Raw genomic sequence first — 56,412 nt, 5'->3', positions numbered from 1 at the left:
CGTTCGCGAAGACCCCGCCGCGGCTGATGTAGGTGTAGGCGTCGAGGAAGCCGCCCGCGGCGGTGAGGAGCAGAGCGAACCGCAGCGTCGTGGATGTCTTCGGCACCTCCACCTGACCACCCCTACCGAATCGGGCCCTGTCTTGCAGCCTAGAGGTCGGACGCGAGCGGGATCTCCTTCTCGGCCCGATCCGACATCCATTCGCGCAGTACTTTCGTGGCGATCACGTCGTCCTCGTTGTATTGCAGCAGTCGTTCACGCTGGGTGAGGTCGGGTTCGCCGTCGTAGCCGACGGCTTCGCGGTACCAGCTCATCGACGCTTCACCGCCGGCGTCGGCGTCGCGCCACCGGAATCCGGCGACCGGGGCGATCTTCTTGAGACCCTTGCCGCCCGGGCAGATGAACTGGTCGCTGACGGCCTGGTAGATGTCGACCCATTGTGGGCTGTCGATGAATTCGCGGATCTCGGCCTCGGTGGGGATGCCGGGCGCCCCGGCGAACCGGCGGGCGGAGTCCAGCAGCCACTTGTCCTCCGCGGACCGCGAATAGCAGTACGCGGCGAAGGTCCTGCCGCTCAGCGCCGCCGCTTCCCGCTCGGCCATCAGCCACGTCCAGAATTCCGCGAACGACCGCGCCTCGTCCTGCGTCGGCACCGGATCCCAGCTGACGAACGGCCGGTACGCCGACACCCCGTCCACGTTGAGGAGCGTGCCCCACAGGTAGGCGCCGTGCTCCTGGTAGCTCTCCATGTCGACGTCGACCTCGACGTCGGCACGGGTCACCCGGATCTCCGGGAACCGCCGCACCAGCGGCGCTCCGGCGAGCCACGCCTTCGCGGTGACGACGGCGTCCTCGAACGCGCCGTGCGGCCAGTCCTCGAGCGGTTCGCGGTCCCACGCCGCGAGGTCGTCGATGGTGTGGCAGCCCGCGTCGCGCAGCATGTCGGCGCGCGAACCGGTGGCCACCAGGCTCACGTCGTGTGTCTGGGTCAGCTGCTCCTCGCAGCCGGGCCACCACGGGCAGGAACGGCATTCGCCGATCCTCGACGGCACGGTCGCCGATTCCCCGCGGGCGACGGCGAGCCGGTCGGCGAAGCGTTCGTCGTAGTCGTCGAGGATGGTGGTGAGGTCGTGCACGAAAATGACGTCGGAGCCGTAGCCGATCGCGCCTGCCACGAGGGCCGGACTCGCGTACCCGTGCCGCTCGAGCATCCGGTACACCTGCGCGACGCGCATCTGGTCGCGGACCTGGCTGCGCGGCTTCCGCGCCGCGTCCTCCCGCGGCTTCCACTCGAACATGTCCGATGTCACCGCGCCGCGGCCGGGGTCGGTGACCTTGTGGTTGACGACGATCACCGGGATGTACCCGCCGTGGTCCTCGTCACGGATGAGGATCTCGCAGCGTGCCCGCCGGCCGGCGACCCGGTCGAGTGGGAGCACGGCTCCCCAGATCCGGTCCGCGCCCGCCTCGCACGCGGCCAGGGTGTCCTCGGCCCGCAGGCGCAGGCTCTGCTCGGTGTCGATCTGCACCCACCGTTCCGGCGCATGATCGGTGAGGATCCGGCGGACGGCTTCGCGCTTGGCGGCGGCGGCATCCTGACGCTGGCGGACCCCCGGGTCCTCGGGTGCGGCCGCGAGTTGTTCGGGGAACGCCGCATCGAGGTGCACCCGGTGGCGGCACCGCGTCAGTGCGCTGGCATCGATCACCGTCCCCGACGCCTTTCCGGGAGAGGCGTCGGGTTCTGATTGCTGACCGATATGGGAACACACGATGACGAAGATTATGTGCTCCCCTAGGCTGATCCCGAAGCACCGGATGCAGTTGGTAGCGTGGGCTGCGCTGAAACACCAGGAAAAGGGGTCTTTTCGATGGGGTTGTTGAAGAAACGTAAGTCCCGAGCCACCCGCAAGGCGGAAGCCAAGGCACTCAGGCACAAGGCCGGAGTGGAGGCGAAGCTGAGCGCGCGAAACGAACGGAAGCGCGACAAGCAGGCCGCCAAGGCCGGCCGCAAGCTCGAGGCTGCCGAGCTGAAGTCGCTGAAGAAGGTCGAGAAGGCTCAGATCGCTGCGTTGAAGGCCGAGGAGAAGGCCGCAGCCCAGAAGGGTTTCACGGTCGCCGCCGTCCGCAAGTACCTCGGTGTCGCACGCCTGCTGACGCCGGTGCTGCTGCCGATCGCCTACCGCGCCGCCACGGTCGTGCGCGGGCAGATCGATGCCCGCCGTGCCGACCGGATGGGCGTCGACATCGACCAGCTCGCCAACTTCACCGGGCACGGCGCCAAGCTCAGCGCCCGCATCGCCGGCGCCGAAAGCTCCACCACGGAGATCCTCGGGCAGAAGCCGGACGACGCGGAGACGCAGAAGTTCGCCGCCGCCATCCGCGACCGCCTCGGTGATCTCAGCACCGCCGTCCGCGCGGCCGAGCAGATGCCGCAGGCCCGCCGCAAGGCCGCCCATCACGCCATCTCGTCCGAACTCGACGGAGTCGAAGCCGATCTCCTCGCCCGCCTCGGCGTGCGCTGAACGACCGACCCACCGCAATGTCCCCCGCCCGCCCCGCCGCGACCGCCACCCTTCGGGGCTCGGCGGTCGGCGCGCTCGTGGCCGCTCTCGCGGTCGCCGCGCACGGCATCGGTGGGGGCGGCCTCCCCGAATCCGCGGCCCTGACCCTGCTGTTCGTCACGTGCAGCGGTGTCGGCGCGGTAACCGCGCAGCTGCCCGCCCGTGTCCACGGACCGCTCGCGCTCGCCGGTGTCCTCGGTGTCGGCCAGGTGGCCGGACACTTCGCGCTCACGCTCACCTCGCACGTGCACTCGGCGGTCCCCGCCGTGCCGATGCTGGCCGCGCACGCCGCCGCCACCGTGATCTGCGCGCTGCTGATCGCGAACGCCGAGCGGCTGTACGGCCCCCTCGTCCACGTCTGGCGGGTGGTGCTCCGCGGCGCACCGCAGCGCATTTCGGTGGTGACGACGACGCACGTCCCGGCGCGTCCCGCGAACCCCGTGGACGCCCTGCTGCGCGCGAGCATTTCGCGTCGCGGTCCCCCGGTCCTGGTCTGACTCTCACCTCTTTCTCCCTTCAGACCCTCAAAGGACCTTCCATGAATTCCCTCGTTTCCCGTGCCCTTTTCACGGCCGGTGCGGCCGGCGGCGCCATGCTGCTCGCGGCCGGTGTCGCCGCCGCCCACGTGACGGTTGTCGCCCCGGGCGCCGAACAGGGCGGCTACTCCGTACTGACGTTCCGCGTTCCCACCGAGTCCGAGACGGCATCCACCACCAAGCTGACCGTCACGCTCCCCGACCTGAAGTCGGCCCGCACCACCCCGCTGCCGGGGTGGACGTCCGTCGTCGAGAAGGACCCGACGTCCAAGCTGGCGAAGTCCGTGACCTGGACCGCCGACCCCGGTGTCGGTGTCGCACCCGGCCAGTTCCAGCAGTTCGAACTGTCCGCCGGACCGTTGCCGGAGCAGGACGAGGTGTCGTTCCCGGCCGCCCAGACGTACAGCGACGGCGAGGTCGTCAACTGGGATCAGGCGGTCGGCGCCGACGGCGCGGAGCCCGACAAGCCGGCACCCACCCTCACGCTGGCCGCGGCGAGCGGTGAAGACCACAGCCACGACGCGGGCGGCGCCACGACGTCCGAGGAGACCGAGACGACGGCGTCCGGCACCGACGACACCGCCCGCTGGCTGGGCGGCATCGGCCTGGTCCTCGGCGCGCTCGGTGCGGCCCTCGGCCTCGGCGCCATGGTCCGGAGCCGTCGCTCATGAGAAGACGCACCACCTTCACGTCGGTGAAGGTGATCGCGGTCGGGCTGCTGACCATGCTCGCGAGCATGCTCGGGGCCGGCACCGCGGTCGCCCATTCCGTCGTGATCAGCTCGACCCCCGAGAACGGCGCGGAGATCGCGGCCGGCCCGGAACGGGTGAGCGTCACGTTCAACGAGGCGCTGCAGGAGTCGTTCGCGTCCCTCACCGTGGTGGGGCCGGACGGCAACCTGTGGACCAAGGGCGACCCGGCCGTCGAGGGACCCACGGTCAGTGCCGAACTCGGCGAGCTGGGACCGGCCGGCGTGTACACCGTCGCGTTCCGCGTCACGTCCGCCGACGGGCATCCGGTGAGCGGAACCCGCACGTTCACCCTCACCGAGGAGGGGTCGGGCACGCCCGGCGCCGCGGCGGACAGCTCGGGTGAATCCGGCAGCGGCGGTGTTCCGTTGTGGCCGTTCATCGTTGCCGGTGTGCTCGTGTTCGGCGGCGGGCTGTGGTTCGCGCTCCGCAAGCCGCGCGGCGAGAACTGAGCACGGTGGGTACGGCGCGACAGTCCTGGCTGCTGTTCGCCGTACCCACATCGCTCGTCGGAGTCGCCTGTGGTTGGGCGCTCGCGCAACCGGAAGACCCCTCACCGTCGAGCGCCGTCCGCGCGCTGTGCCTGGTGCTCGGTTCGGCGGTGCTCGGTCTCGCAGCGCTGGGCTGGTGGAGTCGCGCGGACAGCCGTCCCCTCGTGCGGGACGAACGGCTGTGGCGGTTGTCGACCGCGGTCGCCGGTGCGTGGATGCTCGCCGAGGCCGTGCTGCTGTCGATGACGGCGGCGGAGGCCGACGCCCTGGCGTTGTCGGAACTGTCAGTCGGACGGTTCGGGTCGTACGTGACCGAGATCAGCGCGGGACGCGTCGACCTCGCCGTTCTCGTGTGCACGGCCGCGGCCACCGCGTGGTCGGCGGTCGCGTTCCGCCGCAGCGACGCCCGGCTCCCCGTCCCGGTGCTGGTGCTCGCGGCGCTCGCCCTGGTGGCCCGGCCGATCACCGGCCACATGTCGCAGCAGGTTCTCGGCTCGGTTCTCGACGTCGTCCATGCCCTGGCCGCCGCCGTGTGGTTCGGGCTCCTCGCCGCTCTCGGCCTGATGCTCCGGTCGCGCGGGGACTGGTCGTCGTGGTTGCCGCGGTATTCCGTCGTCGCGTGGCGGTGCGTGTGGTTGCTGACCGCGACCGGTGTCGTCGACGCCGCGGTCCGGCTGGGTGGGGTGACGCCGCTGTTCGACACCGGTTACGGCCGCATCGTCCTCGCCAAGGCGGTGGCGTTGGCGGCGCTCCTCGGGCTCGGCTGGTGGTGGCGGCGAACGTGGGTCGGGCAGGCGGCCGCGCACCGGATCAGCGCCGAAGGGTCCCTGCGGCGCGCGATCGTGGAGGTGGTGGTGATGGCCGTTCCGTTCGGTCTCGCCGCCGCCCTGGCCACCACCGCCTGACCCGTGAGTACTTATTAACGTCCGGCGGTTAATAAGTACTCACGGGCGCGTCAGCGCAAGAGGATCTTCCCGCGGCTGCCGCCCTTCTCGCCGGCGCGCTGCGCGTCGGCCGCATCGGTCAGCGGGAACGTGCGGGCCGGCGGGAGGGCCAGCTTCCCGTCCGCGGCGAGGGCGCCCAGCCGGCGCAGTGTCTCCGCGTTCCGATCGCCGGCGTTGCCGGACGAGAACGTGATTCCCAGCCCGAACGCGGCACCGTCCGACAGCGTCACGATCCGGTCGGTGCCTCCGCGCAGTTCCATCGCCGCCTCGAGTCCTCCGAAGCCGGCGTCGAGGACGGCGTCCACACCGTTCGGGGCGAGTTCGCGGACCCGGGCCGCCAGTCCCTCGCCGTACGTCGTGGGGGTCACGCCCAGCTCCCGCAACGCGTCGTGGTGTTTCTCGCTCGCGGTGCCGATCACGGTGACACCCGAATTCAGCGCCAGTTGCGCCGCAATGGTTCCCACCGCCCCGGACGCGCCGTTCACCAGCAACGTCTCACCGGACGTCAGCTTCAGGAGCCGCAGTCCGCGAGTGGCGGCCTCGCCTGCGACGGGGATGGTGGCGGCGTCCGTCCAGCTCAACCCTTTCGGCTTCGGCACGACGATCGACGCGAGCGCGTACTCTGCGTAGCCACCGGTGTCGGACCAGCCGAACACCTCGTCGCCGACCACCACACCGGTCGCGTCCGGACCGACCGCGTCGACCACGCCGGCCACTTCGCTGCCCGGGATCTTCGGGAACTGCACCGACATCACCTCGGCCATCGACCCCGACCGCAGCTTCCAGTCGATCGGGTTCACCCCGGCGGCCCGGATGACGAGGCGTACCTGGTTGCCGGTGGGCTCGGGCACGGGCACGTCGTGGGTCTCGAGCACCTCGGGACCACCGTAGGACGAGTAGGAGACTGCCTTCATGGTCTGCTTCGGGTTGGAATTCGTCATGCCAACAATCTCGTCCTCGCCGGTCCGTCGCGCCAGAGATTCGGCTTGTGGATCATGCGGCGGACGGGTGGATCATCGCGAAGACGTCCGGATCGACGTCGGGCTGCACGGGCTGCCAGTTCGGCGATCAGCCACTGCCTGCATGCGGCGATCTCGGTGCGATTCGGCCTCTCCCTGTCAATTAGTTTAGCGCTAAGATATAATTACCGGAGAAGCCCACCGAGAAAGCGAGCCTCCATGTCCCTCACCGAAGTCACCGCCCACCACCCCTACAGCCCGGCCGTGGTCGCGGGCGGACTCGCGTTCGTCTCCGGCGCACTGTCCGTCGATGCCGAGGGCACCGCCGTCCCGGGCCGCACCGAGGCACTCGACGCCGCCGTCGACCGCATGGTCGATCGCCTCGCCACCGTCGGCGGACAGCTGAAGGACGTCGTCAAGCTCACCTACTACGTCACCGACCTGTCGCTGCGCGAGGAGGCGAACCGCCAGTTCGAGCGCATCTTCGACGAGCCGCGCCCCGCGCGCACGTTCCTCGAGGTCAGCAGCCTCCCCTACGGCGCCATCGCCGAGATCGACGCCGTCGCGGCGGTCGGGGGACGCTGACAGCGCACCTGCCCGGCAGCGCCGCGGGTCCCCGTTCCGAGGAATCGGCGGGGACCCGCGGCGCGTCGCCGTCACTTATGCTTCGTTAGATATCTTGGTACTAAACAGATGAGACCCTCGAGGATCCAGGAGGTGCGCCCGGTGACGCAACGCCCCGTTCCAGATCGCGATGCCGTCGACGACATCGTCGACCAGTGGGCCCACCAGTGGCCCGAACTGGATGTGAGCCCGCTGAAAGTGCTGGGCCGCCTGCACCGTTCGTATCTGCGCTACCAGACGTCCCTCGCCGCCGTGTTCGAGGAGCACGGCATCAACATGGCGTCGTTCGACGTTCTGGCCGCCCTCCGACGTTCGGGTCCGCCGTACCGGATGACGTCCGGACAGCTGGCGGAATCCGCCCTCGTCACCACCGGTGGAGTCACGCTGCGCGTCGACCGCCTGGAGAAGGCGGGACTCGTGCAGCGGGAGCGCGACGCGGAGGACCGGCGGATCGTGCACGCCCAACTCACCGACGAGGGACTGCGGGTGATCGAGAAGGTCGCGGAGGCCCACTTCGCCAACGAGTCGCAGATCCTCAGCGGGATGTCGACGGACGATCAGGCGGCGCTGGCCGAACTGCTCCGCAAGCTCGAGCACTCGATCGTCGAGAACCAGGCCCCCACCGCCTGACCGGAAGAGTCAGCTGGCCGCGCGGACGGTCAGGTCGGCGACCTCACCGAATCCGATGAACCGTTCGGACGCCGCCGTCATCTCCACGATGAACCGTCGCTGCTCGTCCTGCGACGCACCGATCAGGCGCGCCGCACCCGTCCACTGCGCCTCGGACAGTTTGCGGGCGAGCTGGGCGGGTTCGGCGCACGGCGTCGCGATCCCGGCCTGGTTGAGCCGTTCGATGAATCGGATGTACCGGCCGAGGATCCGGTTGTGTGCCGCCTCGAGCTGTTCCCCGATCACGGGGTCGACGGCGGCGCGGTCCTCGATCATCGTGAACAGGCGTCCGCTGCTGTAGACGGTCTCGATGAACGCCGCGGTGGCCGCCCGCAGGACGCTGCGCGGGTCCGCGTCCGGCGGGACCGGGATGCGCTGAGCCTCGACGAACGTGTCGAACACCGCGGCGGCGACGGCACGGAAGGCGTCGTCCCGGGATGCGAACCGGGCGGAGAATTCGGCCTGCGACACCCCGGCGGCAGCGGCGATGACCGCCTCGGAGGTGCGCTCGTATCCCAGCTCGGCGAAGCACCGCCCCGCCGCCTCGACCAACGCGAGCCGACCTCGATCGTCACCGTTCGTAAGCACCGCTCGCGCCTCCTCGTACCCCGGCCGGCGCCCGACGTGTCGGCCGTCACACATTCTTAGTTGACATTTCATTCACGTCAACCCGCGCGACCCTACGCCTCCTGAAGTGCCTTCGCCTGGGCCTCGGCCTGCGCCCGGTAGAGCCGGCGGAGCCGGATGACGCCGAGGTCGTGCTGGTACAGGTTCTCCGCCTGGTCCGCGTCGGATGCCATCGCCTCGAGCATGGTGCGGTCCTGCTCGAGCACCACCCAGTGCCGCTCCTCGAGCTTGGTGCGGTACAGGAACCGCCAGACGTCGCGTTCCCAGCCCTCGACGCGGCGGTAGCGCCAGAAGAACACCGCGGTGGTCTCGGCGTCGATCGGCGTTCCCATGCCGACGATGCCGAACGAGCCACCCGGGCCGGCGGTCGGCGGGTACGGGATCTCGAGGTCCACCCAGTCGATGCCGGTACGGCAGAACTCGACCCAGTCGAAGTTCACACCCCGCTGGTCGGTCTTCTCGAAGAAGAACCCGCGATCGGTTTCGCGGATCCGGAACTTCGCGGACGTCTCGCCGCCGAACATCGAGTGCGATTCGCGGTGCAGGAACGCTCCGTGCATCGGGTCGAGCAGGTTCTCCAGCGTGAACCGCCACGGCGCCTTCCACTCCGCGTAGCAGAGGAAGTGTGAGATGCCGTCGTCGGTGAGGCGCTCGGGCAGTTCCAGGGGCGCGGGTTCGGCGTCGGGGTCGGTGCCGAACCAGGCGAGCACGGCGCCGGCCACTTCCTGCACGGGGAGGCTGGTCACCAGCCGTTTGCCCTCGAGGTTGCAGCCGGGCATTCCGGGGACGGAGACGACGGTGCCGCCGCCGTCCACCTGCACGCCGTGGTACTGGCAGGCGACCCGATCACCGAGGTGCTGACCCTGCGACAGCGGGGCGCCGCGGTGCGGGCAGCGGTCGGCGAGCATGCGGAGGGTGCCGTCGGACTGACGGAACAGCAGCCAGTCCTCGCCGAGGCGCCGCACCTTCTTCATGTCGCCGCGCGCGACGAAGTCGGACGGGCACACCGCGTGCCACTGGTCGCGCATCCCGGTCGCGAAGATCTCGTCGCCGGTCAGTGCCGCCTTGCGCAGTCGGTTCACCATGTCAGGCCCCCATCCGTCGGATCTCGTCCGTGAAAGTGTCGGTGGTCCAGGCGTCGCCGCCGGGACTGTGGATGCCGAGGGCGTTCAAACCCTTCACCAGGCCTTCGAGGTGGTGCACACCGGTTCCGAAGACCTCTTCGATCGCACCGGCCAGCTTCCGTTCGTACGGGGTGGGTGCCGTGCCGGACTGGCGTGGTTGCAGATACAGGCTCATGGTTCTTCCCTTCTAGAGATCCAGCACGAGCTCGTCGGAGCGGGCGCGGGAAACGCAGATCATGATGGTGGTGCCGGACTCCTGCTCGGAGCTGGAGAGCAGGGAGTCGCGGTGGTCGGGGGTGCCGGCGAGGACGCGGGTTTCGCACGTTCCGCAGATGCCTTCGCGGCAGGAGTTGGGGACGTCGACGCCGGATTCCTCGAGGGTGTCGAGGATGGTCCGGTCGGGGGCGACGGTGGCCGAGATGCCGGATCGTTCGCAGATCACGCGGACGGGACGGTCGCCGGCGAGGGTGTCGGCGGGGATCTCCTTCGCCTTGAACCGCTCGAGCCGGATCGCGCCGTCCGGCCAGGAGCCGGTGTATCCCTCGACCGCGCCGAGCAGGCCCTCGGGGCCGCAGGCGTAGACGAGTGTCTCCGCGCGGGCGGCGCCGAGGATGGCGGCCAGATCGAGGATGCCGTCGGCCTCCTCGGTGACGACGTGCACGCGGTCGCCGTGTGCGGACAGTTCGTCGAGGAACGCCATCGACGCGCGGGCACGGCCGCCGTAGTGCAGTTCCCATTCGGCGCCCATGCGTTCGGCTTCCCCGATCATCGCGAGGATCGGCGTGATGCCGATGCCGCCGGCGATGAACACGTAGCGCGGCGAGGGCAGGAGTTCGAAGTTGTTGCGGGGCGCGCTCACCGACAGGCTGTCGCCGGGCCGCAGCGTCTCGTGGACGTGCCGGGAGCCGCCTCGGCCGGTCACCTCGTGGAGGATCGCGACGCGGTACCCGGTCTTGTCGTCGGGGTCTCCGCAGAGGGAGTACTGGCGGATGGTCCCGCGGTTCAGGTGCAGGTCCAGGTGGGCGCCGGGCGTCCACCGGTCGACGGCGCCGCCGTCCTGTCGTTCGAGGCGGAGCGAGACGACGCCCGAGGACTCGACCCGCATCTGACGCACCATCATGGGGACGGTGTCTGCGTCTGTTGTCATCGCTCACTCCCAGGCTCAACCGAAGGCGTAGTTCCTTAGTGCTCAATAATTTAGCACTAAGATGTATCGTGCGCCACAGTTGAGGGGAAATTTTTCGAGTACAGGCCGGGCTACTCCGCTTCGCGGTACCGCACGGTCTCGGCCGCGAGCCGTTCCTCGTACGCCTGCGCGAGGTCGTGCAGAGCCTGCACGCAGTCACCGGTGAACACCGGCGCGTGCATCGGCGCCAGCAGCAGGGGCTCCAGATCGGCGAGTCCCCGGATCGTGGGCCCGAGCGCCGGCGTCAAGCACGTCGCGTTCCCCATGTCCTCGGCCGCGATCGCCGGGCCGACGATCTCCTCCTCCGTGGCAGGCGGGTGATGACCGAACGCGGTGAACAGGTCGCCACAGAACAGTGTCTGCGTCGTCTCCTCGAAAACCAGCCCGGCGTCCCACCCGTGCGGAACGTGCGGAGTGTCGAGGTGACGGACCCGTCTGGTGCCCGTCTCCATCACGTCGCCGTACTGCAGGGGACGCGGCATCCGATCGGCGAGGTCGTTGACCTGTACGAAGCACCCCAACGCCCCGTGCGCGACCTCGGCGTTCGGCGCGGCGGCCAGCCACGAGTTCATCGCGCCGCACTCGTCGGCCTCCACGTGCCCGAACGTGATCCACCGCAGCCTGTCGAGAGGAATCAGCCGGCCGACCGCCTCGGACACGGACGGGAACAGCGCACGCTGGCCGGTGTGGAACAGCAGCGGTTCCTCACCGTCGACGAGGAACTGGTTCATGATCAGGTTCGGCTCGTCCAGATAGGTGGACAGCCGGTAGATGTCGGGAGCGATCTCGGTAATCGTGGTGTCCATCCCTGGCTCCGATCACGTCACGGTGTCGTGAGATCCAGCCTTCTCGGGACAGCGGCGGCGCGCAAGATCCGCGATGGCGCTACCGTCGTTGCCCGACGCCGATCCGGACGAGATCGTGCCCGACTGTCACGGTGCCGGCGAACGTGGACTTCACGCCTCGTTCCCACTGGTCGTCCGTGACCTGCCGGGGGTCGCCCGGTCCGATGTGGGAGAGAACCACCTGGCGGACGTCGGCGTCGGTGGCGACGCGTCCGACGTCCTGCGCGGTGGTGTGCGCCTGAATCATGTGCTCGACCAGTGCGGGACCTGAAGTCGCGGCGTAGAAGTCGACGTCGATGACCTCGTGGACGAGGATGTCCGATCCCTGAGCGAGCCGAACCACGTTCGGCGATTTCGCGGTGTCGCCGGAGAACGTGACGGCACCGTCCTCCGTGTCGAACCGGTACGCCAGCGACGGGTAGACCGGGCCGTGTGGAACGAGCGTCGCGGTGACCCGGACGCGGTCGTCTTCGAAGACCGGGAAGGGTTCCATCTCCGGGGCGGTGTTGTCGGCGGACGCGCCCGATGACTCCGGCGGCAGCACGTCGTGCAGCGACAGCATGCGGTTGTAGTCGGTGCCGGCGCCCTTCTCCGCGTTGCGGATGTTGGTGTCGTAGGCGTATGCGTCGAGAACACCGGTGAAGAGTCGACTCAGCCCGGGAGCGGGGGTGAGCGAATTCCGAATCGGGATGGTCTTGCCGGCTCGCGGGGTCGGCAGGGCGCCCGCCGAACCGGGCCCGTACACGGGCACGACACCGCGGGCCGTGTACGACGGCGTGCCCCCGACCAGCCAGAACACGTTGACCAGGTCGGCGATGTGATCGCTGTGCAGGTGCGTGACGAAGACGCCACCGAGCGAATCCGCGGCGATACCGGCCTGGATCAGCTTGCGGCTCGACCACGGACCCGCGTCGATCAGGTACGGTCTGTCGCCGACGACGAGCACACTGGACGTGCCGCTCCGCCCCGGCACGGCGATGGGTCCGGCCGCCGTGCCGAGCAGAATCAGCGTCGTCGCGTAGCCGTCGACGTCACCGGACAACTCGTAGGCGTCCGGTGGCGTGGCGCCGCTCGGCTGCGCGTCCGAGGTGTGCGACGCGCAGCTCGTCGCGGCGACGGCGGTGGCCGCAGACCCCAGCAGCGCCAGCGCCCTTCGCCTCGACAGCCCTTGTCGACCGACAGGTTCCATCTATGCGCCCGCTCGGGCCGCGGCCAACTCCAACCGCACGTGCCAGGCGTCGTATTCGTAGACCCAGTCGCCGTTGCCTGCGACCTTCAGCCATTCGTTGGACCGTGAGCCGCGCTGGATCCGGGAGGTCCGCTGCAGTCGCGTGTCCTGGTAGGTCTGCAGCGCGACTGCGGGGTCGTCGAACAGGCTCAGGCAGCGGGACAGGACGACGGCGTCTTCGATGGCCATACCGGCGCCCTGCGCCATGAACGGCATCATCGGATGTGCCGCGTCGCCGAGGAGCACGGCGCGCCCGTCGGTCCACGATGCCAGCGGGTCACGAACGTAGAGAGCCGATTTCAGGACGTCGTCGCAGGCGTCGAGCAAGGCTCGTGCCTCGGGGTGGAAGTCGCGGTACAGCTCACGCAGTTCGGTGACGGAACCGGGTGTGGTCCACGATTCCTCGGTCCACTCCTCCTGGCCGCAGGTGGCGAAGACGAAGATGTCCTTGCCCTGATTGAGGGGGAACGTCACGATCTGCGTCGACGGATTCGGCCCCCACCACTTGGTGAAGCAGTCCAGGTTCGGCAGGTTGCCGACGCGTTCGGTGGGGACGACGGCGCGGAACGCCACGACCCCTGTGAACGTCGGCTGTTCGCGCCCGAGCAGCGAGGTCCGGACCGCGGAGTGGATCCCGTCGGCACCGACGATCACGTCGGCGGAAGCCGCACTGCCGTCGGTGAACTCGATGCGGCCGTCGGCGACGTCGCTGACCCGGCGACCCATTTCGACGACACCCGACGGCAGCCGGTTCTCGAGCGCGGTCATGAGGTCGCCCCGGTGCATGGTCAACTGCGGTGCACCGTACTGCTGTTCCGCGCTGTCCCCCATCGGCAGCCGGGACGTTTCGGCACCCGTGTCCCACGTGCGGCTGATCCGGAACTGCGGCCGGGCGGCCGATTCGTGGATCGCCGGGCCGATGCCGAGTCCGTCGAGAGCCCGGACCGCGTTGGGGGTGAGGTTGATGTCGGCGCCGACGCGGGCGAATTGCCTCGTCTGCTCGTAGACCGCGACGTCGAGACCGAACTTGCGGAGGGCGATCGCCGTGGCGAGTCCGCCGATGCCGCCGCCGCAGACGGCGACCGTGGTCACTGCGCACCCTTTCCGGGCACCGTGACGGGCGGCGTGAACGGTGCCGGCATGTCGCCGTAGGCGGCGAGATCGACCTCGACGATCACCGGTGCCTGCCGCGACACGGCGTCGGCGAGCACCTCGTGGGCCTCGGCGGCGCCACCGATCCGCAGGTACGGCACGCCGATGGACTGCGCCAGCAACGGGAAGTCGGCGGTGACGAGGTCGACGGCGTAGGTGTCTTCGCCGCCGCCCTTCTGCATGTTCCGCAGCACGCCGTAGCCGCCGTCGTTGAACACGAGCAGCACCAGCCACGGCTTCTCCTGCGCCATGGTCAGGATCTCGCCGAAGTGGACGGCCAGGCCGCCGTCGCCGACGAGTGCGAGGGTGGGCCGGGTTTCGTCTGCCAGCGCGGAACCGATGGCCATGCCGAGGCCCTGCCCGATGCCGCCGCCGCGGGGGAAGACGTTGGACTTGGGGTCGAACATCGGCAGCAGCCGGTTGCCCCAGGAACTCGACGCGATGGTCACGTCGCGGGCGATCACGGAATCCTGCGGGAACGCGGCACGCACGGCGTCGCACAGCACGGCGTGGTCGCCGAGTCCGGCGCGCTGCTTGCTGCGGACGAGTTCACGGGTGGTGCGGGCACGTTCGGTCCAGGCGGCGTCGACGGGCGCCAGGCCCGGCAGTTGACGGAGGAACGTGGCGATGTCGGCTGTGACCCCGGCCTGCGCCGGGTAGACGCGTCCGACCGCGGCCGCATCGATATCGACCTGCACGTGCACGGCGGGGACGGGCATGGAGTAGTCGCCGGTCTCGTTGGACCGGAAGTGGGTGCCCAGCGACAGCAGCACGTCGGCATCCTGGAGGAGCTCACGCCCGACCGGGGTGTTGCCGTAGTTGCCGATGCACAGCGGATGGTCCTCGGGCACGGCGCCGCGGCCGGAGTTGCTGGTGAGCAACGGGACTCCCCACTGCTCCACCAGTTCGGTCAGGTCGGCACCGGCTGTCGCGACACCGCCGCCCGCCCAGATCACCGGGCGTTCCGCCGACCGCAGCAGGGCGAAGGCGACGGCCAGCTCGTCGGCGTCCGGCGTGCGCGGCGACTCCGACACCGGCTCGACCACGTCGATGACGTGCTCCGCGTACTGGAGGTCGATCGGCCATTCGATGCTCGACGGGCCGCCGGGCGCGGCGAGGGCGGCAGCGACGCCTTCCCGCAACACCTTTCCGGCGCTGTCGGTGTCGAGGATGGTGGCGGCATGCTTCGACGTCGCCGTCAGCATCCCCAGCTGATCCTTGGTCTCGTGAATGAACCCGCGACCCGAGCCGAGGTACCGGCTCTCGACGTTGCCCGTCACGTGCAGCACCGACGTTCCGGCGCTGAGCGATTCGATCAGCGACCCGGCCGCGTTGCCGGCACCCGTGCCGGTACTCGTGAGAGCGCAGCCGAGTCCGCCGGTGGCCCGGGCGTACCCGTCCGCCGCGCTGACGGCGGTGGCCTCGTGCCGGACCGGCACGAACCGCAGGTGCTTGCTGACCGCCTGCACCAGGGGCTGGTTGTGGACGCTCACGATGCCGAAGACGGTGTCGACCCCGGCCTCGCGCAGCACCTGGACGAGCAGGTCGCCCCCATTACCCACAGACATGGTGTTCCTCTCAGACATAACGCGCGACGCCTCCGCAGACGTCGAGGCTGGTGCCCGTCACATAGGACGAGCGGGGGGACAGCAGGGTCACGATCATGGCGGCCACCTCGTCGGCGCGGCCGAACCGGCCGAGGCCGATGCCGCGGTCCTGGGCGATCTCCGCCTCCCATTCGGCGAATGTGGCGTCGGTGCCGGATTCCTCGTAGCGGCGCCGCCACTGGCCGGTGTCGACCAGTCCGAGCGACACCGAATTGACGCGGATGCCGTCGGCGGCGAGTTCCAGTGACAGCGACTTGCTGAGGTTCAGCAGCCCGGCCCGGGCGGCGCTGGTGGTGACCAGCCGCGGCTCGGGCTGACGTGCGAGCACCGCCGAGATGTTGACGATGGCCGCGGCGTCGGACTTGCGCAGCGCCGGCAGGGCGGCCTCGACCGTGTTGAGGACGCTGGAGAACTTGAGGTCGAGTTCGTCGCGCCAGTCGTCGAGCGTCGCCTCGCCGCGCGGGACCATGCGGGACTTGCCTGCGTTGTTGACCAGACCGTCGAGGCCGCCGAATCGGGCGACACCGGCGTCGACCAGCGCAGCGACCGCGGCCGGGTCCCGGACGTCGCAGGACGCGGTGAGGACACGGTCGCTGCCGGGCAGCGGCGCGATCACGGAGTCGAGCCGGTCGCGGTCGCGCGCGCAGGTGACGACGTTGGCACCCTCCTCGAGCAGCATCGCGACAGTGGCGAGCCCGACCCCCGAGCTTCCGCCGGTCACCAGGTGGGTGCGGTCTTTCAGTTGCAGGTCCACGACGTGGTCCCCTTCTCTAGTTCAGGACGAATCCGCCGTTGACGACGAGTTGCTGACCGGTGATGTACGACGCCTCGGGTCCCATCAGGAACGCGACCGCGCCGACGAGATCCGACGGTTGCTGCGGCCGTTCGAGCGCACGGTTGAGGCGGTACAGCTCGTGCCGGTGCTCCGGAACCTGCTGCGCCGATTCGCTTTCGGTCAGACCGGGCGAGACGGTGTTGACGGTGATGCCGTGCGGGCCGAGGTCGCGGGACATGGCGCGGGTCAGCGCGGCCACCCCACCCTTGGAAGCGATGTAGTGCGCGAGGCGCGGCGAACCGTACAGGGCGGCGTCCGAGCCGATGGTGACGACTCGTCCGCCTCCGTTCCCGATGATGGAGGGAACGATCGCCCTGCTCACGAGGAACGTGCCGCGCAGGTTGACGCCCAGCACACGGTCCCACTCGTCGATGCCGAGTTCGTGAATCGGTTTGCCGCCCACGCCGTCCGCGAGGGCCGCGTTGTTGACGAGGCCGTACAGCGGGCCGCCGGCGGTGACGGTGGCCGCCATCGCGTCGACGGACTCCGCGTCGCGGAGATCGACCCGGACGAACTGTGCCTTGACGCCGTCGGCGCGCAGGCCTTCCGCCGCGTCCTCGCCCCAGTCCTCGCGGATGTCGGCGAGCCACAGGGTGGCGCCGTCCTCGCCGAGCCGGCGGGCCAGGGCGAGGCCGAGACCCCGCCCCGCCCCGGTGACGAGAATGCTGCGGCCGTCGAGACTCATGGTCAGTCCCGCGTCACGCCGTGCATGGCCGACGTCTCGGGGTACGTCGGGATCTGCGGCTTCTGCGCGCCGATGATGACGCAGAACAGAGCGTCCTTGTCGCCGTTGTTCTTCAGGCTGCGCGGCACCCCGGCCGGCACGACGATCATGTCGCGGTAGCCGAGGGTGCGCTTCTCCACCTGGCCGTCGCGGTGGACGCCGACCTCCACCTCGCCCTCGAGGACGAAGAAGGCTTCCTCGGCGTCGTGGTGGGTGTGCTCCGGGCCCTCGGCTCCGGGGGGAAGCAGCATGTTGGAGAACGTGAATCCGCGTGACCCGATGGTCCGGTTGTCGTTCTCGTGGTTACCGGTCGCGCCGGAGCCGACGTAGCGGATCTGCGCACGCTTGAACTGGTCGCCGGCCTTGGCCTGGAAGCCCAGGGTGTCCCAGTCCTCGTGGCGGGAGCCACGGGTGAGGATCAGCGAGTCGGTGAATTCCTTCAGGTCGGCGGTGCCGTATTCGAGTGTCATGTCGTGCTCCTTCTCTAGAGGTGGTTGCGTAGGCGTTCGGTGATGTGGATGAAGGACTCGACCCAGGCGTTGAAGGCCTCCGGCCGCTCCTGGTTCGCGAGGTGTCCGGCACCCCGGATGGTGACGAACACGGCGCCCGGAATTCCTCCGGCGAGAACCTGGCTCGCGGGAACCCCGGTCACCCCGTCCTCGTCCCCACCGAGGACGAGTGTGGGGATGTCGATCTTCGGCAGATCGGCCGTGTGATCGGTGGCCGCCATCGACTCGGCGGCGTACCCGTAGCCGGGCAGCCGGATCGACGAGGCCATGATCGCCGTGGCCTTCGCGGTCAGTTCGTCGTCGGCCGTACCGGACAGCAGGCGCGGGGCCCGTTCGGCGGCAAAGGCTTCCGACCCCTCCTGCTCGAGCGTCGCGGCCCGGGCGAGCATGCGGGCGGCGGCGGCGTCGTCCGCCCCCGAGCCGACGGTGGAACTGCCGAGCAGCAGACTCCGCACGAGCCCCGGGTGGCGCATCGCCAGCCGGGTGGCGATCACGCCGCCCCACGACATGCCCAGGACGTGCGCTCCCGCGTCACCGCAACGGTCGCGGATCACGTCGGCGGCGGCGTCGGCGTAGTCGTCGAGGTCGAACGGGCGGCCGGGGTCTTCGCTGCGGCCGTAGCCGGGAGCGTCCCAGGCCAGCAGTCGCAGCGACGACGACAGTTCGTCGAACTGCGGAGTGAAACTGTCGGCGCTGCCGCCGATCCCGTGCAGCAGGAGCAGCGCGGGGCCGGAACCGGATTCGACGACGTGCGTCACGACGCCCGCCCGAGGTCGAACCGCTCGAACGCTCCGGGGTCGGGGATGCCGGCCATGTGGTCGCGGACCTGCTTGGACGGCGGGCCCGCGGTGCCCCAGAGGTCGGAGAGTTCCGGAACCCGGCGCCAGACCTTGCACAGCCACCGGTCCTCGTCGACCTGCGCGATGCCGGACGTGTACTCGCACACCAGTCCTGCCGGGTCGGCGAAGTAGGAGAACGTGTTGTCGCCGGGGCCGTGCTTGCCCGGACCCCACAGCGGCACGGTGCCGTGGTGACGCAACCGGCCGATGCCACGCATGAAGTGGTCCACGGTGGGCATCTCGTAGGCGACGTGATTGACCGACGTCCACTCGGCCTGGTTGAACGCGATGCTGTGATGGTCGGTGTTGCAGCGCAGGAACGCCATCTGGTGCTCGGACCAGTCGGAGACCCGCATGCCCAGGACGTCGCAGTAGAACGTCACCGCGGCGTCGATGTCGACGGTGTTGAGGACGACGTGCGTGACGCCGACCGGCACGGCGTCCTCGCGACCGAGCTTCGGGACCGCCAGTGCGTCGGCGAGCAGTTCGACGACGCGGCCCTCGGGGTCGACCAGGCTCACGCCGTAGCCGCCGCCGAGATCGTCGACCGGCCCCGGGCCGCTGACGATCGGTACGCCGCGGAGTTCGAGTCGGCGGGCGGCCTCGTCGACCTCGGCCGGCGTGGCGACGGCGAACGTGATGCGGCCGAGGCCGTTCCGCTCGGCCTGGGTGAGTTGCAGCGCGTGGTGGTGCTCACCGGTCCCCCGCAGCCAGGCACCGTCCGTGCCCTGCTCGACCACACGCAGCCCCCAGACCTCCGAGTAGAAGTCGGTGGATTCGATGCTGGCCTGCGTGCGCAGTTCGACGGAGCGCAGGCACCGCAGCCGGGCTATGGGTTGGTTCATCGCATGCCTCCAGTTGCTTAGGTCTCAATATCTTAGCGCTAAAGTAATAGGTCGTACAGAGCTGACGGAAATTTCTTTCCGGACGACCTACTACTTCAGCTTCCCCGTGGGCCGATGTGACAGCGGTTCAGTCAGACGGAACCCGTGCGACATTCGGCGACGCAGATTAATCTGCCCACGAGCGGGTCGCTCAATTTGCCCACGGGTTGGGTTCCTCGTCGAGGCCCCAGTAGATGCTCTTCTGCCGTGAGTAGGCGGCGATACCGCTGCGCCCCTTCTCCACCCCGAGTCCGCTCTCCTTGACGCCGCCGAACGGCGTCGAGATGCTGAACTGTTTGTAGGTGTTGATCCACACGGTGCCGGCCTGCAGTCGGCGGGCGAGTTTCCAGGCGCGACGGTAATCGCCCGTCCAGATTCCGGACGCCAGACCGAAAACCGAATCATTGGCCTGGGCAACCAGATTCGCGTCGCCGTCGAACGGCAGGACCACGAGGACGGGTCCGAAGATCTCCTCCTGGCAGGTGCGTGAACCGTTGGGGAGCCCGTCGATGATCGTCGGCAGGTAGTACGCGCCGTCGCGCAGTCGCTCGTCGTCGGGGATCGCCCCGCCGCACAACACTCGTCCGCCCTCTTCGCGAGCGAGGTCGACGTACGCGGCGACGCTGTCGCGGTGCTTGCGGTGGACCATCGGCCCGACCTGAGTGTCGGGGTCGCGGCCGGGACCGAGGCGCAGTTGCTGCGTCTTGGCCACCAGCTTCGCGAGGAACTCCTCGTAGATGCGGCGGTCGACGAACAGCCGGGACCCTGCGATGCAGCTCTGCCCGGTGGACGAGAAGATCCCGTACATCACGCCGTTCACGGCGGCGTCGAGGTCGGCGTCGTCCAGCACGATCGTCGGCGACTTGCCGCCGAGTTCCAGCGACACGGGCATCAGCTTGTCGGCTGCGGCGTGAGCGATGGACCGTCCGGTGTTGGTGCCGCCGGTGAAGGTCACCTTCCCGACACCGGGGTGGGTGACGATGGCGTCGCCGACCACCGAGCCCTTGCCCGGCAGCACCGACAGCAGACCCTTCGGCAATCCCGATTCGTCGATGAGCCGCGCCAGTTCGAGCGACACCAGCGGCGTCCATTCGGCGGGCTTGAGGACGACGGCGTTGCCTGCCGCCAGGGCGGGGGCGATCTTCTGCGCGTCGCTGGCCACCGGTGAGTTCCACGGTGCGATGGCGCCGACCACGCCGATGGGCTCGAGAACGCTCATCGTGAGGAAGTTGCCGCGCGGGGTGGTGAGGTCGTCGTCCGCGGTTTCGAGGACGGCGGCGAAGTAGCGGAACGTGCCCGCCGCGCTGCCGACGAGGGCCGTGGTCTCGGCGACCGTCTTGCCGGTGTTGTAGCTCTGCAGCAGCGCGAGCCGGGACGTGTTCGCCTCGATGGTGTCGGCGATGCGGTGCAGGTACTTGGCCCGCTGGTGCGGGAGCAGCGCCCGCCATGCCGGGTCGTCGGCGGCGGCGCGGCCATTCCGGACCGCCTCGTCGGCGTCGTCGGCGGTGGCCTGGTGGATCACCTGCAGGGTTTCGCCGGTCGACGGGTCCGTGACCGCGAAGGCGGGTCCGTTCGCCTGCCGCCACTGTCCGGCGACGAGGATCCGGTCGGCGACCGGGACGAAGGGCAGTGTCTGTGGTGCGGTGTCGAGGACGGTCACTGGGAGATCTCCTCGAGGGTCTTTTCGCGGGTTTCGACGGCGAAGAAGCCGACCACGAGGGCACCGATCATTGCGACCGCGGCGAACATTCCGAAGACGACGGTGAGGGTGCCGCCCCCGTCGAGGATGGCGCCGACGGCGAGGGGGCCGACGATGATGCCGAGACGTCCGCTCGCTCCGCCGATCGCGCAGCCGATGGCTCGCATCCGGGTCGGGTACAGCTCCGCGGTGTAGACGTAGAGCGCCATGTTGACCGCGAAGACGAACAGCGCGGATCCGGCCGACCAGAACAGGACCTTCGTCGCGGTGTCGGCGCCGGAGGCGGCGAGCAGGAAGAGCAGCGACGAGCACAGGACCATCGACGCGGTGATGCAGATGCGGCGACCGAGGTTGTCGATGAGGAACGCGACGAGGATGCAGCCGATCAGGCCGGCGACGCTCGTGACGATGCTGTAGTGCAGGGCGGTGTCGACGCTGACGTCGAACGCCGACCGGTACAGCGTCGGCAGCCAGGACGCGATGCCGTAGTTGACGAAGTAGGCGCAGCCCCAGATGGCCGCGAGCATGAGGGTGCGACGCAGGTAGATGCCCCGGAAGGCCTCCGCGAAGGTTCCGCGGCGCACGTCGACGGCGACGGCGGGCAGCGGCTGCGGAGCCGGAAGCGTCTTGCCTGACTTCTCGGTGATCTCGTTCTCGATGCGGGTCATGGCTTTGTGTGCGTCTTCGTAGCGTCCACGCGACGCGAGCCAGCGCGGGGACTCGGGCAGCTTCCACAGCATCGGCAGCAGCAGGACGGGCAGCGCGCCGAGTGCGAACAGGATCTTGTAGCCGTAGTTGGGGACCACCCACGCCGACACGATCGCCGACATCACGAGCCCGATCGGGAAGATCACCTCGTAGAGCAGCACGAATCGTCCGCGCTTGTGGGCTTTGGTGATCTCGCCGATGTAGCTCGCCGCGACCGGGACCTCGGCGCCGAGGCCGATGCCCTGCACGAATCGGAAGACGAGGAAGAGCATCAGGCTGTCGGTGAACGCCATGCCGAGGCTCATCACGGCGTAGAGCGCGAGCGAGAAGATGATGACGTTGAGCCGGCCGACGCGGTCGGCGAACCAGCCGCCGGCGAGCGCGCCGACGAGCATGCCGATGCCGCCGATGGCGATCACCCAGGCGATGTCGCCGGGGGTCAGACCCCACTTGGGGATGAGGACGGGGAGTGAGTACGCGATCATCAACTGGTCGAAGCCGTCGAAGAACGTGACGGCGCCGACGATGACGCGTGCCTTGATATGCCACCTGCTCATCGGCAGGCGTTCGAGTCGGGCGCTGATCATCTCAGCTGTGGCAGCCATGGCGGGCGATACCGTCGTCATGAGCATCCTCAGGGTCGGGTCGAGGCATTTACTTAAGCCCTCAAAGGCTTACCGCTAAGATGTAATCTCACGCACACGATAAACGTCAACCCTTGACTTTGAAAGAAACATGTTGTTCACACCTGTGCGTACTTATTAACCTTCCGCGGTTAACAAGTGCTCACGGGTGACGGAGCCGTCGACTACGCGGTGGACTGCATCCATTCTGCACAGATGCGTGCGGTCGTGTGTCACCAGCAGCGTCGCGACCTCGCGCTCTCGCACGACACCGAGGAGCAGATCCATGATCGCGGCGCCCCGTTCCTGATCGAGCGCGCTGGTCGGCTCGTCGACGACCAGAAGCGACGGATCGTTCATCAGCGCCCGGGCCAGGTTGACCCGCTGCCGCTGCCCACCCGACAACTGCCCGGGCTTTTTCCCCGCGTGGTCTGCAAGCCCGACGGCGTCGAGCAGGTCGCGAGCCTTCGCGCGCCCGGACCGCCGCGGCACGAACAACCGCTGCCCGAGATGCGCCATCACCTCCAGTTGTTCGAGGGCCGTCAACGACGACACCAGATTGGACTGCTGGAACACGATGCCGATCCGGTCGCGGCGCAGCGTGGACGCCTCCCGCCGGCTCAGCGCGGTGAGTTCGGTGGCGCCCAGCCGGACGGAGCCCGAGTCGGGCCGGATCAGTGTCGACGCCACCGCGAGGAGCGTCGACTTTCCGGAACCGGACGGACCGGTGATCGCGGCGATCTCACCCCGGCCGAGGGTCAGCGACACCGAGTCGAGGGCGGTGACGCGTCCCGCGCCGTCGGGGTAGGTGAGGGTGACGTCGTCGAGGGTGAGGGCGGGGGTGGTCATCGTGTGCTCCCGAGGGCGGTGAGGGGGTCGGTGGTGAACAGGAAGCGGAGCGCGAACGCGGCGCCGAGGAGGCCCAGCCCGACGAGGGCGGTGGCGGGTAGGAAAGTGGTGGAGACGTCGAGCACGAACGGCACGGCGTCGCCGATCATCGACCCGGCCACCGCTGCCGTCCCGACACCGACACCCACGCCGGTGAGCAGGACGACGAGCGCCTGCCCGAGCGCGTCCCGCACGAGCGACCCGGTGGACGCGCCGAGCGCCTTCAACGTCGCGACATCGGGGGTGCGCTGCAGGGTCCAGACCGTGAAGAACGCGCCGATCACCAGCGCGGAGATCGCGAACAGCATCACCGTCATCAGCGTCAGCGACCCGTTCTCGGAGGCATAGGAGCCGATGGCGGAGAAGGAGTCGGCCACACTTCGGGAGGTCGTCCCCGCGACGGCGTTCGTGGCGTCGTCCCCGCCGGACACTGCGAGCACCGTCGCCGCACCCCCGCGCGGGTTCGCGTGCTGCCAGTCGGCGAGCGTCATCCACACGGCCGGGCTGTGGCCGTACCAGTCGTCGCCGCGGACCGCGGTCACCGCGAAGATGCAGTCGCCGACGGTGAGACGGTCGCCGGCGCCGACGCCGAGGGATCGCGCCGCGCCGGCCCCGAGGATCACGGTTCCCGGCGCGGACGGTGCACGGTCGCCCACACCGCTGTCCGCGCCGACCAGTGCCACCCCCTTCGCCGCACCTCCTACTGCCGACGCCGAACCTCGTCCGACGCCGATCGGCTGCACCGAGTCGGCGCTCCGCCGCCAGACGGCCACCTGCTCGGACGTCAGCGCGGACTCGTCGAACGACGGACCGTCGCCGGCGGCGGCGAAGACCACCGACTCGGCGTCGATGCGTTCCACGACGGACACGTTCTGGTGACGCAGTCCGGCCGTGAGACCGCTGAGAAACGTGACGAGCAGCGCAATCAGCACCACGACGACGGATATCAGCGCGAAGCGACCACGCGCGGCACGCAGGTCTCTCGATGCGACGAACACAGGTGGTCCTCTCCAGATCACGACCGACTCCGCAGTCGATGCGGGCCGGGGCGGCGCTCACGGCCTCCGAACTCACCGTGCCCCGGACACGACACGGTTCCATCGCACGTGGGGTGGAATTCTCGGTGGTCGAAGGTCGGGTGCGCGTTCCGACTTTCGATGGATGCCCGGTGTGCTCGCGTCGATAAGCTGGGCGGGGTGCACCGCTCCCCTCTCACGCCCGTGTTCGCGGGACTCCAACTGGGACTGCATGCGCTGATCGCGGCGCTTACTGCAGTCGTGATCTTGCGCGCCGTCCTTCCGGACGCACCACAGGCACCGGCGATCGTGGTGCTGTCGGTGGCGTTTCTCGCGGTGTACGCGGCGGGAGCGACGCGTCGTCTGCGCGGGACGTGGTGGCTCGCAGCGCTGACGGCTCTGTGGGTGGCGCTGATGGTCCTCGCCCCCGACGCCGCCTATCTCGCGTTCGGGCTGTTCTTCCTGTACCTGCATCTGCTGCCGCGACGCTGGGGAGTCCTGGCGGTCGCAGCCGCGACCGTCGTTGCGGTCGTGGGTACCGGCATGCACCGCGGCTGGAGCGTCGCGGGTGTCGTCGGTCCGGTGATCGGTGCGTGCGTCGCGGTGGCGATCGGCCTCGGCTACCGGGCGTTGTACCGGGAGGCTGTCGAGCGCGATCGCCTCATCGACGAATTGACCCGAACCCGAGCCGAACTCGCCGAGCAGGAACGTGCCGCCGGCTCCCTGGCCGAACGTGAGCGGCTCGCACGCGAGATCCACGACACCGTCGCGCAGGATCTGTCGAGCATTCAGATGCTGCTCCACGCCGTCGAACGCGCCGCCCCCGACCACCCCGCCCGGGACCGCATCCGGCTGGCGCGGGAGACGGCCGCCGACAGCCTCGCCGAAACCCGTCAGCTCATCGGCGATCTCACACCCGCCGTCCTCGATGGGCAGTCACTCGTGGACGCGCTCGCGCGGATCTGCACGCAGGCGAGGAGCGACACGTTCGACACCATTGCCGTGGTCGAGGGGGAGCCGGTGCGATTGCCGATGCCCGTCGAGGCGGCGTTGGTGCGGATTGCGCAGGGCGCGGTGTCCAACGTGGTCCGGCACGCACACGCGTCCCGGATGGCGATCACCCTCACCTACTACGAGGACGCGGTCCGGTTGGACGTCGTCGACGACGGCGTCGGCTTCGATGTCGAACTCCTCGACCGTGAACCGTCGAAGGCGTTCGGGCTGAATTCGATTCGCCGACGCGTCGAGCTGCTCGACGGGTCGATGTCGGTGGAGTCGGAACCAGGACTGACCGCGGTCGCGGTGTCGTTCCCGCTCGAGGTCGGCGCATGATCCGACTGCTGCTCGCCGACGACCACGCGATCGTTCGCGCGGGCCTGCGCGCCCTCCTCGAGCACGAGGACGACATCGAGGTGGTCGGCGAGGCAGCCACCGCGGACGCCGCCGTGGCGTTGTGCGCGACGACTCCGGTCGACCTCGTGCTCATGGACCTCCGGTTCGGCCCCGGTACCTCGGGCGTGGACGCCACCCGGAACCTGCGGTCCCTGCCGAACCCACCGCACGTGCTGGTCGTCACCAACTACGACACGGACGCCGACATCCTCGACGCGGTCGCGGCCGGCGCCGCCGGGTATCTCCTGAAGGACACTCCCCCGCCCGAACTCCTCGCCGCCGTCCGCGCGGCATCGGCCGGCGACAGCGTCCTCTCCCCGGCCGTGGCGTCGAAACTGATGACGCGCGTACGCCGACCTGCCACCAGCCTCAGCCCACGGGAGATCCAGGTGCTGACGTTGGTGGCTGCCGGGCGGTCCAATCGGGAGATCGGTAAGGAACTCTTTCTCTCCGAGACCACCGTGAAGTCCCATCTCGTCCACATCTTCGGCAAACTCGGCGTCAAGTCCCGGACCTCCGCAATCGCGCGGGCCCGCGAGCTGGGCACCCTCCCCAGGTGAGTGGCAATGTGTGCGGACGCACACATTGCCACTCACATGCGTTTACGCTGGGGAAATGGACCCACCTGCCGTCCGGTACGTGCAGCGGGACGGACATGCGTTGGCCTACCAGGTGGTGGGCGCGGGTGAACGCGACGTGGTGTGGCTGTTCGAGATCAACATGCACCTCGACCTCATGTGGACCGACCCCGAGATCCACTACCTGATGGAACGGGGCAGCACGTTCGCCCGCACGGCATACTTCCAGCAGCGAGGGCTGGGACTGTCCGACCCGGTCGAGCACCTGCCCACACTCGAGGAGCAGGCCGACGACATCGTCGCGGTGATGGACGAGATCGGGATGCGGGAAGCGCTGCTGGTGGGTGTGGCCAGCGCGAGCGGTCCCGTCGCACTCGTCGCCGCACGCTCGCCGGAGCGGGTCACCGGCGTCGTCCTGATCCAGCCGTTCGCCGAGCGGCTGGTCGGCGGCAACCACGATCCGGTGGGATGGAGCGCCGCCGAACGCGACAACTTCGTCGACCGGTGGCGAGCAGCCACCCGGAACTGGGGGTCGGGCAGCACGGTACCCCTGTGGGATCCCCAGGAGGACTCGGCGTTCAACCGTCGGCTGATGGCCATGCTGGAACGCAATTCCGCGACACCCGCGGTCGCACAGGCCCACCTCGAGTGGATCTTCCGGCTCGACTACTCGGACATGCTGCCGTCCATCCAGTGCCCGGCGCGCGCGCTTCTGGTCGCGGGAAGTCCGGTGCCGGTGGCCGCCTCGCAGTACGTCGCCGACCGTATCCCCCGCGGCAGCTTCCACCTGTTGCCGCAGTCGCCGCCCGGCGCGTCGCTCGGGGAGGCGTGGAAACCGATCATCGACCACGTCGAGCAGTTGGCCACCGGTGGGCACCCGGCATCCGACGCGGGCCGGTACCTGGCCTCCGTTCTCTTCACGGACGTCGTCGGATCCACCGAAGTACTCGCACGGATCGGCGACAGCGCCTACCGCGACCTGCGGGCCGCGCACGAGTGGCAGGTCCGCGACGAGATCGAGAAGGCCGGCGGCCGGCTCCTCAACGTGGCCGGCGACGGCACCTTCAGCATCTTCGACGGTCCCGCGTCCGCGGTCCGGTGCGCGCGGGCGGTCGTCGACGGCGCCGGCGAACTCGGGCTGGAGGTGCGGGCCGGCGTCCACACGGGGCAGGTGGAGCGCAACGGTCCCGACGTGAGCGGCATGACCGTCCACATCGGCGCGCGCATCGCCGCGACGGCCCGCGCCCGGGAAGTGCTGGTGTCGCGGACCGTCCGGGATCTCGTGGTGGGTTCGGGACTGCGGTTCGCCGACGCCGGGGAACATGCCCTCAAGGGCGTGCCCGACCGCTGGCCCCTCTACTCCCTCACCGACGCAGACCACGCGCCCCGGACCGTTCCGCGACTCGCGCCGAAGCTGAGCATGATCGACCAGGCCATCCTGCGCACCGCGAAGCGGGCACCGCAGGCACTGCGCGCGCTCGTCGGCGCCGCCAACGCGAGGCAGCGCCGACTGTCCCGCTGATCCCAGGTGAGTGGCAAAGCGTGCGCCAGCACACTTTGCCACTCACGTCACCTCAGGCCGCCACGGTGGACCGGCGGGCAGGTGTCTGCTGGACGTCCGGTGGCGAGTACTTCCGGACGATCGCGACGAGGCAGAGCAGACCGATCGCTCCGGCGCCGGCGAGGAAGGCGCCGACCCGCCAGGCGTTGGACGCGTCGCCGTTGATGAGGAGCACCATGACCATCGGCGAGAAGCCACCGATGATGGCGGAGATCTGGTAGCCGAGGGAGGCACCGGAGAATCGGATCTCGGGCGGGAACAGTTCGGCGAACAGCGTCCCCTGAGTTCCGGTCTGGAACGACATGACGATCACGGCGCCGAAGACGGCGAGCGCGAACGGCCACAGGGTGCCCTGGCTCGAGTGTCCGATCATGAGCCACATGGGAATTCCCCACAGCAGCATCCCGGCGGTGCCGATTCCGAAGATCAGTTTCCGGCCGTAGAGGTCGGAGAGGTATCCGGCCAGCGGGACGAGCGGGATCATCAGGACGCAGGCGGCGAGGATGAAGCCGAGCACGGTGGAGCGTTCGATCCCGAGATATGTGGTGGCGAACTGCACGGACCCCGTGATCATCGTGTAGAAGAAGATGACGCCGATGGCGTTCGCGCCGGCTGCGGTGAGCACGGTGCCGGGATTCTTGCGCAGCACCTGCAGGATCGGCGACTTCCGCGCCACGGGCGCCTCGGCGAGCTTCTTCGACAGTTCCTGGAACTCGGGTGTCTCCTCCAGGTAGCGGTGGATGACGAAGGCGACGGGGAGCATCACGAGGCTGATCCAGAACGGGATCCGCCACGCCCACGCGAGGAACGATTCGGAGTCGAATACCGCTGTGATGACGAGGAAGACGACGTTTCCGAGCACGACGCCGATGGGCACGCCGAGCTGCGCGAAGCTGCCGTAGAACCCGCGGCGTCCGGCGGGCGCGTTCTCGGTGGCGAGGAGGACGGCACCGCCCCACTGCGCTCCGACGGCGAGGCCCTGGCAGATCCGCAGGGTCACGAGGATCGTGGGTGCGAGCCAGACCAGCTGGGTGTTGGGCACGAGGCCGATCAGTGCGGTCGCGACTGCCATCATGACGATGGCCGCGACGAGAACCGGTTTGCGCCCCACCTTGTCGCCGAAGTGGCCGGCGAGAACGCCGCCGACGGGCCGGGCGATGAAACCGACCGCCACGGTGGCGAACGAGTTGAGGGCGGCGACGACCTGGCTGTCGGTCGCGAAGAACGTGGTGTTGAAGACGAGTGCGGCGGCGGTCGCGTAGATGAAGAAGTCGTACCACTCGAGTGAGGTCGAGATGGCAGCCGCGAACGAGGCGCGCGCGGCCCGGGGCTTGCCCGCGCGGCGTGTGTCGGAATCGGTGGGCATGGTGGTCTCCTGCTCAGGCCTGGGCAATGGAACCGAATGTTTCTCGGAGAACGCGTTTGAGGATCTTGCCGCTCGGGTTCTTCGGTAGGGAGTCGGCGACGATCACGTACTTGGGCACCTTGTAGCCGGCGAGTCGTCCGCGGCAGTGCTCCACCACGTCCTTCTCGTCGAGTTGGACGCCGGCGGAAGGAACCACCACTGCGGCAACCGCCTCGATCCACCGTGAATGCGGCACCGCGAACACGGCGGCCTCACCGACACCGTCGAGTTCGTAGAGTGTTTCCTCGACCTCCCGGGTCGCGACGTTCTCCCCGCCGGTCTTGATCATGTCCTTCTTGCGGTCGACCACCCACAGGTACCCGTCGTCGTCGAGGTAGCCGAGGTCGCCGGAGTGGAACCATCCGCCCGCGAACGCTTCCGCGGTCTTCTCGGGTTGGCCGAGATAGCCGACGGTGGCGTGCGGGCTGCGGTGCACGATCTCGCCGACCTCGCCCGCCGGAACCGGCAGGTCCCGGTCGTCGACGATGCGTGTCTCCACGTTGAGGGCGGGTTTGCCTGCCGAACCACCGCGCGTCTCTTGGTCTTCCGGCCCGAGAGCCGTTGCGAGTGACGCCATTTCCGTCTGCCCGTAGAAGTTCCACAGCCGGATGCCGGGCAACCGGCGGTTCATTTCGCGCAGGATCTCCACCGGTAGCGGCGACGCCCCGTAGTAGCCCTTGCGCAGCGATCGTAGGTCGGCGCCCTCGAACTCCGGCGTCTGCAGCAGCGAGATCCACACCGTCGGTGGGCAGAACAGATTGGTCACCTGCTCCGCCTCGATGGTGCGGAGCAGGACCTGCGGGTCGGGTCCGTCGACGATGATGCTCGTCGCGCCGAGATAGATGTCGGTGCTGAGGAAGTTGTCGAGCTGAGCGCAGTGGTACAGCGGCAGCGCGTGCACCTCCACGTCGTCGCTGCTCATGCCGCCGGTGACGATGCAGCTGATGTACTGCCACATCAGCGACCGGCTGGTGAGCATCGCACCTTTGGGTCGTGATTCGGTGCCCGACGTGTACATGATGCGGACCACGTCGTCGTCCGCCACGAACACCTCGGGCGGCGAACCGAATTCGCCGTCCACCCAGTCCGTCACCGAATGCCAGCCGTCCGGTGTTGCCGTGTCGCCGAGCGGGATCGTCGCCCGCAACCGGACGCTTCCCTTCGATTCCGCGAGTGCTTTCTCGGCAACAGGCACCAGGGCGTCCTCGACGACGAACGCGTCGGCTGCGCAGTCGTCGAGGATGTATCCGATCTCCCCGCCGGTCAGCATGAAGTTGATCGGCACCAGGACCACTCCGAGCCGGGCGGTCGCGAAGTTCAGCACCGGGTACTGCCAGCAGTTGTGCGACAACAGTGCGAGCCGATCGCCCCGCGTCAGCCCCTCGGCGTGGAGGGCTGCGGCGACCCTGTCGATCAGGGTGTCGAATTCGGCGAATGTGAGCCGGACGTCGCGATGTACGACGGCGAGCTTGTCCGGGAAACGCGCCGCGGACCGCCGCGGAATGTCGCCGATACTCTGCTGCCGTGCGCGCGTCCTGTCCTCGTTCACCCGCGGACTTCTTTCAGCACCGGGGTGGCGGCGAACTCGGCTCGGGCGAGGGAGCGGCGGTGCACCTGGTCAGGGCCGTCGGCGATCTGCAGGAACCGGGCCTGCGCGTACAGCACCGGCAGGATCGTGTCCTGCGACAGGCCGGCGCCGCCGAAGATCTGCATCGCGTCGTCGACGATCTGCTTGACCGTCAGCGGGACCATCACCTTGGCGGCCGCGATGTCGTGACGGGCCGCCTTCGTGCCCTCGACGTCCATCCGCCAGGCGGCCCTCAGCACCAGCAGCCGGGCGGCGTCGAGGTGGATCCGCGCGTCCGCGACGGTCGCCTGCACGACACCCTCGTCGGCGAGGGGCCTGCCGAACGCCACACGGGCGCGGGCGCGTTCGGTCATCAGCGCAATCGCCCGCTCGGCCATGCCGATCAACCGCATGCAGTGGTGGATGCGCCCCGGTCCGAGGCGCGCCTGCGCGACCGCGAAACCCTTGCCGCGCGGTCCGAGGAGGTTCGCCTGGGGGACGCGGACCTTGTCGAAGACGATCTCGCCGTGCCCACCCTCATGGCGGTCGGTGAAGCCGAGCACCGTGGTGGACCGGACGATGGTCAGACCGGGCGTGTCCATGGGAACGAGGACGATGCTGTGCCGGCTGCCGACCGGGGCGTCGGGGTCGGTGACACCCATGACCATCGCCACCCGGCAGTCGTCGCGCAGCGCCGCGGTGGACCACCACTTGCGGCCGGTCAGCACCCAGTCGTCGCCGTCCTCGGCGATCTCGAGCCGGACGTTGTTGGCGTCCGAACTCGCGACGTCGGGTTCGGTCATCGAGAAGCACGACCGGAATTCGCCCGCGAGCAGGGGTTCGAGCCATTCCCGCTTCTGGTCGTCGGTGCCGTACAGGTGCAGCAGTTCCATGTTGCCGATGTCCGGTGGGTTGCAGTTGAACGCCTCGGGCCCGATCAGCGGGCTCCAGCCGGTGAGCTCCGCGAGGGGCGCGTACTCGAGGTTCGTCAGGCCGGCACCTTCTCGCGCGGGCAGGAACAGATTCCAGAGGCCTTCGCGCTTCGCGGCTGCCTTCAGGTCGGCGACGATCGGCGGCGCACCCCAGTGGTCCGGTTTGGAAGCGAGTTGTTCTTCGGCGATCGCCTCGGCGGGCAGCACCCGCTCCTGCATGAACTCCGTCAGCTTCGCCTGCAGTTCCAATACTTTCGGGCTGTATTCAAATTCCACTTCCGTGGCTCCAATCTGTTTCGGTAATGACAGTCAGCGGCGGAGTTCGGACACGGGCGACGCGGCGGCGAGGTCGAGTGCACGGTGCAACAACGGGCCGACCATGTCGCCGACGTCGTCGAAACCTCCGCCGACCGTGTCGCCCTGCGCGTGCCGGGCGTTGATGCCCTCGAGGATGACGGCGATCTTGAAGTCGGCGAACACCGTGTACCAGTCGATGTCGGGAATGTCGATGCCGCGCTGCGTGGCGTAACGGTCGAGAAGTTCGGTACGGGTGGGGAATCCGTCGAGGCGGGCAAGGCCCTTGGTCACCGGGTTGTCGACCGCGCCGGGCTGGTCCCAGAAGCTCAGCATGATCCCGACGTCGGCGAGGGTGTCGCCGAGCGTGGCCATTTCCCAGTCCAGGACCGCGACGATCTTCCCGGCGTCGCCGCGGGACGCGAGCACGTTGTCGAGTTTGACGTCGCCGTGGACGATGCCCGGGAAGTGCGAGGTGGGCAGCGCCCGGCGCAGCTTGTCGAGCAGCACGGACACCTCCGGACGATCGGTGGTGCGCGAGGCCTCCCACTGCCGGGACCAGCGGTCGAGCTGGCGTTCGAGGTATCCGTCGGGGCGGCCGAACGAGCCCAGCCCGACCGCGTCCGGATCCACACTGTGCAAGTCCGCGAGGGTGTCGGCGAGATCAAGTCCGAGCCGGCGACGGTCGTCCGGGGTCAGCGCCGACGCCTGCTCGACCGTCCCGACGGGCATCCCGTCCACCAGCTCCATGAGGTAGAACGACGCACCCAGCACGTCCTTGTCCTCGCACAGCAGCACCGCTTCGGGCACCGGGACCGCGGTGCCCGCCAGCCCGCTGATCACGGTGAACTCACGCTTCATGTCGTGGGCGCTCGGCAGGACGTGCCCGTACGGGGGACGCCGCAGGACCCACGTCCGGTCGGCGTCGGCGACCCGGTACGTGGGGTTCGATCGGCCACCGCTGATGAGCGAGACGGCGAGGTCGCCGGTCACACCACCCTCGAGTGCGCCATTGAGGTACTTGGCGAGGGCCGTGAGGTCGACGCCTGCCGAGTCCTCCCGGTCGTGGGTGTCCGCTTCGGCGTGGGACGTCGTCATCCGCTGCGTCCTTTCGAGTACGTCGATTTGTAGCCAAACGCTCGTTCGGCCAGTTCTCATCATCAACTGAACGCGAGCCAGAAGTCAATATCTCTATATTCTGCAGTTAGAGGCGATGTGTCGACGTGAAGGTCCTGCCGATCGAACACCTTGCCAATCGATCGTTCGCTTGGCATGATCCACGAGAAGTGATGCACGTCTCATCCGCCTCCGAAAGGTCAGGACACCTATGACGGACCAGTTGACCGGTTCTGCTGCCACCACCGAATGGCGGACCGAAGACCGCATCCGAGCGCGTCGCGCCGCGATCGCGGGCGGCGTGGGCACCCTGATCGAGTACTACGACTTCAGCCTGTACGGCTACCTCGCGATCGTGATGGCGCCGCTGTTCTTCCCGAGCAGCGACCCGGCCACCGCACTGCTGTCGGCACTCGCCGTGTTCGGCACCGCCTACCTCATGCGTCCGCTCGGAGGCATCGTGTTCGGGCACATCGGCGATCGGCTCGGGCGGAAGAAGGCCCTCCTCGCGACGCTCGTCTGCATGGGCCTCGGCAGCATGGCGATGGGATTCCTGCCCACCCACGCGCAAGCGGGGATCTGGGCCACCGTGCTCCTCGTCGTCGTGCGGATGGTCCAGGGATTCTCGGCCGGCGGTGAGGTCGGCGGCTCGGCCACGTTCATCTCCGAATCCGCGCCGCGGCATCTCAAGGCCACCTACGGGGCGTTCACCCCGCTCGGATCCACGATGGGGTTCGCGATGGCCGCAGCGGTCGCGGGCACGGTGTCGGCGTTGACCACCGACGCGCAACTCGAAAGCTGGGGGTGGCGGGTCCCGTTCCTGCTCGCGTTGCCGCTGACGCTGCTCTGCCTGTGGGCCCGCACCCGGGTCGAGGAGACGCACGGCGAGGACGCCGATTCCGGACCGGTCCAGGCGCCTGTCGTCGCCGTCTTCCGGCGGCAGCCGCTGGCCCTCCTGCAGTCGGTCGGAATCAGTCTGGCGTGCAACGGAACCGCGTACATCGGCCTCACCTACATGAGCATCCATCTGATGAAGAGCCTCGGCTACGAACGCACCCCGGTCTACTGGATCGCGACCGCGGTCATCGGTGTCGTCGCACTCGCGATGCCGCTCGGGGGCATGCTCGCCGACCGCATCGGACGGTTACGGTTCACCGTGATCAGCCTCGCCGGATTCGCGATCATCACCTACCCCGCCATGGCCGTCATGCACCACAGCCTGTGGATCGCCGCGATCGCCTACCTCCTGATCATGGTCAACACCGTCGGAACCCAGGTCGGGTCGTACACGCTGATGCCGCTGCTTTTCGACAAGGACGTCCGCTTCACCGGTGTCGCCATGGGCTGGAACCTCGGCGTCGTCATCGCCGGTGGCACCGCCCCCTTCGTCGCCGTCTGGCTCGTGGAGGAGACCGGAAACGTCCTCTCCCCCGCCGTTTTCGTGATCGTGGCGGCGGTCATCGGACTGATCTCGGTGGCCGGCGTGGCTCGCCGGTCCAAGGTCGCGCAGGAGCAACTCGGCTGACGGCCGAACAGATTCACCCCTCGCGTTCCACCACGAATTGGAGTAACCATGTATCCCGGCGCTCATGCTGCCACCACACCCGACAAGCCGGCCGTGATCATGGCAGGCACCGGGCAGACGGTCACCTTCGCCGAACTCGAGTCCCGCTCGATCCGGATCGCCCGCCACCTGCTCGCCCTCGGACTGCGCCGCGGAGATCACGTCGCGGTGCTGGCCACGAACACTCCCGCGATCTTCGACGTCTATTGGGCGGCGATGCGTTCCGGGCTCTACCTCACGATGGTGAACTGGCACCTCACGGCGTCCGAGATCGCCTACATCGTCGAGGATTGCGGCGCCAAGGCGTTGATCGTCGACGCCGCACTCGACGCGGTTGCGCGTGAACTCCCCACCCTCACCCCGGCCACCGAGCACCGACTCTCCTTCGGGGGAACGATTCCCGGTTACGACTCGCTCGACCAGGCCGCCGCCGCGGAGTCGGACGTCCCGCTCGCCGACCAGCCCCGCGGGGCGGACATGCTGTATTCCTCCGGCACCACCGGACGCCCGAAGGGCATCAAACCGGAACTGCCCGCCCGGCAGATCCAGGAACCGGGCGACACCATGACCGGCATGAACGCGACGGTATGGGGAGTCACGCCGGACACCGACGACCTGCCCCGCACCCCCACGGGGAAGCTCGTCAAGGGCACCCTCCGGGACCGTTATTCCGCGGGAGTTCCTGCCTGAGCCGTCGCCCGCCGGCGGTCGAGGAGGACCGCGATCGTGAGGACGATCAGTCCGGCGACGCCGAGGAGGGCGCCGACAGCGGCCGGGGCGGTGTAGCCGTACCCGGCCGCGATGACGACGCCACCGATCCACGCACCACCTGCGTTGGCGAGGTTGAACGCGCCGTGGATGAGCGTCGACGCGAGCGTCTTCGCGTCACCCGCCGCGTCCATCAGCCGCGCCTGGACGGACGGGAAGATCGCGGTCACGGCCATGCCGATGAAGAACAGCACGATCAGCGCCGTCACCGGGTTGTGCGCGGCGACGATGAACAGGGCGAGGACGCAGATCAGGGCGATCATGCACCCGAACAGCCCGGGGACCACCGCGTTGTCGGCGATGCGGCCACCCACGACGTTGCCGAGGATCATCCCCGAACCGAACAGCATCAACGCCACCGGAACCATCGCGTGCGGCAACCCGGACACCTCGGTGAGCGTCGAACTGATGTAGGTGTACACGGCGAACGAACCGCCGAACCCGACCGTTGCGAAGATCAGCGTCATCCACACCTGCACCCGGGTCAGCGCCCCGAGTTCGGCGACCGGGTTGCTCACGTGCACCCCGGCCAGCGGCGGAACGAGGCGTGCCAACGCCACCAGCGTCACGATTCCGATGATCACCACGAGCACGAACGCGGACCGCCAGCCCAGGATCTGGCCGAAGAACGCCGTCGCAGGCACCCCGACCACGTTCGCGACCGACAGGCCCATCATCACGGTCGCGACCGCCTTGGCACGTTTGCCCGGTTCCGCCAGGTGCGCGGCGACCAACGCTGCGACCCCGAAGTACGCACCGTGGGGCAGCCCGGCGAGGAACCGCGCCGCCAGCAGCGACTCGTACCCGGGGGCGAGCGCGGTCGCGAGATTGCCGACGACGAACGTGGCCATCAACGCGATGAGCAGCGTCCGCCGCTCGACGCGCGCGGCCAGCGCCGCGATCGTGGGCGCCCCGACGACGACGCCGAGCGCGTACGCGGAGACGAAGTGCCCGGCCACCGGCTCCGACACCCCGGTCCCCGCGGCCATCGCGGGCAACAGGCCCATGGACGCGAATTCCGTTGTGCCGATACCGAACCCGCCGAGGGCAAGCGCCAGCATCGCGCCCCGCCGACTCGGTGACGGAATCCGCGGACGCAGAGACGGACGAGCGGTGACCGCAGGTTCGGTGAGGTGAACTGCAGGCGGCGTCATGGCAGCAAGACTCCCGTCGGGCTGATCGTAGGATCGGCGAGCACGTCCAATGGACTCGCCTGAGGATGAACCGGGCCGAGAGAGTGGCACACCGGCTCGTACCAGTATGGGCGAGGCCGCAAGCGAATTGATAATCCGCGCGGGCGTGATTCCACTCACCGGCGCGGCGTGTGGGTGCGTCGCCGTGACCTGGGGCGACGCACCGGAGCAGAGCGACCTACGTCACGTGATGTGTTCGAGGATCACCGTGTGCACGTGGTGGGCCTTGTCCATGCCACGGAAGTCGGCCTCGTACGTGGTGTCGGCGACGTTGACGGCGATGCTGCTGGAGGAGAAGAACTGGCCGGCCCACGACTTGTTGCTGAGGAACGAGACCGACCGGATGTTCTTGTACGGGACGGACGTGATCGCGGTGCGCTTGCCGACGAAGCTCTTGTCCTGGATCACGACGCGGAGGTTCGTGATCCCGAGGAAGCCGGTGCCCGCGCCGATGCAGTCGTACACGGCGATGATCGTCTCGCCGGGAAGAATGCCCTGCTGGACCTGCTTCAGTTGCTCCGACTTGTCGAAGATCGGTTCGGTCATGGCTCCTCCTTCGAGGGCGGTCCAGGCCTGTCCATCTTCGCAGAAACTTCGTCGAACGTGACGTGGATGCCCTCGTGCGGTACCGCGCGTTGCGCCTTCGCCTGGTCGGTGAACGTCCGTTTGTCGCCCTCCACGAGGTCGGCCTTGTCCGTGAACGGCCCGAGCAGCGCCCGCGGGTGCAGTCTGTCGACGCGGACGACGTTGATTTCCACGCACACCACGATCGCCGCGGCGGCGAGGAAGAGGAACGCCAGCAACCCCAGCACGACGGCGAACACCCCGTTCGTCACGGACGCCGTGCTCACCACCTTGCTCACGTAATACGCACCGAACGACTGGAGCACCTGCCACAACACGGCTGCCGCGACGGCACCGGGCGCGACGTCGGCGACGGACAGCGGCCGGGCAGTGGCGAGCCGGAATGCGAGGATGAAGATCGCGGAGTTGATCGTGATCGCGGCGAGCATGAGAAGCACGCTGGACGATCCGGACAGGTGCGTCGCGGCGCCGACCGCGGCGACCGCGGCAGTGCCGAGGACGGCGAGTCCGATCGTCCCGAGCAGCAGCAGTCCCCGCAGCCGGCCGCGGATCGGATCGGGCCGCATGTTGCGGGGCACCGACCACGCCGTGTTCATCGCGTTCTGGCTGGCCAGCGCCACCCCGAGGCCGCCGTAGAGCGCACCCACGAGTCCGATCACCAGGCCCGTCACCCCGCCACCGATCCGGTGCGGGTCGGCCAGGTCGGCGCCGATGACCGGGAACTGGCTGAGCGCCGAGTCGATGATGTCCTGCTGCAGTTCGGGGTGCCCCGACAGCACGAAACCGAGCACCGTGGACAGCAGAAGCAGGAGTGGAAACAGCGAGATGAACCCGTAGTAGGCGATCAACGCCGCGAGGTACACACCCTGGTCGTCGAGAAATTTGTACGTGACGGCGATCGGGAAACCCATCGCCGGGTATCTCTGCTGGAGAGCGTCGAGCCGTCTGGCGAACTTCATCTCACGCTCCGTTTCCGCGGCGACCGCTGCCCCGATTCTGCCCGGGACGCGGCGGCGGCGATCAGACGGTCGGTTTCACCATCGCCAGGGCGAGGTCGGCGTAGCGCTCGGCGAGTTCCTCGGGCTTCAGCGGACCGTCGGCGTGCCACCACGTGCACACCGATTGACCCATGTTGATGATGCCGCGGACGGCGTCCCGCGGGAATTCGGTCGCGAAGTCGCCCTCCTCGACACCACGCTCGACGACGTCGCGGAAGAGGTGCTCCTGCTCGTCGCGGAGGGCGACGACGAGCCGGCGGCCGGCGTCGTCGAGGCTGCGTATCTCGGTGGCACCGACCATTGCGTCCAGCTGCCGGGTGGTGTGGAACATGACCCACGCCCGCATCAGCGCCTGCAGCTGGTCGGCGGGGGCGCCCCCCGAGCGGAGCAGCGCACCGCGGGTCATCGCGATGGCGTCGTGGAGTGCGCGCACCATGATGTCCTGCAGGATCTCCTGCTTCGACGCGAAGTGGTGGTAGATCGAGGCGACGGTGATGTCGGCGCCGCGGGCGATGTCGCGCATGGACGTGCCGTGATAGCCGCGTTCGTTCATGTTGGCCACCGCGGAGTCGAGGATCACCTGCCGCCCGGTACCCGTTGCCACGGCGGCCACCTTTGCAGCGCACATCCCTCGGTCTCCGTCCCCGCTCCGATCGTCACACGACCACTCCAGGGTAGTGGGTCCCGTCACAGAACCCGCTCTAGCGATCGTTCGGTAACAATGTCATGCTGGGGCGGTGGATCACATCGGACTCGCCGTCGCGGACGGCATCGCGACGATCACCTTGAACCGGCCCGACCAGCTCAACGCGTTCACCACCACCATGGAGAACGAGCTGATCGCCGCGTACGACCAACTCGACGCGGACGATTCCGTCCGGGCGATCGTGCTCACCGGAGCCGGACGAGCGTTCTGCGCGGGCGCAGACCTGTCGGCCGGTGCCGCCACGTTCGATCACTGGCAGGACGAGGACGAGGACGCCGAGGCCCGCCGCGACGGTGGCGGCCGCGTGGTGCTCCGGATGTTCGAATCCCGCAAACCGATCATCGCCGCGATCAACGGACCGGCTGTGGGAGTGGGCATCACGATGACCCTCGCCGCCGACTTCCGTCTCGCCGCCGACGACGCCCGCATCGGATTCGTCTTCAACCGCCGCGGCATCGTCCCCGAATCCTGCTCGACCTGGTTCCTGCCGCGCCTCGTCCCCCTGCAGACGGCCCTCGACTGGGTCTACTCCGGCCGGGTGTTCCCTGCCACGGAAGCGTTCGACGCCGGCCTCGTGTACAAGTTGTACCCGCGTGAATCCCTGCTCGACGAGGCGTACGCGCTGGCCCGAAGCCTGACCGAGCACTCCGCCCCGGTGTCGGTGGCGCTGTCGCGCCAGATGATGTGGCGGGCACTCGGCGCCGAGCATCCGATGATCGCGCACCGGGTCGAGACACGCGGGATCAACATCCGTGGCATCGGACCGGACGCGCGCGAAGGCATCTCCGCGTTCCTCGAGAAACGGCCCGCCGTGTTCCCCGACAGCGTGCGCGACGACCTGCCCGACGTGTTCGGCGAAGACCTCCCGACCCCGGCGTTCCGCGGATGACCGCCGAACTGCCGGCCCGCCCCGGCGTCGTCGAGCGCTGGCACCACGTCGTCGAACATTGCGACCTCGCCGCCCTCGACGCCCTGATCGCGGACGACGCCGTGTTCTCCTCACCCGCGGTGTTCACTCCACAGGAAGGGAAGGCGAAGGTCCTCGCGTACCTCCGCGCCGCCCTGACCGTCTTCGACGGCACCGGTTTCCACTACGTCGAGGAGTGGTACGGCGACCGTTCGGCGGTCCTGGAATTCGCCACCGAACTCGACGGCATCCACGTCAACGGCATCGACCTCGTCCACTGGAACGACCGCGACCAGATCACGTCGTTCAAGGTGATGGTCCGTCCCGTGAAAGGCCTGCAGGCGCTCATCCCGCTGATGGCCGCCCAGCTCTCCCCGTCGTAAACCACTGCATCAAGGAGAAATTCATGAGCCTGCCCCCCATCCTGCAAGACCGGCTTCGCCTGCCTGTGGTCGCGTCGCCGATGTTCATCGTCTCGGGTCCCGACCTGGTGATCGCCCAGTCGACGTCGGGTATCGTCGGCTCCTTCCCCTCCCTGAATGCCCGCCCGCAGCCCGTCTTGCGTGAATGGCTCACCCGTATCACCGAAGCCCTCGCCAAGCACGACGCCAACAACCCCGAGACACCGTCCGCGCCCTACGCGGTCAACCTGATCGTCCACAAGAGCAACGACCGCCTCGACGAGGACCTCGCGACCATCGTCGAGTTCGAGGTCCCGATCGTCATCACATCCCTCGGCGCCCGCGCCGACGTCAACGAGGCCATCCACAGCTACGGCGGCATCGTTCTCCACGACGTCATCAACAACAAGTTCGCGAAGAAGGCCGTGGAGAAGGGCGCCGACGGCCTCATCGCCGTCGCGGCCGGCGCCGGTGGACACGCGGGCACCCTGTCGCCGTTCGCGTTGATCCAGGAGATCCGCGAGTGGTTCGACGGACCGGTCCTGTTGTCGGGGTCCATCGCCCACGGCCGCTCGGTCCTCGCCGCACAGGCCGCAGGCGCCGACCTCGCCTACATCGGCTCCGCGTTCATCGCCACCGAGGAGGCCAACGCGGACCAGCGGTACAAGCAGATGATCGTCGACTCCACCGCGTCCGACATCGTCTACTCCAACCTGTTCACCGGTGTGCACGGCAACTACCTGCGCGGCAGCATCGAGGCCGCCGGACTCGACCCGCACAACCTCGCCGTGTCGGACCCGTCCGCCATGGACTTCGGTGTCGGCGAGGACGCGGACACTGCCGCGAAGTCGGAGGCCAAGCCCTGGCGCGACATCTGGGGCGCCGGACAGGGTATCGGCGCCGTCGACGCCGTCGTCCCGGCAGCGGAGATCGTCGAGCGCCTCACCCGTGAATACGGTGACGCGCGGGCTCGCCTGCTCTAGACGCTTCGCGCCCGTGCGCGGTTAAGGAGTCCAGAGACTCGTCAACCACGCACGGGCGGCGGAGCCGCCTATCCTGCCGCGATATCGCGCCCGATGATTTCCTTCATGATCTCGGTGGTGCCGCCGTAGATCGTCTGGATCCGGCTGTCGACGTACGCGCGGCCGATGGGGTACTCCATCATGTAGCCGTAGCCGCCGTGCAACTGGACGCAGCGGTCGACGACACGCTTCTGCAGCTCACTGGCCCACCACTTGCCCTTCGACGCGTCGACGGCGGTGAGTTCGTCCGCGTTCAACGCGAGTACGCACCGGTCGATGTGCGATTCGGTCACCTCGATCTCGGTGAGCATCTCCGCGAGCGCGAACCGGGTGTTCTGCAGATCGCCGATCGGCTTGCCGAACGCCTTGCGCTCGAACACGTAGTCCCTGGTCCACCGATACGCGGCCTTCGCTGCGGCGATCGCGTTGACCGCGATTGAAATGCGTTCGAGGGGCAGGTTTTCCATGAGATGGACGAATCCGCGACCCTCGGTGCCGAGCAGATTGGTGGCGGGTACCCGCACGTCCTCGAACACGAGCTCGGCCGTGTCCTGACCGGCCAGGCCCACCTTGTGCAGCTTGCGGCCACGGCTGAAGCCGGGCGTGCCCCGCTCCACGACGAGCAGGGAGAAGCCCTTGGAACCGGCGTTCGGGTCGGTGCGCGCGACGACGATGACGAGGTCGGAGTGAATGCCGTTGGTGATGAACGTCTTCTGGCCGTTGATCACCCACTCGTCGCCGTCGCGCACGGCGGTGGTCTTCACGCCCTGCAGGTCGCTGCCGGCACCGGGCTCGGTCATCGCGATCGCGCCGATCAGCTCGCCCGCGGCCATGCCGGGCAGCCACCGCTGCTTCTGCTCGTCGGTGCCGAGGTTCGCGATGTACGGGATGGCAATGTCGTCCTGGAGGGACAGTCCCGAACCGAACGACGTCGTCGCGGTGCGGGCGATCTCCTCGGCGACGACGTACCGGAACCGGTAGTCGGTGACGCCTGAGCCACCGAACTCCTCGGGTACACCGAGTCCGACGATCCCGGACTTGCCGGCCGCCAGCCATGCCGAGCGGTCGATGAGCCGCTCGGATTCCCACCGTTCGTAGTTCGGCTCGATCTCGCGGGCGAGGAACTCGCGCACGGTCTCCCGGTACGCTTCGTGGTCCTTGTCGAAAAGGGTGCGCTGCATGGTCTCTCCTTGTCGCCGGGACGAGCTCGTCCGGCTCGGTGGACCCGGCGCGATGTCAGTGGGCGGGTTGATACCCGACGGTGTGTAGGGCGATGTCGACGTAGCGGTCGGCGACCTGCTCGGGGGTCAGTGCCCCGCCCGGCTGGTACCAGCGTGGAATGGACTGGCACATCCCGAGGAGGGCGCGCACGGTCTCGGGGACGTCCCCACTGTGGAACACGTCGCGGGCGACGCAGTCGGCGACGAGGTCGACCAACATCAATTCGAGCCGCTTGCGGGACGCGGCGTAGCGGCTGCGGCTGTCGGCCGAGACGTGCCGCAACTCGGTGTCGAGGGAGACGTGCCGCACCCGGTACGTCATGTACAGGACGATCGCCTCGACGACGTTGGAGAATTGCGCCACCGCGTCGTCGCCGGCCTCGCGGGCGGCTGCCTCGGCACGGTCGTTCAGCTCGCGCATCTGCATTTCGAACAGGGCCACGAGAACGGCTTCCTTGCTCTCGTGGTGGTAATACAGGGCGGGAACGGTCACCCCGACACGACGGGCGATCTGCCGCACCGTCGTGCCGTGGTAACCGTTCTCGTTGAACAGATCCAGTGCCTGCTCGAGGATGGGCGTCAGCGGCAGGGCCTCGAACGTCCGCCAGTCGGCGTACACCGGCTCCGTCACGGTCGGCCCGTCCTCGCGCAGCGTCACAGTTCGCCGATCAGCGCGGTGCCATGCGGATGGCGCCGTCGAGACGGATGGTCTCGCCGTTGAGCATCGGGTTGCTGACGATGTGCGCGGCGAGCGCGCCGTACTCGGACGGGTCGCCGAGACGCGAGGGGTGCGGAACCTGACCGCCGAGCGACTGCTGCGCCGCCTCCGGCAGGGAGCCGAGCAGCGGCGTCTTGAACAGGCCGGGCGCGATGGTGTTGACGCGGATCAGCAGCGACGCGAGGTCGCGGGCGATCGGCAGGGTCATGCCGACGACGCCGCCCTTGGACGCGGAGTACGCGGCCTGACCGATCTGGCCCTCGTATGCGGCGACGGAGGCGGTGTTGATGATGACGCCGCGCTCGCCGTCGATCGGCTCGTTCTTCGAGATGCGCTCGGCAGCAAGGCGGATCACGTTGAACGTGCCGATCAGGTTGACGGTGACGATCTTGGTGAAGTCGGCCAGCGGGAACGCGCCGTTCTTGCTCACGGTCTTGATGGCGTTGCCGATGCCGGCGCAGTTCACGGCGACACGCAGCGGTCCGAGCGACTCCGCGACATCGAGTGCGGCGGACACGTCGGCCTCGCTGGTGACGTCGCCGGCAGCGAAGCGCACGCGGTCGCCGAGTTCCTTGGCGACGGTTTCACCGTTGGACGAGGGCAGGTCGATGATGACGACGCTGGCGCCGTCGGCGAGCAGGGCCTTGGTGGTGGCCAGGCCGAGGCCCGAGGCACCGCCGGTGACGAGTGCGACGCTGTCGTTGACGATCATGTCTATACCTTTCGGAAGCAGGATTTTTCGGGGAAGTGGGTCAGATGCGTTCGATGATGGTGGCGTTGGCCATGCCCGCGCCCTCACACATGGTCTGCAGGCCGTAGCGTCCGCCGGTGGCCTCGAGGTTGTTGACCAGGGTGCTCAGCAGGCGGGTGCCCGACGAACCGAGTGCGTGCCCGAGCGCGATGGCGCCGCCCCACGGGTTGAGCTTGGCCGGGTCGGCCCCGAACTCGTGCGCCCACGCCAGCGGCACCGGCGCGAACGCCTCGTTGACCTCGTAGGCGTCGATGTCGTCGATGCTCAGCCCCGACTTCGCGAGGATCTTCTTGGTCGCCGGGATCGGCGCGGTGAGCATGAAGACCGGGTCGTCACCGGCGACGGCGAACGAGTGGAACCGTGCCCGCGGGGTCAGGCCCAGCTTCGAGGCCATCTCCTCGCTCATGATCAGCGCCGCGGACGCGCCGTCGGTCAGCGGCGACGAGTTCCCGGGCGTGATGTGCCACTGTGCCTCGGGGAACCGGGCCGCGTACTTCTCGGAGTAGAACGACGACTTCAGCCCGGACAGACCCTCGGCGGTGGTGGAGGCGCGCACGGTCTCGTCGGCGGTGTGCGTCACCGTCTCACCGGCAGCGTTGGTGACCGAGATCGGGACGATCTCCTTGTCGAACAACCCCTTCGACAAGGCGTCGGCGGCACGCTGGTGCGACTGCGCGGAGAAACTGTCGAGGGTGTCGCGGTCGAACTTCCACTTGGCGGCGATCAGTTCGGCGGAGATGCCCTGGTTGACGAGTCCCTCGGGGTAGCGGGCGGCGATACCCGGGCCGGACGCGTCCTGACCGATGGTCGTCGTGCCCATCGGAACACGGGACATCGACTCCACACCGCAGGCGATCACGATGTCGTAGGCACCGGCGATCACGCCCTGCGCGGCGAAGTGCGCCGCCTGCTGGCTCGAGCCGCACTGGCGGTCGACGGTGGTGGCCGGAACCGAATCCGGGAATCCCGCCGACAGCACCGCGGTCCGGGAGATGTTGAGGGCCTGCTCGCCTGCCTGCCCGACGCAGCCGCCGATGACGTCGTCGACCTGGGCGGGGTCGATGCCGTTGCGTTCGACGATGCTGCGCAGCACGTGCGCGAGCAATTCGACCGGGTGCGTACCGGACAGCGCGCCGCCCGGCTTGCCCTTGCCGGAGGCGAGGCGGACGACGTCCACGATGACAGCGTTGGTCATGATGTTCCCTTTCGAGGAGGAGAGAGTGTGCGGCTGCGCCGCCCGTGAGTACTTGTTAACCGCCCGCGGTTAACAAGTACTCACGGGTCAGCGGCCCTGCCAGACCGGCTGGCGCTTCTCGGCGAAGGCCGTCGGGCCTTCCTTGGCGTCGGCGCTGGTGAAGATGGTGGCGATGGCGGCGTTGTTCGCCTCCCATGCCCGGTCGCCCCAGTCGGGTTCGGTTGCGGTGCGGTGGATCATGGCCTTCGATTCGCGCACCGACAGCGGAGCGTTCGCGGCGATCTGCTCGGCGAGTTCGAGCGCGACGTCGAGGGCGGTGCCCGCCGGGGCGACCCGGTTGACCAGGCCCAGTTCCTTGCCCTGCGCCGCGGTGATCGGTTCGCCGGTGAGCGCGATCTCCAGCGCGACCTTCTTCGGGATCTGCTGCTGCAGGCGGATGACGCCGCCGGCGGCGGCGAACAGTCCGCGCTTGACCTCGGGTAATCCGAGTTTCGCTTCCTCGTCCACGACAGCGAGGTCACTGGCGAGCACCAGTTCGGTGCCGCCGCCGAGGGCGAAGCCGTTGACAGCGGCGATGGTCGGCTTGCTGATCCAGTGCTGCGCGTATCCGGCGAAGCCCCATTCGGGGTGACCCTCCGCAGCGATGTTCCCGCCCGTGGAGAGGGCCTTGAGGTCGGCGCCGGCGCAGAACGCGCGGCCGGACCCGGTCACGACGACCACCCGTACGTCGGGGTCGTTCTCGGCCTGCTCGAGCAGATTGCCCACTGCGGTCGACAACGCGCCGTTCACCGCATTGAGCGCTTCGGGGCGGTTCAGCGTGATGATGCCGATGCCTCCGCGCCGCTCCCACAGTGCGGCTGCCTCCGTCGTCTCCGTCTGTTCTGGCACGTCTCGTCCTCCGCCTCGCCATGATTACTGATCGCTCGTTAAAGTTAGTACCACGGCGTCACCGACACGGTCAATGGTCGAATTTATCTAGCGCCCGTTCAGTTGCGTCTGGTATGGATATTCAGGGACCGACGGAGGAGATCACCACGTGTATGCCCAGCAATTGACCACCGCGTCCGGCCCCGCCGGAGTGCAGCTCGCCGAGATCGACGAACCCGACGGAACCGGCCTCGTCGTCGTGGACCTGCACACCGCCGGAGTCTCGTTTCCCGACCTGCTGCAGACCACCGGCAGCTACCAGATCGTCCGCGAACTGCCGTTCGTGCTCGGAGTCGAGGGCGCGGGCGTCGTCCGTAGCGCACCGGCGGACAGCGGCCTCCGGGCCGGACAGCGGGTGGCCGTCCTCGCGTCGGACGGAGCGTGGCAGCAGACCGTCGCGGTGGAGCCGGACTCGGTGTTCCCGCTGCCCGATTCGGTGTCGCTCGAAGCCGGGGCGGGCTTCCTGATGAACTACCTGACCGTGCACTTCGCCCTCGACGAGCGGGCCCGCTACCGCACCGGTGAGACCGTGCTGGTGCACGGGGCCGCGGGCGGTGTCGGGGTGGCCGCACTGCAGGTCGCGGCCGCGCTGGGGCTCGAGACGATCGCCGTGGTCAGCACCGAGGAGAAGGCCGGCATCGCGAAGGCGAACCGCGCCGATCACGTCGTCCTCGTGGACGGCTGGAAGGACCGGGTTCGCGACCTCACCGGAGGCCGCGGAGTCGACATCATCCTCGACCCGGTCGGCGGCGACCGTTTCACCGACAGCCTGCGCAGCCTCGCTCCCAACGGGCGACTCGTCGTCCTCGGCTTCACCGGCGGCGAGATCCCCACCGTCAAGGTCAATCGCCTTCTCCTGCGAAATATCTCGGTACTCGGCGCGGGCTGGGGCGAGTACGCGCGCACCAACCCCGGCTACACGAACCGGCAGTGGGCCGCCCTGAGCCCACTCGTCGAATCCGGGGCACTTCGAATCACCGAACCCACCGTCTACTCGTTCGAGCACGCCGTCGACGCACTGCGGACGCTCGAAACCCGGTCCGCCACCGGCAAGATCGCACTCTCCGTCCGCCCTTCCTGACAAAGGATCCCCATGAGCTCCGACATTCCCGGTGTGGACACGACCGTCGACGACGGCGTCCTCCGCGTCACCCTCGACCGTCCCGCTCGCATGAACGCGGTCACCACCGAAACCCTGGACGCCGTCAGCGATGCTTTCGACAAGCATGCGGGCGACGCGGAGGTCCGGGCCGCCGTCCTCACCGGCGCCGGCCGCGCGTTCTGCACGGGCGCGGACCTGGGTGGCGAGACGACGTCCGGTCCGCCGTCGGCCGCGACGATCGACGCCGCAAACCGGACGGCGGCCACGATTCGCACGTTCCCCCGGCCCGTGATCGGCGCGGTCAACGGTCCCGCCGCCGGCGTCGGCGTCTCCCTCGCCCTGGCCTGCGATCTCACGATCGCCACCGAGTCGAGCTATTTCCTGCTCGCGTTCACGAAGGTCGGCCTGATGCCGGACGGTGGTGCCACCGCACTCGTGGCCGCGTCGATCGGCCGCGCCCGCGCACTGAAGATGGCACTTCTGGCCGAACGACTGCCTGCACGTGAGGCTCTCGCGGCCGGATTGATCGCCGACGTGTACCCCGACGACGAGTTCGCCGCGACCGTCGACGCCCTCGCGCGACGTCTCGCCGACGGACCGTCGGAGGCGTTCCACTTCACCAAGGACGCGGTCAACGACGCCACCCTCGTCGAACTCGACAACGCGTTCGCCCGCGAGCGCACGGGTCAGCTCGACCTCCTCGCCGCCCCCGACTTCCGGGAGGGCGTCGCGGCGTTCCTGGAGAAGCGACCGGCCGTGTTCGGCCACGGCTGAGGACATCCCCGATGACAGCGACGACGAACGCTCAGCCCTTCGCCGCCCGGCGCATCCACTGGGCCAATCATGTTGCCCGGCACGCCTTCGCGAAACCCGATGCCGTGGCGCTCCGGTTCCGGGGCACCTCGACCACCTGGCGTGAGCTCGAGGACCGCAGCGCGCGGACCGCGGCGGTCCTCGCCGCCCGCGGTGTCGGCCGTGGCGACCGCATCGTGCTGCTGCTGACCAACCGCCCCGAGTTCCTCGAGGTGATGCTGGCCGCGACTCGCCTGGGTGCGATCGCGGTCCCGGTGAATTTCCGGCTCAGCCCCGGCGAGGTGCGGTTCATCGTCGCCGACAGCGACGCCACCGTCGTGGTCGTCGAGGATTCACTCACCGGTCTCGCCGCGGAGGTCGACGACAGCGTGCCGGTTCTCGTGGTCGGCGACGCCTCCGACGACGTCTCGCTCGAGACGCAGGTGCGCGCAGCCGATCCCGACGTCCCGATCGCGGACGTGGCGGAAGACTCCCCCGCCGCCATCATGTACACGTCCGGCACCACCGGGCGTCCGAAGGGCGCGGTGCTGTCGCACCTCAATCTGCAGGCGCAGGCGCTGACCCTCATCCGGGGATGGCGACTGTTCGACACCGAGTCCGAGGTCAACCTGGTCTCGTCCCCGCTGTTCCACATCGCAGCCCTCGGCAGCGTCGGGCCGTTCCTGCTGATCGGCGCCACCATCGTGATCCACCCGACCGGTGCGTTCGATGCGACCGAGCTACTCGACACGCTCGAGCGTGAGCGTGTGACCAGCGTGTTCATGGTGCCCACCCAGTGGCAGGCCATCCTCGACGACGCCGGCCCCGAGGGGCGGGATCTGGCCCTGCGAGTGCTGGGCTGGGGAGCCGCGCCCGCCACCCCGACACTCCTCGACCGCTTGTACAGCGCCTTCCCCGACGCCGCGATCGTCGCCTTCTTCGGGCAGACCGAGATGTCCCCGGTGACGTGCATGCTCGACGGCAAGGACGCCGTGCGCAAGATCGGGTCGGTCGGGAAACCGATCGACACCGTGGCGATGCGCGTGGTCGACGAGGCGATGAACGACGTGGCGCAGGGCGAGATCGGTGAGATCGTCTACCGTGGGCCGGGACTCATGGAGGGGTACTGGCGGAACCCCGAGGCCACCGCGGACGCGTTCGACGGCGGCTGGTTCCACTCCGGCGACCTCGTGCGGGTGGACTCGGACGGGTTCGTGTACGTGGTGGACCGCAAGAAGGACATGATCATCTCGGGTGGGGAGAACATCTACTGCGCCGAGGTCGAGAATGCCCTGGCCACCCACCCGGACATCCTGGACGTCGCCGTGATCGGGCGGCCCGACGAGCGCTGGGGTGAGGTTCCTGTCGCGGTCGTCGTCCCGCGGGCCGGGGCGGCGCTCGAGGTCGATGCCCTCGCGGACTGGCTCGACGGCCGGGTCGCCCGCTACAAGCGGCCCAAGTTCGTCGAGGTCCTTCCCCAACTGCCCCGCAACGCCAGCGGCAAGGTTGTCAAAGGTGTTCTGCGCGAACAGTTCGGCGCGGTGAGTAGCTAGGGCGGTGGACGGAGACGGCGGACGAGGAAGTCGGTCTCGTCCGCGACCACCCGCTCGAAGAGCTCGCCGAAGTAGGGGTCGAAATGACCGCCCGGGTACACGTGCACCTCGGCGCCCGGGGTCTTGGCCGCGGCCTTCTGCGCGGTGCGGGTGAACGTGACGACGTCGTGGTCGGCGATGGCGAAGTAGACGGGGCAGGCGATCTTCGCGACCGTCCTCGTCGGCCGGTACAGCGCCGCCTGCAACGCCACCCGCCCCGGTGTTTCGTTGCGCCACGTCGAATCGGGCGGATCCATCCCGTGGTATCCCGCCTCCGCGTCGGGTGTGGTCATGGCCGCGAACGAGCCCGGTGGCCCGACGACGGGGAACATGTACGGCGGCCGGTGCCGCAGCTGGGCATACCGGTCCCGCAGGTAGGCGACCGCCATGCGACCGAGCCCGGCAATGCCGAGTCGGGGAAGGTTCGTCAGACCGTCGACGTACGGAACCTGCGACACGACCGCGGCCACCCGCCGGTCCCGCGCCGCCGCCGTCAGGACGAGTCCGCCGGACAGTGACGTTCCCCAGAGCGCGACCCGGCTGGGGTCGATGTCCGGACGGCTGCGCACGAACGCGACGGCGCTGTCCCAGTCGTCGAGTTGGCTGTCGATGTCGAGCAGTTGGCGGGGTTCGCCCTCGCTGGCGCCGAAGTAGCGGTAGTCGAACACCAGCGCCGTGACTCCGGCGGCCGCGAACCGTTCCGCGAACGCGTCGAGTCTCTGTTCGCGTACCCCGCTCCAGCCGTGCGCTAGCACCACACAGGGTGCTGCCGTGTGGGTTTCGGAATGGCGCCGGTACAGCCACGCGGCGCAGCGCTGTCCCCGCGAGGAGAACCATACGTCCTCACGGCGGACGTCAGGGCACGACCGACCAGCTTCGACGGGTGTCGGCCGAGGATTCATGGGAGACGCCTCCGAGAGGTGTGGACACCGTTCAGTCTCGGGCCCTGCGCGCGGCGGCGACAGCCACCCTAGGGTGAAGAATCGGCACCCCTGGGTGGAAAATCAGCTCTCGAGGGCGACTTTCATGCGCTCGAGGGTCTGCCGCATCCCGTCCTGCATCAGTTGGTCGCGGTCGCTGCCCAGCACCTTCGACTTCTGCACCAGCCGCACCCACCACACGGGAGTCGCGTAGATCTCCCGGGTCTCGGTGACGAGCGTGCCGGAACCGGAGGGTTCGAGGTGATACGTCCAGCGCGCCTTCGGCTCGTCCGCCTCGAACGAAAACTTTTGTTCCGAAATCACATCCACGACGGTGCAGTGCGTCTTCCAGCGGACCGGTCCGTGCCGGTTGGCGCCGACGAACCGCGCCCCCACCGTCGCGGGCGTGCCCGACGTCCAGCGCGCTCCGGTGTTCTCGGGGCTGAACCGGCCCATGCCCTCCATGTCGGTCACCACGTCCCACACCGTGCCGGGCGGGACGTCGATCAGGATGCTCGCGCGGTCCACGTCTAGCGGCCCGGAATCCACTGCAGCGCCTTCACGAAAGGCGGCATGATCTTGGCCCACACCTTCGGTGACAGTCCCCGCGGACCGCCGAGGTTGAGGATGCGGGTGGTGGCGATGGTCTGCGGTTCGGTGTACTTGAGGAGCCCGTCGTCGCCGTGGCGGCGCCCGACACCGGACACTCCCATGCCGCCCATCGGCGCACCGGTGCTGCCCCAGGCCGGGGCGTAACCCTCGTCGACGTTGACGGTTCCGGCGTGGATCCGTGCGGCGATGGCCTCGCCCTCCGCCTTGGTTCCCGCCCACACGCTGGCGTTCAGGCCGTACTCCGTGTCGTTGGCGCGTTCGATCGCCTCGTCCACGTCGGCGACGGGGTAGATCGAGACCAGCGGTCCGAACGTCTCGTCGCGGTAGCACTCGGCGTCCTCGGGGACACCGGTCAGAACGGTCGGCTCGTAGAACAGGGGTCCGAGGTCGGGGCGCGCCTTGCCGCCGGCGACCACGGTGGCGCCCTTGACGACGGCGTCGTCGACGTGGCTGGACACGGCCTTGACCTGCGCCTCGGAGACGAGACTGCCCATTTCGATGCCGAAGTCGTAGCCGGCGCCGAGCTTCATGTTGCGGACGCGTTCCCCGAACATCCGGGTGAATTCGGGTGCGATGGACTCCTCGACGTAGATCCGCTCGATCGAGATGCACAGCTGCCCGGAGTTGGAGTAGCAGGCGCGGACGGCGGCGTCGGTGACCTCACGGAGGTTCGCGCCTGCGGTGACGATCATCGGGTTCTTGCCGCCGAGTTCGGCGGAGAAGCCGATGAGACGGCGACCGGCCTGCTCGGCGAGGAGCTGACCCGTGGCCGAGGACCCGGTGAACATCAGGTACTCGGTGTTCTCGACGAGGGCGGTGCCGACCACCGAGCCCGGTCCGGGGACGACGGCGAACAGGTCGCGCGGCAGCCCCGCCTGGTACAGCAGGTCGACGCAGGCCAGCGCGCAGTACGGGGTCTGGCTGTCGGGCTTGAGGACAACGGCGTTGCCGGCGAGGAGCGCGGCCACGGCGTCGGACACCGCGAGGGTCATGGGGTAGTTCCACGGCGAGATGACGCCGACGACGCCCTTCGGCTGGTACCGCACGACCGTCTTGGTGAGACCGGGCAACATGCCGGACATGCGGCGGGGACGCAGCAGCTTGGGGGCGACGCGCGCGTAGTGGCGGGCGGTCATCGAGATGTCGAGGATCTCCTCCTGCGCGGCGGCGCGGGACTTGCCCGTCTCGGCCTGAGCCATGTCCATCAGGGCGTCGCGGTTCTCGAGCACCAGGTCGCGGTACCGGTGGAAGATCGCGGCGCGTTCGGTGACGGGACGCTTGGCCCATTCCTTCTGCGCCACCCGGGCGCGTGCGATCGCGTCCTTGGCGTCCTGAGCGGTACCGACCGGGACGGTGGCCAGTTCCTTACCCGTGAACGCCTCGACGACGGACCGCGTCGGGCGATCCGCCGCATCCGGGATGGCGATGAGGTCGGCGAGCCGCGCGAACGTGGCGGCGGTCGGAACAGGCATTTCGTACCCCTACTGGTTAGTAGTTTTTGCGGTTACACATAACTTACCTGCTTGGTGTGCCAAGTCACAGGGGTGGATGGGCTAATGCCGGTCTTCGAGCCCGACGGCCTCCCGCAACTTCTCCTCTGCCTTCTTCAGCTCCGGGTTGTCCTGGGCGGAGGAATCGAGCAGGGCGGCGAGCGCCTCGGCGATGACATTCAGTTTCTCCTGCAGAGCCTCCGTGGCGCGGCGGCTGGCATTCTCGAGCAGAACCACGAGAAGCAACGTGAAGACGGCACCGGCGGTGTGGATGGCGATCTGCCACTCGTGGAGGTCCTTCCAGAGCGGGATGCTGACGACCCACAGCGCGACGACTCCCGCACAGATCCCGAAGAACGGCGCCTGGCTGACCCGGAGTTCGATCTGCTCGACGAACCTGTCGAACGCCGAACGCTGATCGGTGGGCTGCTGACGTGCAGCCTTCGCGTTGCGCACCATCTTCGGAGTCTAGGCGCAGCCACCACTCCCGATATGCCCGTTTCACCCGAGTCGCCTCGATGACGGTGCCGAGGGAGACGACTCAGCTGCCGTCGCAGTGGAGCGCCATCCGGGCCGCGCTCGGCGCGGTCCGCCGAGTACCAAGCCCCGTTCCGCCGAGTGCCGCGCCCGGTTTCATCGTGGAGTGCGGGGGTCCGGAGGCTGCGGCACCAGTGCGTACTACTCGAAGTGCGCGGATGCGCGTGCCGCTGGTGCGCCGCCGCTCGTAGCGGCGTCGGGTGAAGCCGGTGCCTGAAGTTGCGGGACTCCCCGTAGCCTCGCCGGCGCAGGAAGTCTGCCTGGCCCAGCGGTTCGCGTCGGCTGGGAAGAGATGAGTGACCTTCAAGTCGTCGACGCGACCCGCGACGCCTTCCGTTCGGCCATGGCCAGCGCCTACCCCGATGAGCAATCCAGCAACGCAGCCTCCGCCGGCACTCTGTACCGGTTCGTGCACGCGACGCGTCGGCATGACTTCACGCGATTGGCGGTGGCTGCCGGAATCGACCGACCGATTGACCGTCTGCCGGCGGTGCGCCGGGGCGAAAAGGCATGTGCGGCACGGGTGTTCGTGCCTAGGAATGCCGAAAGCCCCCCAACAAGGTTGGGGGGCTTTCGGTAACGGATGTTCGGCGGTGTCCTACTCTCCCACACCCTGTCGGGTGCAGTACCATCGGCGCTGGAGGGCTTAGCTTCCGGGTTCGGAATGGGACCGGGCGTTTCCCCTCCGCTATGGCCGCCGTAACTCTATGAAACTGTCACACGGAACATCAGCGAAGACACACAACAACCAGTGTTGTTGGTGGTGTTCTTCTTTCTTCTGTTCTGAAACGTGTGTGTTGTTTCAGATACTGCACAGTGGACGCGTAGCTTCTTTGTGGTAAGTCCTCGGCCTATTAGTACCAGTCACCTGCATCCGTTACCGGACTTCCAGTTCTGGCCTATCAACCCGGTGGTCTGCCGGGGGCCTTACCCCCTCGAGGGGGTGAGAAACCTCATCTTGGAACAGGCTTCCCGCTTAGATGCTTTCAGCGGTTATCCCTTCCGAACGTAGCTAACCAGCGGTGCTCCTGGTGGAACAACTGGCACACCAGAGGTTCGTCCGTCCCGGTCCTCTCGTACTAGGGACAGCCTTCCTCAAGTTTCTAACGCGCGCGGCGGATAGAGACCGAACTGTCTCACGACGTTCTAAACCCAGCTCGCGTGCCGCTTTAATGGGCGAACAGCCCAACCCTTGGGACCTACTCCAGCCCCAGGATGCGACGAGCCGACATCGAGGTGCCAAACCATCCCGTCGATATGGACTCTTGGGGAAGATCAGCCTGTTATCCCCGGGGTACCTTTTATCCGTTGAGCGACACCGCTTCCACTTGCCGGTGCCGGATCACTAGTCCCGACTTTCGTCCCTGCTCGACCTGTCAGTCTCACAGTCAAGCTCCCTTGTGCACTTGCACTCGACACCTGATTGCCAACCAGGCTGAGGGAACCTTTGGGCGCCTCCGTTACATTTTGGGAGGCAACCGCCCCAGTTAAACTACCCACCAGGCACTGTCCCTGAACCAGATCATGGTCCGAGGTTAGAGGTCCAATACGATCAGAGTGGTATTTCAACAACGACTCCACACTCACTGGCGTGAGCGCTTCACAGTCTCCCACCTATCCTACACAAACCGAACCGAACACCAATACCAAGCTGTAGTGAAGGTCCCGGGGTCTTTTCGTCCTGCCGCGCGTAACGAGCATCTTTACTCGTAATGCAATTTCGCCGAGTCTATGGTTGAGACAGCTGAGAAGTCGTTACGCCATTCGTGCAGGTCGGAACTTACCCGACAAGGAATTTCGCTACCTTAGGATGGTTATAGTTACCACCGCCGTTTACTGGGGCTTAAATTCTCAGCTTCGCCACCGAAGTGGCTAACCGGTCCTCTTAACCTTCCAGCACCGGGCAGGCGTCAGTCCGTATACATCGTCTTACGACTTCGCACGGACCTGTGTTTTTAGTAAACAGTCGCTTCTCACTGGTCTCTGCGGCCCCACCCAGCTCACACTGCAAGAGTGATCACCGGACGAGGCCCCCCTTCTCCCGAAGTTACGGGGGCATTTTGCCGAGTTCCTTAACCATAGTTATCTCGATCGCCTTAGTATTCTCTACCTGACCACCTGTGTCGGTTTGGGGTACGGGCCGTGTGAAAGCTCGCTAGAGGCTTTTCTCGGCAGCATAGGATCACTGAATTCGCCTCATTCGGCTATGCGTCACCTCTCAGGCTGTGTGAATGGCGGATTTGCCTACCATTCGCCCTACAGGCTTACACCAGTATTACCACTGACTGGCTCAGCTACCTTCCTGCGTCACCCCATCGCTTGGCTACTACCAGATCAGGTCCCATGCATCCACATCCAGGGCCCCCGAAGGGGCGTAAGGACGCTTCAGGATGGTTAGTATCACTGATTCACCAGGGGCGCGTTCACACGGGTACGGGAATATCAACCCGTTGTCCATCGGCTACGCCTGTCGGCCTCGTCTTAGGTCCCGACTCACCCTGGGCGGATTAACCTGGCCCAGGAACCCTTGGTCATTCGGCGGACGAGTTTCTCACTCGTCTTTCGCTACTCATGCCTGCATTCTCACTCGTGTGGCCTCCACGGCTGGGTCACCCCGCCGCTTCCATGGCCACACGACGCTCCCCTACCCATCCACACCACTGCCCAAGACTCCGCAGAATCAAGGGGGTGCATTGTGTGAATGCCGCAGCTTCGGTGGTGTACTTGAGCCCCGCTACATTGTCGGCGCAGGATCACTTGACCAGTGAGCTATTACGCACTCTTTCAAGGGTGGCTGCTTCTAAGCCAACCTCCTGGTTGTCTTCGCGACCCCACATCCTTTTCCACTTAGTACACGCTTAGGGACCTTAGCTGGCGATCTGGGCTGTTTCCCTCTCGACTACGAACCTTATCGCCCGCAGTCTCACTGCCGCGCTCTCACTCACCGGCATTCGGAGTTTGGCTGATTTCGGTAAGCTTGTGGGCCCCCTAGACCATCCAGTAGCTCTACCTCCGGTGAGAAACACGCGACGCTGCACCTAAATGCATTTCGGGGAGAACCAGCTATCACGGAGTTTGATTGGCCTTTCACCCCTACCCACAGCTCATCCCCTCAGTTTTCAACCTAAGTGGGTTCGGTCCTCCACGACGTCTTACCGTCGCTTCAACCTGGCCATGGGTAGATCACTCCGCTTCGGGTCTAGAACATGCCACTACAACGCCCTATTCGGACTCGCTTTCGCTACGGCTACCCCACACGGGTTAACCTCGCGACATGCCACTAACTCGCAGGCTCATTCTTCAAAAGGCACGCCATCACCCCCAGCAGCAAGCTGCTCGAAGGCTTTGACGGATTGTAAGCGCACGGTTTCAGGTACTATTTCACTCCCCTCCCGGGGTACTTTTCACCTTTCCCTCACGGTACTAGTCCGCTATCGGTCACCAGGGAGTATTCAGGCTTATCGGGTGGTCCCGACAGATTCACACCAGATTTCACGGGCCCGGTGCTACTTGGGTTTCCATCACGACAGTCATCATGTT

At 68.0% G+C, this 56,412-nt stretch carries 54 protein-coding genes, 2 rRNA genes and 1 pseudogene (2 of these 57 running past the window's edge); 18 read left to right on the top strand and 39 right to left on the bottom strand.

What is annotated here, in order from left to right; genetic code table 11:
- Together DTA22_RS27365 and DTA22_RS27360 are read right to left on the bottom strand one after the other, a co-directional pair.
- Positions 1-112, bottom strand: the beginning of a protein-coding gene (locus DTA22_RS27365; RefSeq protein WP_037228309.1) for a YoaK family protein. 563 nt of this gene lie to the left of the window's left edge; only the first 112 of its 675 coding nucleotides appear in the window; the start codon lies at positions 110-112; its stop codon lies beyond the left edge, outside the window.
- Positions 113-149: 37 nt separating this feature from the next.
- Positions 150-1,706: a TM0106 family RecB-like putative nuclease gene (locus DTA22_RS27360; RefSeq protein ID WP_112301552.1), complete on the bottom strand. Its 1,557-nt coding sequence runs from the start codon at positions 1,704-1,706 to the stop codon at positions 150-152.
- Positions 1,707-1,868: 162 nt separating this feature from the next.
- Between DTA22_RS27360 and DTA22_RS27355 the strand changes: the two genes are divergently transcribed.
- From DTA22_RS27355 to DTA22_RS27335, 5 genes are read left to right on the top strand one after another with little or no spacing between them, the layout of a single operon-like run.
- On the top strand, positions 1,869-2,522 hold the full coding sequence (locus DTA22_RS27355) for a DUF6474 family protein (RefSeq protein WP_037228313.1): 654 nt from the start codon (positions 1,869-1,871) through the stop codon (positions 2,520-2,522).
- Positions 2,523-2,539: 17 nt separating this feature from the next.
- Positions 2,540-3,058: a hypothetical protein gene (locus DTA22_RS27350; RefSeq protein WP_037228316.1), complete on the top strand. Its 519-nt coding sequence runs from the start codon at positions 2,540-2,542 to the stop codon at positions 3,056-3,058.
- Positions 3,059-3,099: 41 nt separating this feature from the next.
- Positions 3,100-3,768 carry a YcnI family copper-binding membrane protein gene (locus tag DTA22_RS27345; protein ID WP_112301551.1) on the top strand — a complete coding sequence of 223 codons (669 nt, stop codon included), beginning with the start codon at positions 3,100-3,102 and terminating at the stop codon, positions 3,766-3,768.
- Positions 3,765-4,298, top strand: coding sequence for a copper resistance CopC family protein (locus tag DTA22_RS27340; protein ID WP_112301550.1), 534 nt, complete (start codon positions 3,765-3,767; stop codon positions 4,296-4,298). Before DTA22_RS27345 ends, DTA22_RS27340 begins: the two co-directional genes overlap by 4 nt.
- A 5-nt stretch (positions 4,299-4,303) precedes the next feature.
- Positions 4,304-5,242, top strand: a complete 939-nt coding sequence (locus DTA22_RS27335; protein WP_112301718.1) for a CopD family protein — start codon at positions 4,304-4,306, stop codon at positions 5,240-5,242.
- A 50-nt stretch (positions 5,243-5,292) separates the two neighbouring features.
- Here DTA22_RS27335 and DTA22_RS27330 read toward each other — a convergent pair whose 3' ends face one another.
- Positions 5,293-6,222 (bottom strand): NADP-dependent oxidoreductase, encoded by a 930-nt coding sequence (locus DTA22_RS27330; RefSeq protein WP_112301549.1) that lies wholly within the window; start codon positions 6,220-6,222, stop codon positions 5,293-5,295.
- Positions 6,223-6,459: 237 nt separating this feature from the next.
- Here DTA22_RS27330 and DTA22_RS27320 point away from each other — a divergent pair, with 237 nt between their 5' ends.
- Both DTA22_RS27320 and DTA22_RS27315 read left to right on the top strand, forming a co-directional pair.
- Entirely contained in the window at positions 6,460-6,825 is a 366-nt protein-coding gene (locus DTA22_RS27320; RefSeq protein WP_005248914.1) for a RidA family protein, read from the top strand.
- 108 nt (positions 6,826-6,933) lie between these two features.
- Positions 6,934-7,494 (top strand): MarR family winged helix-turn-helix transcriptional regulator, encoded by a 561-nt coding sequence (locus DTA22_RS27315; protein ID WP_174233872.1) that lies wholly within the window; start codon positions 6,934-6,936, stop codon positions 7,492-7,494.
- Between the two features lie 9 nt (positions 7,495-7,503).
- Here DTA22_RS27315 and DTA22_RS27310 read toward each other — a convergent pair whose 3' ends face one another.
- The 17 genes from DTA22_RS27310 to DTA22_RS27230 all read right to left on the bottom strand — a co-directional run bounded on the left by DTA22_RS27310 (position 7,504) and on the right by DTA22_RS27230 (position 24,009).
- Complete coding sequence (locus DTA22_RS27310; protein WP_037228327.1) at positions 7,504-8,193, bottom strand: TetR/AcrR family transcriptional regulator; 690 nt, start codon at positions 8,191-8,193, stop codon at positions 7,504-7,506.
- Positions 8,194-8,213: 20 nt separating this feature from the next.
- Positions 8,214-9,245, bottom strand: coding sequence for an aromatic ring-hydroxylating oxygenase subunit alpha (locus DTA22_RS27305; RefSeq protein ID WP_037228329.1), 1,032 nt, complete (start codon positions 9,243-9,245; stop codon positions 8,214-8,216).
- A 1-nt stretch (position 9,246) separates the two neighbouring features.
- Entirely contained in the window at positions 9,247-9,459 is a 213-nt protein-coding gene (locus DTA22_RS27300) for a recombinase-like helix-turn-helix domain-containing protein (protein WP_005248918.1), read from the bottom strand.
- Between the two features lie 12 nt (positions 9,460-9,471).
- Entirely contained in the window at positions 9,472-10,431 is a 960-nt protein-coding gene (locus tag DTA22_RS27295) for a PDR/VanB family oxidoreductase (RefSeq protein ID WP_174233871.1), read from the bottom strand.
- A gap of 110 nt (positions 10,432-10,541) precedes the next feature.
- Entirely contained in the window at positions 10,542-11,276 is a 735-nt protein-coding gene (locus DTA22_RS27290; RefSeq protein WP_037228332.1) for an MBL fold metallo-hydrolase, read from the bottom strand.
- A gap of 79 nt (positions 11,277-11,355) precedes the next feature.
- Positions 11,356-12,504 (bottom strand): MBL fold metallo-hydrolase, encoded by a 1,149-nt coding sequence (locus DTA22_RS27285; RefSeq protein WP_112301548.1) that lies wholly within the window; start codon positions 12,502-12,504, stop codon positions 11,356-11,358.
- Complete coding sequence (locus DTA22_RS27280; RefSeq protein ID WP_112301547.1) at positions 12,505-13,635, bottom strand: FAD-dependent monooxygenase; 1,131 nt, start codon at positions 13,633-13,635, stop codon at positions 12,505-12,507.
- Positions 13,632-15,281, bottom strand: coding sequence for a thiamine pyrophosphate-binding protein (locus DTA22_RS27275; RefSeq protein ID WP_112301546.1), 1,650 nt, complete (start codon positions 15,279-15,281; stop codon positions 13,632-13,634). The genes DTA22_RS27280 and DTA22_RS27275 overlap by 4 nt, the downstream gene beginning before the upstream one ends.
- Positions 15,274-16,056 (bottom strand): SDR family oxidoreductase, encoded by a 783-nt coding sequence (locus DTA22_RS27270; protein WP_112301545.1) that lies wholly within the window; start codon positions 16,054-16,056, stop codon positions 15,274-15,276. Before DTA22_RS27270 ends, DTA22_RS27275 begins: the two co-directional genes overlap by 8 nt.
- A 16-nt stretch (positions 16,057-16,072) precedes the next feature.
- The gene (locus DTA22_RS27265; RefSeq protein ID WP_112301544.1) at positions 16,073-16,822 is read right to left on the bottom strand and encodes a 3-oxoacyl-ACP reductase family protein; all 750 of its coding nucleotides are present in this window, start codon (positions 16,820-16,822) and stop codon (positions 16,073-16,075) included.
- 2 nt (positions 16,823-16,824) lie between these two features.
- Positions 16,825-17,331 carry a cupin domain-containing protein gene (locus tag DTA22_RS27260; protein WP_072949171.1) on the bottom strand — a complete coding sequence of 169 codons (507 nt, stop codon included), beginning with the start codon at positions 17,329-17,331 and terminating at the stop codon, positions 16,825-16,827.
- A 14-nt stretch (positions 17,332-17,345) separates the two neighbouring features.
- Positions 17,346-18,128, bottom strand: a complete 783-nt coding sequence (locus DTA22_RS27255; protein ID WP_112301543.1) for an alpha/beta fold hydrolase — start codon at positions 18,126-18,128, stop codon at positions 17,346-17,348.
- Positions 18,125-19,054, bottom strand: coding sequence for a VOC family protein (locus tag DTA22_RS27250; protein ID WP_005254764.1), 930 nt, complete (start codon positions 19,052-19,054; stop codon positions 18,125-18,127). Before DTA22_RS27250 ends, DTA22_RS27255 begins: the two co-directional genes overlap by 4 nt.
- 190 nt (positions 19,055-19,244) lie before the next feature.
- The gene (locus DTA22_RS27245; protein WP_112301542.1) at positions 19,245-20,753 is read right to left on the bottom strand and encodes an aldehyde dehydrogenase; all 1,509 of its coding nucleotides are present in this window, start codon (positions 20,751-20,753) and stop codon (positions 19,245-19,247) included.
- Positions 20,750-22,132 (bottom strand): MFS transporter, encoded by a 1,383-nt coding sequence (locus tag DTA22_RS27240; protein WP_012691029.1) that lies wholly within the window; start codon positions 22,130-22,132, stop codon positions 20,750-20,752. The genes DTA22_RS27245 and DTA22_RS27240 overlap by 4 nt, the downstream gene beginning before the upstream one ends.
- 129 nt (positions 22,133-22,261) lie before the next feature.
- The gene (locus tag DTA22_RS27235) at positions 22,262-22,972 is read right to left on the bottom strand and encodes an ABC transporter ATP-binding protein (protein WP_112301541.1); all 711 of its coding nucleotides are present in this window, start codon (positions 22,970-22,972) and stop codon (positions 22,262-22,264) included.
- Complete coding sequence (locus DTA22_RS27230) at positions 22,969-24,009, bottom strand: ABC transporter permease (protein ID WP_112301540.1); 1,041 nt, start codon at positions 24,007-24,009, stop codon at positions 22,969-22,971. The genes DTA22_RS27235 and DTA22_RS27230 overlap by 4 nt, the downstream gene beginning before the upstream one ends.
- Positions 24,010-24,207: 198 nt before the next feature.
- On the opposite strand from DTA22_RS27230, the gene DTA22_RS27225 reads away from it, so the two are divergent.
- From DTA22_RS27225 to DTA22_RS27215, 3 genes are read left to right on the top strand one after another with little or no spacing between them, the layout of a single operon-like run.
- Positions 24,208-25,359 carry a sensor histidine kinase gene (locus DTA22_RS27225; RefSeq protein ID WP_174233870.1) on the top strand — a complete coding sequence of 384 codons (1,152 nt, stop codon included), beginning with the start codon at positions 24,208-24,210 and terminating at the stop codon, positions 25,357-25,359.
- Positions 25,356-25,979 carry a response regulator gene (locus DTA22_RS27220; RefSeq protein WP_112301539.1) on the top strand — a complete coding sequence of 208 codons (624 nt, stop codon included), beginning with the start codon at positions 25,356-25,358 and terminating at the stop codon, positions 25,977-25,979. Before DTA22_RS27225 ends, DTA22_RS27220 begins: the two co-directional genes overlap by 4 nt.
- Positions 25,980-26,034: 55 nt before the next feature.
- Positions 26,035-27,519, top strand: a complete 1,485-nt coding sequence (locus DTA22_RS27215; protein WP_112301538.1) for an adenylate/guanylate cyclase domain-containing protein — start codon at positions 26,035-26,037, stop codon at positions 27,517-27,519.
- 52 nt (positions 27,520-27,571) lie between these two features.
- Here DTA22_RS27215 and DTA22_RS27210 read toward each other — a convergent pair whose 3' ends face one another.
- The 4 genes from DTA22_RS27210 to DTA22_RS27195 are packed head-to-tail and all read right to left on the bottom strand — an operon-like array spanning position 27,572 to position 32,854.
- The gene (locus DTA22_RS27210) at positions 27,572-28,924 is read right to left on the bottom strand and encodes an MFS transporter (protein WP_112301537.1); all 1,353 of its coding nucleotides are present in this window, start codon (positions 28,922-28,924) and stop codon (positions 27,572-27,574) included.
- A 13-nt stretch (positions 28,925-28,937) separates the two neighbouring features.
- Positions 28,938-30,512 (bottom strand): acyl-CoA synthetase, encoded by a 1,575-nt coding sequence (locus DTA22_RS27205; RefSeq protein WP_112301536.1) that lies wholly within the window; start codon positions 30,510-30,512, stop codon positions 28,938-28,940.
- Entirely contained in the window at positions 30,509-31,738 is a 1,230-nt protein-coding gene (locus DTA22_RS27200) for an acyl-CoA dehydrogenase family protein (RefSeq protein ID WP_112301535.1), read from the bottom strand. Before DTA22_RS27200 ends, DTA22_RS27205 begins: the two co-directional genes overlap by 4 nt.
- A 33-nt stretch (positions 31,739-31,771) precedes the next feature.
- Positions 31,772-32,854 (bottom strand): phosphotransferase family protein, encoded by a 1,083-nt coding sequence (locus DTA22_RS27195; RefSeq protein WP_112301534.1) that lies wholly within the window; start codon positions 32,852-32,854, stop codon positions 31,772-31,774.
- 229 nt (positions 32,855-33,083) lie between these two features.
- Here DTA22_RS27195 and DTA22_RS27190 point away from each other — a divergent pair, with 229 nt between their 5' ends.
- Both DTA22_RS27190 and DTA22_RS27185 read left to right on the top strand, forming a co-directional pair.
- Positions 33,084-34,397: an MFS transporter gene (locus DTA22_RS27190; RefSeq protein ID WP_112301533.1), complete on the top strand. Its 1,314-nt coding sequence runs from the start codon at positions 33,084-33,086 to the stop codon at positions 34,395-34,397.
- Between the two features lie 48 nt (positions 34,398-34,445).
- Positions 34,446-35,066 (top strand): annotated as a pseudogene (locus DTA22_RS27185) (AMP-binding protein); the annotation flags it as partial.
- Between the two features lie 35 nt (positions 35,067-35,101).
- Here DTA22_RS27185 and DTA22_RS27180 read toward each other — a convergent pair.
- From DTA22_RS27180 to DTA22_RS27165, 4 genes are all read right to left on the bottom strand, one after another.
- Positions 35,102-36,358 (bottom strand): MFS transporter, encoded by a 1,257-nt coding sequence (locus DTA22_RS27180; RefSeq protein WP_112301532.1) that lies wholly within the window; start codon positions 36,356-36,358, stop codon positions 35,102-35,104.
- 222 nt (positions 36,359-36,580) lie between these two features.
- On the bottom strand, positions 36,581-36,943 hold the full coding sequence (locus DTA22_RS27175) for a PH domain-containing protein (RefSeq protein ID WP_037228370.1): 363 nt from the start codon (positions 36,941-36,943) through the stop codon (positions 36,581-36,583).
- Positions 36,940-37,941 carry a YihY/virulence factor BrkB family protein gene (locus DTA22_RS27170; protein ID WP_037228373.1) on the bottom strand — a complete coding sequence of 334 codons (1,002 nt, stop codon included), beginning with the start codon at positions 37,939-37,941 and terminating at the stop codon, positions 36,940-36,942. The genes DTA22_RS27175 and DTA22_RS27170 overlap by 4 nt, the downstream gene beginning before the upstream one ends.
- Positions 37,942-38,002: 61 nt before the next feature.
- Positions 38,003-38,608, bottom strand: a complete 606-nt coding sequence (locus DTA22_RS27165; protein ID WP_011596490.1) for a TetR/AcrR family transcriptional regulator — start codon at positions 38,606-38,608, stop codon at positions 38,003-38,005.
- A gap of 109 nt (positions 38,609-38,717) precedes the next feature.
- On the opposite strand from DTA22_RS27165, the gene DTA22_RS27160 reads away from it, so the two are divergent.
- From DTA22_RS27160 to DTA22_RS27150, 3 genes are read left to right on the top strand one after another with little or no spacing between them, the layout of a single operon-like run.
- Positions 38,718-39,575, top strand: a complete 858-nt coding sequence (locus tag DTA22_RS27160; protein ID WP_037228377.1) for a crotonase/enoyl-CoA hydratase family protein — start codon at positions 38,718-38,720, stop codon at positions 39,573-39,575.
- Positions 39,572-39,976 (top strand): nuclear transport factor 2 family protein, encoded by a 405-nt coding sequence (locus DTA22_RS27155; RefSeq protein ID WP_112301531.1) that lies wholly within the window; start codon positions 39,572-39,574, stop codon positions 39,974-39,976. Before DTA22_RS27160 ends, DTA22_RS27155 begins: the two co-directional genes overlap by 4 nt.
- Positions 39,977-39,999: 23 nt before the next feature.
- Positions 40,000-40,977 (top strand): NAD(P)H-dependent flavin oxidoreductase, encoded by a 978-nt coding sequence (locus tag DTA22_RS27150; RefSeq protein WP_037228381.1) that lies wholly within the window; start codon positions 40,000-40,002, stop codon positions 40,975-40,977.
- A gap of 68 nt (positions 40,978-41,045) precedes the next feature.
- Here DTA22_RS27150 and DTA22_RS27145 read toward each other — a convergent pair whose 3' ends face one another.
- From DTA22_RS27145 to DTA22_RS27125, 5 genes are all read right to left on the bottom strand, one after another.
- The gene (locus tag DTA22_RS27145) at positions 41,046-42,197 is read right to left on the bottom strand and encodes an acyl-CoA dehydrogenase family protein (RefSeq protein WP_112301530.1); all 1,152 of its coding nucleotides are present in this window, start codon (positions 42,195-42,197) and stop codon (positions 41,046-41,048) included.
- A 55-nt stretch (positions 42,198-42,252) separates the two neighbouring features.
- The gene (locus DTA22_RS27140; protein WP_112301529.1) at positions 42,253-42,894 is read right to left on the bottom strand and encodes a TetR/AcrR family transcriptional regulator; all 642 of its coding nucleotides are present in this window, start codon (positions 42,892-42,894) and stop codon (positions 42,253-42,255) included.
- A 10-nt stretch (positions 42,895-42,904) separates the two neighbouring features.
- Entirely contained in the window at positions 42,905-43,666 is a 762-nt protein-coding gene (locus tag DTA22_RS27135; RefSeq protein ID WP_005264856.1) for a 3-hydroxyacyl-CoA dehydrogenase, read from the bottom strand.
- A gap of 40 nt (positions 43,667-43,706) precedes the next feature.
- Complete coding sequence (locus DTA22_RS27130; protein ID WP_112301528.1) at positions 43,707-44,900, bottom strand: thiolase family protein; 1,194 nt, start codon at positions 44,898-44,900, stop codon at positions 43,707-43,709.
- 87 nt (positions 44,901-44,987) lie between these two features.
- Complete coding sequence (locus DTA22_RS27125) at positions 44,988-45,788, bottom strand: crotonase/enoyl-CoA hydratase family protein (RefSeq protein WP_112301527.1); 801 nt, start codon at positions 45,786-45,788, stop codon at positions 44,988-44,990.
- Between the two features lie 148 nt (positions 45,789-45,936).
- On the opposite strand from DTA22_RS27125, the gene DTA22_RS27120 reads away from it, so the two are divergent.
- Genes DTA22_RS27120 through DTA22_RS27110 form a run of 3 tightly spaced genes read left to right on the top strand, consistent with a single transcriptional unit; the run spans position 45,937 to position 49,274 of the window.
- Positions 45,937-46,908 (top strand): NADPH:quinone oxidoreductase family protein, encoded by a 972-nt coding sequence (locus tag DTA22_RS27120; protein WP_112301526.1) that lies wholly within the window; start codon positions 45,937-45,939, stop codon positions 46,906-46,908.
- A 12-nt stretch (positions 46,909-46,920) separates the two neighbouring features.
- Complete coding sequence (locus DTA22_RS27115; protein ID WP_112301525.1) at positions 46,921-47,703, top strand: enoyl-CoA hydratase; 783 nt, start codon at positions 46,921-46,923, stop codon at positions 47,701-47,703.
- An 11-nt stretch (positions 47,704-47,714) separates the two neighbouring features.
- Positions 47,715-49,274 (top strand): long-chain-fatty-acid--CoA ligase, encoded by a 1,560-nt coding sequence (locus DTA22_RS27110; RefSeq protein WP_112301524.1) that lies wholly within the window; start codon positions 47,715-47,717, stop codon positions 49,272-49,274.
- Here the strand turns inward: DTA22_RS27110 and DTA22_RS27105 are convergent.
- From DTA22_RS27105 to DTA22_RS27080, 6 genes are all read right to left on the bottom strand, one after another.
- Positions 49,271-50,215 (bottom strand): alpha/beta hydrolase, encoded by a 945-nt coding sequence (locus tag DTA22_RS27105; RefSeq protein WP_112301523.1) that lies wholly within the window; start codon positions 50,213-50,215, stop codon positions 49,271-49,273. The genes DTA22_RS27110 and DTA22_RS27105 overlap by 4 nt on opposite strands.
- A gap of 102 nt (positions 50,216-50,317) precedes the next feature.
- Positions 50,318-50,761, bottom strand: coding sequence for an SRPBCC family protein (locus DTA22_RS27100; RefSeq protein WP_112301522.1), 444 nt, complete (start codon positions 50,759-50,761; stop codon positions 50,318-50,320).
- 2 nt (positions 50,762-50,763) lie between these two features.
- Positions 50,764-52,317, bottom strand: a complete 1,554-nt coding sequence (locus DTA22_RS27095) for a succinic semialdehyde dehydrogenase (RefSeq protein WP_112301521.1) — start codon at positions 52,315-52,317, stop codon at positions 50,764-50,766.
- A gap of 81 nt (positions 52,318-52,398) precedes the next feature.
- On the bottom strand, positions 52,399-52,794 hold the full coding sequence (locus DTA22_RS27090) for a low affinity iron permease family protein (protein WP_005248960.1): 396 nt from the start codon (positions 52,792-52,794) through the stop codon (positions 52,399-52,401).
- 663 nt (positions 52,795-53,457) lie between these two features.
- A 5S ribosomal RNA gene (gene rrf, locus DTA22_RS27085) occupies positions 53,458-53,574 on the bottom strand.
- A gap of 132 nt (positions 53,575-53,706) precedes the next feature.
- Positions 53,707-56,412 (bottom strand): 23S ribosomal RNA (locus DTA22_RS27080) (it continues 429 nt past the right edge of the window).

The organism is Rhodococcus wratislaviensis (genome assembly GCF_900455735.1).
Classification (GTDB): Bacteria; Actinomycetota; Actinomycetes; order Mycobacteriales; family Mycobacteriaceae; genus Rhodococcus_F; species Rhodococcus_F wratislaviensis.
The sequence above is the reverse complement of the archived record's forward strand: the minus strand, read 5'-3'. Positions and strand labels throughout refer to the sequence as shown.

What these genes read in the sequence shown, in the direction of transcription:
- DTA22_RS27355 (WP_037228313.1), top strand. Translation starts at nt 1,869, where the DNA reads ATGGGGTTGTTGAAGAAACGTAAGTCCCGAGCCACCCGCAAGGCGGAA.
- DTA22_RS27350 (WP_037228316.1), top strand. Translation starts at nt 2,540, where the DNA reads ATGTCCCCCGCCCGCCCCGCCGCGACCGCCACCCTTCGGGGCTCGGCG.
- DTA22_RS27345 (WP_112301551.1), top strand. Translation starts at nt 3,100, where the DNA reads ATGAATTCCCTCGTTTCCCGTGCCCTTTTCACGGCCGGTGCGGCCGGC.
- DTA22_RS27340 (WP_112301550.1), top strand. Translation starts at nt 3,765, where the DNA reads ATGAGAAGACGCACCACCTTCACGTCGGTGAAGGTGATCGCGGTCGGG.
- DTA22_RS27330 (WP_112301549.1), bottom strand. Translation starts at nt 6,222, where the DNA reads ATGACGAATTCCAACCCGAAGCAGACCATGAAGGCAGTCTCCTACTCG.
- DTA22_RS27320 (WP_005248914.1), top strand. Translation starts at nt 6,460, where the DNA reads ATGTCCCTCACCGAAGTCACCGCCCACCACCCCTACAGCCCGGCCGTG.
- DTA22_RS27315 (WP_174233872.1), top strand. Translation starts at nt 6,934, where the DNA reads ATGAGACCCTCGAGGATCCAGGAGGTGCGCCCGGTGACGCAACGCCCC.
- DTA22_RS27310 (WP_037228327.1), bottom strand. Translation starts at nt 8,193, where the DNA reads ATGAAATGTCAACTAAGAATGTGTGACGGCCGACACGTCGGGCGCCGG.
- DTA22_RS27305 (WP_037228329.1), bottom strand. Translation starts at nt 9,245, where the DNA reads ATGGTGAACCGACTGCGCAAGGCGGCACTGACCGGCGACGAGATCTTC.
- DTA22_RS27300 (WP_005248918.1), bottom strand. Translation starts at nt 9,459, where the DNA reads ATGAGCCTGTATCTGCAACCACGCCAGTCCGGCACGGCACCCACCCCG.
- DTA22_RS27295 (WP_174233871.1), bottom strand. Translation starts at nt 10,431, where the DNA reads ATGACAACAGACGCAGACACCGTCCCCATGATGGTGCGTCAGATGCGG.
- DTA22_RS27290 (WP_037228332.1), bottom strand. Translation starts at nt 11,276, where the DNA reads ATGGACACCACGATTACCGAGATCGCTCCCGACATCTACCGGCTGTCC.
- DTA22_RS27285 (WP_112301548.1), bottom strand. Translation starts at nt 12,504, where the DNA reads ATGGAACCTGTCGGTCGACAAGGGCTGTCGAGGCGAAGGGCGCTGGCG.
- DTA22_RS27275 (WP_112301546.1), bottom strand. Translation starts at nt 15,281, where the DNA reads ATGTCTGAGAGGAACACCATGTCTGTGGGTAATGGGGGCGACCTGCTC.
- DTA22_RS27265 (WP_112301544.1), bottom strand. Translation starts at nt 16,822, where the DNA reads ATGAGTCTCGACGGCCGCAGCATTCTCGTCACCGGGGCGGGGCGGGGT.
- DTA22_RS27260 (WP_072949171.1), bottom strand. Translation starts at nt 17,331, where the DNA reads ATGACACTCGAATACGGCACCGCCGACCTGAAGGAATTCACCGACTCG.
- DTA22_RS27250 (WP_005254764.1), bottom strand. Translation starts at nt 19,054, where the DNA reads ATGAACCAACCCATAGCCCGGCTGCGGTGCCTGCGCTCCGTCGAACTG.
- DTA22_RS27240 (WP_012691029.1), bottom strand. Translation starts at nt 22,132, where the DNA reads ATGCTCATGACGACGGTATCGCCCGCCATGGCTGCCACAGCTGAGATG.
- DTA22_RS27235 (WP_112301541.1), bottom strand. Translation starts at nt 22,972, where the DNA reads ATGACCACCCCCGCCCTCACCCTCGACGACGTCACCCTCACCTACCCC.
- DTA22_RS27220 (WP_112301539.1), top strand. Translation starts at nt 25,356, where the DNA reads ATGATCCGACTGCTGCTCGCCGACGACCACGCGATCGTTCGCGCGGGC.
- DTA22_RS27215 (WP_112301538.1), top strand. Translation starts at nt 26,035, where the DNA reads ATGGACCCACCTGCCGTCCGGTACGTGCAGCGGGACGGACATGCGTTG.
- DTA22_RS27210 (WP_112301537.1), bottom strand. Translation starts at nt 28,924, where the DNA reads ATGCCCACCGATTCCGACACACGCCGCGCGGGCAAGCCCCGGGCCGCG.
- DTA22_RS27195 (WP_112301534.1), bottom strand. Translation starts at nt 32,854, where the DNA reads ATGACGACGTCCCACGCCGAAGCGGACACCCACGACCGGGAGGACTCG.
- DTA22_RS27190 (WP_112301533.1), top strand. Translation starts at nt 33,084, where the DNA reads ATGACGGACCAGTTGACCGGTTCTGCTGCCACCACCGAATGGCGGACC.
- DTA22_RS27180 (WP_112301532.1), bottom strand. Translation starts at nt 36,358, where the DNA reads ATGACGCCGCCTGCAGTTCACCTCACCGAACCTGCGGTCACCGCTCGT.
- DTA22_RS27175 (WP_037228370.1), bottom strand. Translation starts at nt 36,943, where the DNA reads ATGACCGAACCGATCTTCGACAAGTCGGAGCAACTGAAGCAGGTCCAG.
- DTA22_RS27170 (WP_037228373.1), bottom strand. Translation starts at nt 37,941, where the DNA reads ATGAAGTTCGCCAGACGGCTCGACGCTCTCCAGCAGAGATACCCGGCG.
- DTA22_RS27165 (WP_011596490.1), bottom strand. Translation starts at nt 38,608, where the DNA reads ATGTGCGCTGCAAAGGTGGCCGCCGTGGCAACGGGTACCGGGCGGCAG.
- DTA22_RS27155 (WP_112301531.1), top strand. Translation starts at nt 39,572, where the DNA reads ATGACCGCCGAACTGCCGGCCCGCCCCGGCGTCGTCGAGCGCTGGCAC.
- DTA22_RS27150 (WP_037228381.1), top strand. Translation starts at nt 40,000, where the DNA reads ATGAGCCTGCCCCCCATCCTGCAAGACCGGCTTCGCCTGCCTGTGGTC.
- DTA22_RS27145 (WP_112301530.1), bottom strand. Translation starts at nt 42,197, where the DNA reads ATGCAGCGCACCCTTTTCGACAAGGACCACGAAGCGTACCGGGAGACC.
- DTA22_RS27135 (WP_005264856.1), bottom strand. Translation starts at nt 43,666, where the DNA reads ATGATCGTCAACGACAGCGTCGCACTCGTCACCGGCGGTGCCTCGGGC.
- DTA22_RS27130 (WP_112301528.1), bottom strand. Translation starts at nt 44,900, where the DNA reads ATGACCAACGCTGTCATCGTGGACGTCGTCCGCCTCGCCTCCGGCAAG.
- DTA22_RS27115 (WP_112301525.1), top strand. Translation starts at nt 46,921, where the DNA reads ATGAGCTCCGACATTCCCGGTGTGGACACGACCGTCGACGACGGCGTC.
- DTA22_RS27110 (WP_112301524.1), top strand. Translation starts at nt 47,715, where the DNA reads ATGACAGCGACGACGAACGCTCAGCCCTTCGCCGCCCGGCGCATCCAC.
- DTA22_RS27105 (WP_112301523.1), bottom strand. Translation starts at nt 50,215, where the DNA reads ATGAATCCTCGGCCGACACCCGTCGAAGCTGGTCGGTCGTGCCCTGAC.
- DTA22_RS27095 (WP_112301521.1), bottom strand. Translation starts at nt 52,317, where the DNA reads ATGCCTGTTCCGACCGCCGCCACGTTCGCGCGGCTCGCCGACCTCATC.
- DTA22_RS27090 (WP_005248960.1), bottom strand. Translation starts at nt 52,794, where the DNA reads ATGGTGCGCAACGCGAAGGCTGCACGTCAGCAGCCCACCGATCAGCGT.